Source organism: Pseudogemmobacter humi (genome assembly GCF_900609055.1).
GTDB classification, from domain to species: Bacteria; Pseudomonadota; Alphaproteobacteria; order Rhodobacterales; family Rhodobacteraceae; genus Pseudogemmobacter; species Pseudogemmobacter humi.
In genome coordinates, this window is the sequence record NZ_UXAW01000087.1 from 3,510 (window position 1) to 58,255 (window position 54,746).

56 protein-coding genes, 1 pseudogene and 1 riboswitch (1 of these 58 only partly in view) are annotated in these 54,746 nt (G+C 67.2%); of the genes and pseudogenes, 19 read left to right on the forward strand and 38 right to left on the reverse strand.

Annotated features, from left to right (window positions below; genetic code table 11):
• Positions 1–126: 126 nt before the first annotated feature.
• The 5 genes and pseudogenes from XINFAN_RS15330 to XINFAN_RS15350 all read right to left on the reverse strand — a co-directional run.
• Positions 127–747 (reverse strand): annotated as a pseudogene (locus tag XINFAN_RS15330) (adenosylcobinamide amidohydrolase); the annotation flags it as partial.
• Positions 744–1,487, reverse strand: a complete 744-nt coding sequence (locus XINFAN_RS15335) for an ABC transporter ATP-binding protein (RefSeq protein ID WP_124087744.1) — start codon at positions 1,485–1,487, stop codon at positions 744–746. The pseudogene XINFAN_RS15330 and the gene XINFAN_RS15335, both read right to left, overlap by 4 nt.
• Positions 1,484–2,464, reverse strand: a complete 981-nt coding sequence (locus XINFAN_RS15340) for a FecCD family ABC transporter permease (protein WP_124087745.1) — start codon at positions 2,462–2,464, stop codon at positions 1,484–1,486. The genes XINFAN_RS15335 and XINFAN_RS15340 overlap by 4 nt, the downstream gene beginning before the upstream one ends.
• On the reverse strand, positions 2,461–3,285 hold the full coding sequence (locus XINFAN_RS15345; RefSeq protein WP_124087746.1) for an ABC transporter substrate-binding protein: 825 nt from the start codon (positions 3,283–3,285) through the stop codon (positions 2,461–2,463). Before XINFAN_RS15345 ends, XINFAN_RS15340 begins: the two co-directional genes overlap by 4 nt.
• Position 3,286: 1 nt before the next feature.
• Positions 3,287–5,167, reverse strand: coding sequence for a TonB-dependent receptor plug domain-containing protein (locus XINFAN_RS15350; RefSeq protein ID WP_124087747.1), 1,881 nt, complete (start codon positions 5,165–5,167; stop codon positions 3,287–3,289).
• 124 nt (positions 5,168–5,291) lie between these two features.
• A riboswitch (cobalamin riboswitch) is annotated at positions 5,292–5,492 on the reverse strand.
• A 151-nt stretch (positions 5,493–5,643) separates the two neighbouring features.
• Between XINFAN_RS15350 and XINFAN_RS15355 the strand changes: the two genes are divergently transcribed.
• From XINFAN_RS15355 to XINFAN_RS15370, 4 genes are all read left to right on the forward strand, one after another.
• Entirely contained in the window at positions 5,644–7,089 is a 1,446-nt protein-coding gene (locus tag XINFAN_RS15355; protein ID WP_124087748.1) for an amidase, read from the forward strand.
• A gap of 157 nt (positions 7,090–7,246) precedes the next feature.
• Entirely contained in the window at positions 7,247–8,188 is a 942-nt protein-coding gene (locus XINFAN_RS15360; protein ID WP_160144635.1) for a Gfo/Idh/MocA family protein, read from the forward strand.
• On the forward strand, positions 8,185–8,883 hold the full coding sequence (locus tag XINFAN_RS15365) for an acylneuraminate cytidylyltransferase family protein (RefSeq protein ID WP_124087750.1): 699 nt from the start codon (positions 8,185–8,187) through the stop codon (positions 8,881–8,883). Before XINFAN_RS15360 ends, XINFAN_RS15365 begins: the two co-directional genes overlap by 4 nt.
• Positions 8,876–9,667, forward strand: a complete 792-nt coding sequence (locus XINFAN_RS15370; RefSeq protein ID WP_124087751.1) for an SDR family NAD(P)-dependent oxidoreductase — start codon at positions 8,876–8,878, stop codon at positions 9,665–9,667. Before XINFAN_RS15365 ends, XINFAN_RS15370 begins: the two co-directional genes overlap by 8 nt.
• Here XINFAN_RS15370 and neuC read toward each other — a convergent pair whose 3' ends face one another.
• A complete protein-coding gene (gene neuC / locus XINFAN_RS15375; RefSeq protein WP_124087752.1) occupies positions 9,668–10,783 on the reverse strand; it encodes a UDP-N-acetylglucosamine 2-epimerase in 1,116 nt (371 codons plus the stop codon).
• A gap of 115 nt (positions 10,784–10,898) precedes the next feature.
• On the opposite strand from neuC, the gene XINFAN_RS15380 reads away from it, so the two are divergent.
• A complete protein-coding gene (locus tag XINFAN_RS15380) occupies positions 10,899–11,657 on the forward strand; it encodes a hypothetical protein (protein WP_124087753.1) in 759 nt (252 codons plus the stop codon).
• Positions 11,658–11,677: 20 nt separating this feature from the next.
• On the forward strand, positions 11,678–12,529 hold the full coding sequence (locus XINFAN_RS15385; protein ID WP_124087754.1) for a glycosyltransferase family 2 protein: 852 nt from the start codon (positions 11,678–11,680) through the stop codon (positions 12,527–12,529).
• 18 nt (positions 12,530–12,547) lie between these two features.
• Here the strand turns inward: XINFAN_RS15385 and XINFAN_RS15390 are convergent, their stop codons facing one another.
• Together XINFAN_RS15390 and XINFAN_RS15395 are read right to left on the reverse strand one after the other, a co-directional pair.
• Positions 12,548–13,324, reverse strand: coding sequence for a glycosyltransferase family 25 protein (locus XINFAN_RS15390; RefSeq protein WP_233352243.1), 777 nt, complete (start codon positions 13,322–13,324; stop codon positions 12,548–12,550).
• Complete coding sequence (locus tag XINFAN_RS15395; RefSeq protein ID WP_199286440.1) at positions 13,321–14,361, reverse strand: N-acetylneuraminate synthase family protein; 1,041 nt, start codon at positions 14,359–14,361, stop codon at positions 13,321–13,323. Before XINFAN_RS15395 ends, XINFAN_RS15390 begins: the two co-directional genes overlap by 4 nt.
• A 462-nt stretch (positions 14,362–14,823) precedes the next feature.
• Here XINFAN_RS15395 and XINFAN_RS15400 point away from each other — a divergent pair, with 462 nt between their 5' ends.
• Both XINFAN_RS15400 and XINFAN_RS15405 read left to right on the forward strand, forming a co-directional pair.
• Entirely contained in the window at positions 14,824–15,300 is a 477-nt protein-coding gene (locus XINFAN_RS15400; protein ID WP_124087756.1) for an NUDIX hydrolase, read from the forward strand.
• Positions 15,301–15,399: 99 nt separating this feature from the next.
• Positions 15,400–15,861 carry a DUF1178 family protein gene (locus XINFAN_RS15405; protein ID WP_124087757.1) on the forward strand — a complete coding sequence of 154 codons (462 nt, stop codon included), beginning with the start codon at positions 15,400–15,402 and terminating at the stop codon, positions 15,859–15,861.
• A 33-nt stretch (positions 15,862–15,894) separates the two neighbouring features.
• Here XINFAN_RS15405 and XINFAN_RS15410 read toward each other — a convergent pair whose 3' ends face one another.
• From XINFAN_RS15410 to XINFAN_RS15420, 3 genes are all read right to left on the reverse strand, one after another.
• Entirely contained in the window at positions 15,895–16,392 is a 498-nt protein-coding gene (locus XINFAN_RS15410) for a MarR family winged helix-turn-helix transcriptional regulator (protein ID WP_124087758.1), read from the reverse strand.
• A 184-nt stretch (positions 16,393–16,576) separates the two neighbouring features.
• Positions 16,577–16,864: an FAD assembly factor SdhE gene (locus XINFAN_RS15415; RefSeq protein ID WP_124087759.1), complete on the reverse strand. Its 288-nt coding sequence runs from the start codon at positions 16,862–16,864 to the stop codon at positions 16,577–16,579.
• A 4-nt stretch (positions 16,865–16,868) separates the two neighbouring features.
• Positions 16,869–17,273: a helix-turn-helix domain-containing protein gene (locus XINFAN_RS15420; protein WP_124087760.1), complete on the reverse strand. Its 405-nt coding sequence runs from the start codon at positions 17,271–17,273 to the stop codon at positions 16,869–16,871.
• A gap of 95 nt (positions 17,274–17,368) precedes the next feature.
• Here XINFAN_RS15420 and XINFAN_RS15425 point away from each other — a divergent pair, with 95 nt between their 5' ends.
• Genes XINFAN_RS15425 through XINFAN_RS15435 form a run of 3 tightly spaced genes read left to right on the forward strand, consistent with a single transcriptional unit; the run spans position 17,369 to position 19,278 of the window.
• A complete protein-coding gene (locus tag XINFAN_RS15425) occupies positions 17,369–18,571 on the forward strand; it encodes a pyridoxal phosphate-dependent aminotransferase (RefSeq protein WP_124087761.1) in 1,203 nt (400 codons plus the stop codon).
• A gap of 3 nt (positions 18,572–18,574) precedes the next feature.
• A complete protein-coding gene (locus tag XINFAN_RS15430) occupies positions 18,575–18,850 on the forward strand; it encodes a VOC family protein (RefSeq protein WP_124087762.1) in 276 nt (91 codons plus the stop codon).
• Positions 18,847–19,278: a hypothetical protein gene (locus XINFAN_RS15435; protein ID WP_124087763.1), complete on the forward strand. Its 432-nt coding sequence runs from the start codon at positions 18,847–18,849 to the stop codon at positions 19,276–19,278. The genes XINFAN_RS15430 and XINFAN_RS15435 overlap by 4 nt, the downstream gene beginning before the upstream one ends.
• Before the next feature lie 75 nt (positions 19,279–19,353).
• Here the strand turns inward: XINFAN_RS15435 and XINFAN_RS15440 are convergent, their stop codons facing one another.
• Complete coding sequence (locus tag XINFAN_RS15440; protein WP_124087764.1) at positions 19,354–19,677, reverse strand: 2Fe-2S iron-sulfur cluster-binding protein; 324 nt, start codon at positions 19,675–19,677, stop codon at positions 19,354–19,356.
• Between the two features lie 187 nt (positions 19,678–19,864).
• On the opposite strand from XINFAN_RS15440, the gene XINFAN_RS15445 reads away from it, so the two are divergent.
• Positions 19,865–20,413 carry a peptidoglycan-binding domain-containing protein gene (locus XINFAN_RS15445; RefSeq protein ID WP_124087765.1) on the forward strand — a complete coding sequence of 183 codons (549 nt, stop codon included), beginning with the start codon at positions 19,865–19,867 and terminating at the stop codon, positions 20,411–20,413.
• A gap of 93 nt (positions 20,414–20,506) precedes the next feature.
• On the opposite strand, the gene XINFAN_RS15450 is transcribed toward XINFAN_RS15445, so the two are convergent.
• From XINFAN_RS15450 to rpiA, 5 genes are all read right to left on the reverse strand, one after another.
• A complete protein-coding gene (locus XINFAN_RS15450) occupies positions 20,507–21,970 on the reverse strand; it encodes a DegQ family serine endoprotease (RefSeq protein WP_124087766.1) in 1,464 nt (487 codons plus the stop codon).
• Positions 21,971–22,527: 557 nt separating this feature from the next.
• Positions 22,528–23,484, reverse strand: coding sequence for a protease modulator HflC (gene hflC, locus XINFAN_RS15455; protein ID WP_124087767.1), 957 nt, complete (start codon positions 23,482–23,484; stop codon positions 22,528–22,530).
• Entirely contained in the window at positions 23,481–24,698 is a 1,218-nt protein-coding gene (hflK, locus tag XINFAN_RS15460; protein WP_124087768.1) for an FtsH protease activity modulator HflK, read from the reverse strand. The genes hflC and hflK overlap by 4 nt, the downstream gene beginning before the upstream one ends.
• 99 nt (positions 24,699–24,797) lie before the next feature.
• Positions 24,798–26,222 (reverse strand): glutathione-disulfide reductase, encoded by a 1,425-nt coding sequence (gene gorA, locus XINFAN_RS15465; RefSeq protein ID WP_124087769.1) that lies wholly within the window; start codon positions 26,220–26,222, stop codon positions 24,798–24,800.
• 65 nt (positions 26,223–26,287) lie between these two features.
• Complete coding sequence (rpiA, locus tag XINFAN_RS15470) at positions 26,288–27,073, reverse strand: ribose-5-phosphate isomerase RpiA (protein WP_124087770.1); 786 nt, start codon at positions 27,071–27,073, stop codon at positions 26,288–26,290.
• 329 nt (positions 27,074–27,402) lie between these two features.
• Between rpiA and XINFAN_RS15475 the strand changes: the two genes are divergently transcribed.
• Positions 27,403–28,782: an L-serine ammonia-lyase gene (locus tag XINFAN_RS15475; protein WP_124087771.1), complete on the forward strand. Its 1,380-nt coding sequence runs from the start codon at positions 27,403–27,405 to the stop codon at positions 28,780–28,782.
• Positions 28,783–29,230: 448 nt separating this feature from the next.
• Positions 29,231–30,142, forward strand: coding sequence for a DMT family transporter (locus XINFAN_RS15480; RefSeq protein WP_233352245.1), 912 nt, complete (start codon positions 29,231–29,233; stop codon positions 30,140–30,142).
• Here XINFAN_RS15480 and XINFAN_RS15485 read toward each other — a convergent pair.
• Positions 30,139–30,807, reverse strand: a complete 669-nt coding sequence (locus XINFAN_RS15485) for a thiamine diphosphokinase (protein ID WP_124087772.1) — start codon at positions 30,805–30,807, stop codon at positions 30,139–30,141. The two genes, XINFAN_RS15480 and XINFAN_RS15485, sit on opposite strands and share 4 nt — an antisense overlap.
• A 135-nt stretch (positions 30,808–30,942) precedes the next feature.
• Here XINFAN_RS15485 and XINFAN_RS15490 point away from each other — a divergent pair, with 135 nt between their 5' ends.
• On the forward strand, positions 30,943–33,483 hold the full coding sequence (locus tag XINFAN_RS15490; protein WP_124087773.1) for a hypothetical protein: 2,541 nt from the start codon (positions 30,943–30,945) through the stop codon (positions 33,481–33,483).
• Positions 33,484–33,594: 111 nt separating this feature from the next.
• Here the strand turns inward: XINFAN_RS15490 and XINFAN_RS15495 are convergent, their stop codons facing one another.
• Together XINFAN_RS15495 and XINFAN_RS15500 are read right to left on the reverse strand one after the other, a co-directional pair.
• Entirely contained in the window at positions 33,595–33,867 is a 273-nt protein-coding gene (locus XINFAN_RS15495; RefSeq protein WP_124087774.1) for a DUF2842 domain-containing protein, read from the reverse strand.
• A 4-nt stretch (positions 33,868–33,871) separates the two neighbouring features.
• Positions 33,872–35,164, reverse strand: a complete 1,293-nt coding sequence (locus tag XINFAN_RS15500) for an adenylosuccinate synthase (protein WP_124087775.1) — start codon at positions 35,162–35,164, stop codon at positions 33,872–33,874.
• Between the two features lie 353 nt (positions 35,165–35,517).
• On the opposite strand from XINFAN_RS15500, the gene secG reads away from it, so the two are divergent.
• From secG to XINFAN_RS15515, 4 genes are all read left to right on the forward strand, one after another.
• Complete coding sequence (gene secG / locus XINFAN_RS15505; protein WP_124087776.1) at positions 35,518–35,955, forward strand: preprotein translocase subunit SecG; 438 nt, start codon at positions 35,518–35,520, stop codon at positions 35,953–35,955.
• A 153-nt stretch (positions 35,956–36,108) separates the two neighbouring features.
• Positions 36,109–37,752 carry a CTP synthase gene (gene pyrG / locus XINFAN_RS15510; RefSeq protein WP_124087777.1) on the forward strand — a complete coding sequence of 548 codons (1,644 nt, stop codon included), beginning with the start codon at positions 36,109–36,111 and terminating at the stop codon, positions 37,750–37,752.
• Between the two features lie 307 nt (positions 37,753–38,059).
• Positions 38,060–38,218, forward strand: coding sequence for a hypothetical protein (locus tag XINFAN_RS21790; protein WP_160144636.1), 159 nt, complete (start codon positions 38,060–38,062; stop codon positions 38,216–38,218).
• A gap of 8 nt (positions 38,219–38,226) precedes the next feature.
• Complete coding sequence (locus tag XINFAN_RS15515; protein WP_124087778.1) at positions 38,227–38,670, forward strand: DUF6841 family protein; 444 nt, start codon at positions 38,227–38,229, stop codon at positions 38,668–38,670.
• 219 nt (positions 38,671–38,889) lie between these two features.
• On the opposite strand, the gene XINFAN_RS15520 is transcribed toward XINFAN_RS15515, so the two are convergent.
• The 18 genes from XINFAN_RS15520 to nuoF form a co-directional block, all read right to left on the reverse strand.
• Positions 38,890–40,566, reverse strand: a complete 1,677-nt coding sequence (locus tag XINFAN_RS15520) for a ribonuclease J (protein WP_124087779.1) — start codon at positions 40,564–40,566, stop codon at positions 38,890–38,892.
• A complete protein-coding gene (locus XINFAN_RS15525; protein WP_124087780.1) occupies positions 40,563–41,336 on the reverse strand; it encodes a type III pantothenate kinase in 774 nt (257 codons plus the stop codon). Before XINFAN_RS15525 ends, XINFAN_RS15520 begins: the two co-directional genes overlap by 4 nt.
• A gap of 26 nt (positions 41,337–41,362) precedes the next feature.
• Positions 41,363–42,094, reverse strand: coding sequence for a biotin--[acetyl-CoA-carboxylase] ligase (locus tag XINFAN_RS15530; RefSeq protein WP_124087781.1), 732 nt, complete (start codon positions 42,092–42,094; stop codon positions 41,363–41,365).
• Entirely contained in the window at positions 42,084–43,541 is a 1,458-nt protein-coding gene (gene nuoN / locus XINFAN_RS15535; RefSeq protein WP_124087782.1) for an NADH-quinone oxidoreductase subunit NuoN, read from the reverse strand. The genes XINFAN_RS15530 and nuoN overlap by 11 nt, the downstream gene beginning before the upstream one ends.
• A gap of 10 nt (positions 43,542–43,551) precedes the next feature.
• On the reverse strand, positions 43,552–45,099 hold the full coding sequence (locus XINFAN_RS15540; protein ID WP_124087783.1) for an NADH-quinone oxidoreductase subunit M: 1,548 nt from the start codon (positions 45,097–45,099) through the stop codon (positions 43,552–43,554).
• 12 nt (positions 45,100–45,111) lie between these two features.
• Entirely contained in the window at positions 45,112–47,382 is a 2,271-nt protein-coding gene (nuoL, locus tag XINFAN_RS15545) for an NADH-quinone oxidoreductase subunit L (protein WP_124087784.1), read from the reverse strand.
• A 4-nt stretch (positions 47,383–47,386) separates the two neighbouring features.
• Positions 47,387–47,692 carry an NADH-quinone oxidoreductase subunit NuoK gene (nuoK, locus tag XINFAN_RS15550; RefSeq protein ID WP_124087785.1) on the reverse strand — a complete coding sequence of 102 codons (306 nt, stop codon included), beginning with the start codon at positions 47,690–47,692 and terminating at the stop codon, positions 47,387–47,389.
• A gap of 29 nt (positions 47,693–47,721) precedes the next feature.
• Positions 47,722–48,105, reverse strand: coding sequence for a hypothetical protein (locus XINFAN_RS15555; RefSeq protein ID WP_124087786.1), 384 nt, complete (start codon positions 48,103–48,105; stop codon positions 47,722–47,724).
• A 3-nt stretch (positions 48,106–48,108) separates the two neighbouring features.
• On the reverse strand, positions 48,109–48,717 hold the full coding sequence (locus XINFAN_RS15560) for an NADH-quinone oxidoreductase subunit J (protein ID WP_124087787.1): 609 nt from the start codon (positions 48,715–48,717) through the stop codon (positions 48,109–48,111).
• Entirely contained in the window at positions 48,714–49,139 is a 426-nt protein-coding gene (locus XINFAN_RS15565) for a carboxymuconolactone decarboxylase family protein (protein ID WP_124087788.1), read from the reverse strand. Before XINFAN_RS15565 ends, XINFAN_RS15560 begins: the two co-directional genes overlap by 4 nt.
• Positions 49,136–49,675, reverse strand: a complete 540-nt coding sequence (locus tag XINFAN_RS15570; protein WP_124087789.1) for a collagen-like domain-containing protein — start codon at positions 49,673–49,675, stop codon at positions 49,136–49,138. The genes XINFAN_RS15565 and XINFAN_RS15570 overlap by 4 nt, the downstream gene beginning before the upstream one ends.
• 24 nt (positions 49,676–49,699) lie before the next feature.
• A complete protein-coding gene (nuoI, locus tag XINFAN_RS15575; RefSeq protein ID WP_124087790.1) occupies positions 49,700–50,194 on the reverse strand; it encodes an NADH-quinone oxidoreductase subunit NuoI in 495 nt (164 codons plus the stop codon).
• A gap of 2 nt (positions 50,195–50,196) precedes the next feature.
• Positions 50,197–51,234 carry an NADH-quinone oxidoreductase subunit NuoH gene (nuoH, locus tag XINFAN_RS15580; protein WP_124087791.1) on the reverse strand — a complete coding sequence of 346 codons (1,038 nt, stop codon included), beginning with the start codon at positions 51,232–51,234 and terminating at the stop codon, positions 50,197–50,199.
• Positions 51,235–51,286: 52 nt separating this feature from the next.
• Positions 51,287–51,691, reverse strand: coding sequence for a YNQ4 family lipoprotein (locus tag XINFAN_RS15585; protein WP_124087792.1), 405 nt, complete (start codon positions 51,689–51,691; stop codon positions 51,287–51,289).
• Positions 51,692–51,697: 6 nt separating this feature from the next.
• On the reverse strand, positions 51,698–53,707 hold the full coding sequence (gene nuoG, locus XINFAN_RS15590) for an NADH-quinone oxidoreductase subunit NuoG (protein WP_124087793.1): 2,010 nt from the start codon (positions 53,705–53,707) through the stop codon (positions 51,698–51,700).
• An 86-nt stretch (positions 53,708–53,793) separates the two neighbouring features.
• Positions 53,794–54,195: a DUF5333 domain-containing protein gene (locus tag XINFAN_RS15595; RefSeq protein ID WP_124087794.1), complete on the reverse strand. Its 402-nt coding sequence runs from the start codon at positions 54,193–54,195 to the stop codon at positions 53,794–53,796.
• 125 nt (positions 54,196–54,320) lie between these two features.
• Entirely contained in the window at positions 54,321–54,728 is a 408-nt protein-coding gene (locus tag XINFAN_RS15600) for a hypothetical protein (RefSeq protein WP_124087795.1), read from the reverse strand.
• 3 nt (positions 54,729–54,731) lie between these two features.
• Positions 54,732–54,746, reverse strand: the 3' portion of a protein-coding gene (gene nuoF, locus XINFAN_RS15605) for an NADH-quinone oxidoreductase subunit NuoF (RefSeq protein WP_124087796.1). The gene runs 1,284 nt beyond the window's last position; only the last 15 of its 1,299 coding nucleotides appear in the window; its start codon lies off the right edge, out of view; the stop codon is at positions 54,732–54,734.

A 54,746-nucleotide genomic window follows, 5' to 3' on the forward strand; every position in this document is an offset into this window, starting at 1 on the left:
GCCCCCCCCCCGCCCGCCCCCCCCCCCCCCCCCCCCCCCCCCCCCCCCCCGCGGCCCCCCCCCCCCCCCCCCCCCCCCCCCCCCCCCCCACTTCCGCGCCCGTTCCGCCTCGCGCCAGGCCATCCAGTCCTGCCCCGCCTGCGCCACCGCCCTGCGCACCGCCGCCCCCACCGCCTCGCCGGTAGCAGTGTGCAGCCCGGCGTAACGGCCCACCCCGGGCAGACAGGCGAGCGCGAGGCAGTCGGTCCCGGTCCCGCTCGCCCGGCCGGTCGCAAGCTCCAGCCCGAGGTCCATGATCGCGGCGGTGCGGGCCTGAACCGCCACCGTCAGCGCCTCAAGCTGGGCGGTTTCGTCCAGCCCCGCATCGGTGGCGACAAGGATGTTCACCGTGCCGTAATCGGCGCTGTGATACGGCAGCCGCCGCCCCACGGATTCCGCGTTGGACAGCCCCAGCGTCACCACGGCGGCGGCCCTCACCCCTTCGGCCACGGCCTCGGCGCCCGCCCAGGTGCCGATGTCGCGCGAGGTCATCATCCCGACCTGGCCCGCCACCGGGGCGCGGGTCATTTCGGCCGGGAACCAGTCCTCCACCGGAAACTCCGCGCTCAGATCGCTGTTCCTGACCTCGCGCCACAAGACCGTGTCGCCCGTCCGGTATCCCGCGCCAAAGGGCGCATGGGACAGGATCCGCATCCTCTGCGCCAGCCGGGCGATCAGCCAGGGCCGCGCCAGTTCGACCGCGATCACCGGATCACCGCCACCGGCTGGAACACCGGCCCGTCGGCGGTCTCGGCATGAAAGGCGCGGATGCCGAAGACGCGCGCCAGCAGCGCATCGGTCAGAACCTCGCGCGGCGGGCCGTCCGCCGCCAGCCGGCCGCGCTCCAGCATCACCAGGCGGGTGCAATGGCGCGCAGCCAGGCCGAGATCGTGGATCGAGGCCACCACCGCCCGGCCCGAAGCCGCCAGATCGGCGAAGACCTGCATCGCGCGGATCTGCGCCTCGGGATCCAGCCCCGCCCCCGGCTCGTCGGCAAGGATCAGCGGCGTCTCCTGCGCCAACAGCCGCGCGATCAGCACGCGGGTCTGCTCGCCGCCCGACAGTTCGGTGGCGATGCGGTCGTGGAACCCATCAAGCCCCATCCGCGAGAGCGCCCCTGCCACCGCCGGATGGCCCGGATCCGCCGCCCCCCAGGGCGCGCGGCCGAGCGCGACCAGATCGGCCACGCTGACCGGCCAGGCAATGTCGCGGCCCTGCGGCAGGAAAGCCACCGCGCGGGCGCGCGCCGCGGGCGAGAGAGCCGCGAGGTTCGACGCGCCCTCATGCGGTATGAACCCGAGAGCCGCGCGCAGAAGCGTGGTCTTGCCGGCGCCGTTCGGACCGATCAGCCCGACGAACTCGCCCGGCGCGACCTTCAGGCCGACGCCATCGACCACCGCAGAGGCTCCGCGCCGCACGGTAAGGTTGTCCAAGGATAACAATGTCATGCCTCGACCCTCCGCATCCGCCAGATCAGATGCAGGAAGAAGGGCGCCCCGATGATCGCGGTCAGCACGCCCAGCTTCAGGTCGCGCTCGGGCGCGATCAGCCGGGTGGCGATATCGGCCGCCAGCAGCACCGCAGCCCCGCCGAGCGCCGCCGCAGGCAACAGCCGCGAGGGCCGCGCCCCGGTCAAGGGGCGCAACAGATGCGGTACCACGAGGCCGACGAAACCGATGGCCCCCGCCACCGCGACCGAGGCCCCGACCCCCGCCGCGGTGCCGAAGATCAACACGAGGCGCATCCGGCGCAGGTTCATGCCGAGGCTCTCCGCCGCATCCTCGCCCAAAGTCAGCGCGTCGAGCCCGCGGCCCAGAGTGAACAGCGCCGCCCCACCCGCGAGGATGAAGGGCGCCGCCAGCCAGACATGGGTCATGGAACGGTCCGCCAGCGAGCCCATCATCCAATAGACGATCTCGGCCGCGGCGAAGGGATTGGGCGACAGGTTCAGGACAAGCGAGGTCGCAGCCCCCGCCAGCGCCGAAATTGCGATCCCGGCAAGGATCAGCGCCAGCGCGCCGCCGCGCGGGCCCGCCATCAGCAGGATCAGAAGGCATGCCCCCGCCGCACCCGCCAGCGCCGCCAGCGGCAGCGCCAGAGCGAAAGCCGCCGCCAGCCCGGTCTGCAAGGCGATCACCGCCCCGAGCGCGGCGGAAGACGACACCCCGATCAGCCCCGGCTCGGCCAGCGGATTGCGCAGGAAACCCTGCATCGCCGCGCCGGAAAGGCCGAGCGCCGCGCCCGCCAGCAGCCCGAGGATCGCGCGCGGCAGACGGATCTGCTGCATCACCAGCGCGACCGGCCCGCCCTCGCCCCGAAACAGCGCGGCAAGGCTTTCGCCGAAGCCCAGCCCCGCCGGGCCGATCATGAGCGAGGCCGCGAACAACAGCACGACCAGGCTGGCGAGCGACGCGAGCAGCCTCATTCCCCGGCCTCCAGCCCGTCCCGCGCCGCGCGCATCGCGGCCACGGCGCGCAGGATATGGGGCGTGCCGCAGATCCAGTCGGCATCGGTGGTGGCGACCACGCCCGCGCGCGCGCGCAACTCGGTCAACGCCGGATGGGTCAGGATCTCTTCCGAGCGCGAGGCGCCGGGATAGGGCGCCGAGGTCACGATCACATCCGGGTCGGCCATGATCAGCCGCTCCATCGGCAGGGTGCCGCCGCCGGTGACGCCCGCCGTCGCGCCGACATTCCCGAAATTCGTATAGGCCAGCACATCGTCGGCCAGCGTGCCTTTCCCGGTCGTATAGCCGTTGGGATAGTAAAGCGCCGCCGTCGCCGGGGGCAGATCGCGGGCCAGCGCCGCCAGACCGGCCTCGAAATCACGGACCAGCGCCTCGCCCGCTTCCGCGCGGCCAAGCGCCTCGGCGATCACCCGGATCTGTTCGCTGACCCCGGCAAGCGAATCGACCGGCGCCACCTGGACGACCCGAACCCCCAGATCGCGCAGGAGCGCGACCGAAGCCTGCGAGGTATAGCTGCCCGCCAGCACCAGATCGGGGTGCATCAGGAACACCTGTTCCGCGCCGCCACGGTTCGCGGGATAAGCGCGCGCCTCCTCGATCATGGAAGAGGCCAGCGGATCCGTCGCCAGATCGCTGACCGAGATCAGTTGCCCGGGCTCGGCCAGCAGCATCGCCAGCTGATCGGTGCAGAGATTGATCGAGACGACCCGCCGCGGCGGCCCGGCCCAGGCGGGCATCGCCGCCAGAAGCGCGAGCGCGAACACCGCGGCGCGTCCCATCTCAGAACCGGCCCGTCAGGCCGAGATATACCGCGCGCCCCGGGGTGCCATAGCCCGGAACGCTTTGATATTCCTCGTCGAAGACATTCTCGACCCGCAGCGATACCGCGACGCTTTCCGACAGGTCATAGCCCAGCCCCGCATTGACCAGCGTGTAATCGGCAAGCGCGGTGCCGAATTCCGCCGGACGCCCGGCCAGATGCTGCACACCGATCCGCGCACTGAGGTCCGCAGTCAGCGCGGCGCTCAGCGTCACGGCGAGGCTGTGGCGCGGCACCCGCAACAGGCGCGTGCCATCCGGTTTGCTGGCGTCGACATAGGTATAGGCGAAGGACAGGCCGATGCTGTCGGACAGCCGCGCCTCGCCCGACAGTTCCAGCCCGCGGCGCTTTGAGGTGCCGGCCTCGTTTTCGTAGACATTCGTGGTGCCCGGCAGGCAGGCCCAGGTCAGCGGATCATAGGGGCAGGACTGATAGGTGATCGCATCCTCGATACGGATGTCGAACAGCGTCAGCGACAGCCGGTTCTCGCCGCCGAAATCGTAATCGCCGCCGATCTCTAAGCTGCGGCTTTCCTCGGGATTCAGCCCGGTATTGGCGGCAATGGTCCAGGTCGGATCGCCGTAAAGCTCGTAATGCGAGGGCGAACGGTAGCCGGTCGAAGCGGCGCCGCGCAGCGTCAGCCCATCGGCGGCCTGCCAGGCCAGCGCAAGCCGCCCGCTGGGCTGTCCGCCGAATTCCGAATGATCATCCTGGCGCAGGCTCAGCGACAGGTCCAGATCCTCGGTGGGCGACCACAGCGCCTGGCCGAAAACCCCGGCGGTGCGGGTACTGGCGCCGCCCGGCAACGCGGGATTGGTCACCTCTTCCTCCTGCCAGGCCGCGCCGTAAACCAGCGTCAGCGCCGGATTGATTTCGGTGGTGCCCTGGTAGCTGACCCCCTGCCGCACGCCGAGATAGCTGCTCAGCCAGCCGCCCTCGTCGATTTCGCGCGAGATACGGTAGCGGGTCACGTCGAACAGATGGCTGGTGTTCCCGGCCTCGTATTCCGCGAACAGCCGCGCGCCGAAGTCGCGGCGCTCCTGGCTGTTGACGGTGCTGTCGGCCATATAGGCGTCGAAATCGTTCTCGCTGCGCTGCGCGAAGACGGCGGCGCCGAGCGAGAGCGCATCCGACAGCCGGTAGCGCGCGCTGAAAGAAAGCCGCACGGCTTCGAAACCGTCGTCCTCCAGCCCGGGGCTGCGCGGCAGCGTGTCATAGGCCGAAAAGCCGTCGCTCTTCAGATGCGAGAGCGAGAATCCCGCCTCGACCCGCTCGTCGCGGAAGGCCAGCGAATAGCGCAGCGCCGAGGAATTGTAGCTGCCCGCCTCGGCGGCGACCGTCTGCGAGAGCCCGTCTTCGGTGGGCGCGAGGCTGGTGATGCTGATCACGCCGCCCACTGCCGAGCCGCCCCAGAGCGAGGATTGCGACCCCCGCAGCACCTCGACCCGGGCGATATCGCTGGTGGAAAGCGCGCCGAAATCGAATTGCGGCGAGATCTCGGTCGCATCGTCCACCCGGATCCCGTCGATATAGACCGCGACATATTGCGGCTCGGCGCCGCGGATGCGGATGCTGGAGCGGGTGCCCATCGGGCCGCTTGAGACCATGCTGACGCCGGGCAGCCGCGACAGGTAATCCGAAAGCCGGATATCGCCCGCGTCGCGCAGATCCTCGGCTTCCACCACCGTGACCGAAACCCCGGTGCGCAGGGTTTCGGCGGCCTCGCGCAGGGCGGTCAGCGTGATGGTGCCCAGATCGACCGTCTCTTCGGCCCCCTGCGCCAGGGCGCCCCCCGCCGTCAGCGCGGCGATCAGCGCGATATGCGAAATCCTCGGTCTCATGTTCGTCCCTCCCGGCAGATGCCCGCCTGCGATGCGTTGCGGCCGCGAGGGGAAAATCCGCCCGCGACGTGCGATACGTCACCTCTGGCGGCAGCCCGCCCTCCTCCGCGCACCCCGCGCGGCGGAAAGGGTGATCACTCCGGCAGGTCTCCTGGCTTGCGGGTCACAGCGGCGGCCGGCCTTCCCGGGGGCATCCCCCCAGTGGCATGTTCGGCCGCTGCTCGCCGCTTACAGTTGCGGGGGCAGCCGCGGCTTCAGGGCTTCGCCCCTACCGCATTCCCTTTTCTCCGGACAGACGCCCGGAACCGAAGATGCTTTCCCATAGCCCGGCGCAGGATCGTGTCAAGCGCCGTGACGGGCCTCTGGCGCGGATGCACCGCGATATGTCGCCTGCGGAACATGCCCCGACGGGACGGGCTGGACCTTTGGCGCGCCGCGCGGCCAGATGAGCGGCGGAAACGGAAGGGATTCGGGCGATGATCGGAGATCTGGGCGCAAGGGATGCGACTGAACTCGCGGGGCTGGTGGCCCGGGGCGAGGTGACAGCGGACGAGCTTCTGGATGCCGCGCTCGCGGCGGTGGAGGCGCGCAATCCGGCGATCAATGCGGTGGTGCTGGTGCAGGAAGAGGCCGCGCGCCGTTCGATCCGCGAAGGTCTGCCGCGCGGCCCGTTCCGCGGCGTGCCCTTCCTGATCAAGGATCTCGGCATCGAGGCGAAGGATTTCCCGGCCCATAACGGCTCGCGCCTGTCGATGAACACGGTCTATCGCGGCGACAACAATCTGATGCTGCGGATGAAGGCGACGGGCGTGGTGACCTTCGGGCGCACCACCAGCCCCGAGGGCGGCGTCGGCATCGCGACCGAGGCGGCGGTCTACGGCGGGCCGACCCGCAACCCCTGGAACCCGGATCACACTTCGGGCGGCTCGTCGGGCGGCGCGGGGGCGGCGGTGGCGGCCGGAATCGTCGCCATGGCGCATGGCTCGGACGGCGACAGTTCGGTGCGGATCCCGGCGGCGAGATACGGGCTCTTCGGCTTCAAGCCGACGCGGGCGCGGCTACCGGACGGCCCCTGGTCGGGCGAGGGCTGGGCGGGGATGGCGATCGACGGCTTCCTCACCCGTTCGGTGCGCGACACGGCGGCGATGCTCGATGCCTGTTCGGGGCCGGACCTCGGTGCGCCCTATTTCGCGCCGGAGTTGCGCCAGGGCTACGCCCAGGCTATCTCGCGCCCGCCGCGGCGGCTGCGGGTGGCGCTTTGCGACACCACCTTCACCGGCGAGGCGATCGACCCCGAGGTGGCGGAAGCGGTGCGCGCCGCCGGGCGGCTGCTGGAGAGCCTCGGCCACCATGTGGAGCCCGCCCGCCCCCGCGCCGACATCCCCGGCATGATGCGGGCCTGGAGCGATATCGTCGCGGTCGGCACCGCGCTGACCATTCGCCAGAAGCTGAACGGGCGTCCGCTGACGCCGGATCTGGTCGAGGGCGTCGGGCGCGGCGCGGTGGCCCATGCCGAGGGCCTGTCGCCCCTGCGCTATCTGGAAGCGGTGGAGGAGATCCACGATTTCGGCCGCGAGATGGCCTGGTTCTTCCGCCCCGAAGACGGCCCGGGTTACGATATTCTGCTCTCGGCGACTTTGGCCGAGCCGCCGGCGAAAGTGGGCCGGTTCAGCCACATGACAGAGGATTACCTCGGCTTCCGTATCGGCCCCGAGGGCTGTTTCGCTTATTCGCCTTTCGCCGCCGTGTTCAACGCGAGCGGCCAGCCGGCGGCGTCCCTGCCTTTGGGCTGGACGGGCTCAGACCTTCCCATCGGGGTGCATCTGGCGGCGCCGTTCGGCGAGGACGAGGAGCTGATCGCGCTTTGCGCCGAGATCGAGGGGGCGGTGTACTGGAACCGCCGTGCACCGATGGCGGGCTGAGCCGCGGCTGGCCGTCGGCAGAACGGGGGGCCGTCTGCCCCCCGCGGGCCTTGCGGCCCTCCCCCCGAGGGTATTTCGGTCAAGGTGAATGGGACAGGCGCGGCTCTGGCGCGGCGGCGGGATTCGTGCGAAGCGGGAGAGGATGAGCGGAGGGGCGATGGCGCTGAAGGTTCTGGTTCTGGGCGCGGGTTCGATCGGGCGGCGTCACCACGACAATCTGCTGGCGCTCGGGGCGCGGAGCGTGCTGCGCGGCTGGCGCGGCTATGGGCTGGCGGCGTTCGAGCGGGAGTTGCCGGAGTATGATGCGCTGGTGGTGGCGACCGCGACCGATCTGCGGCTGCCGCTGATCGAACGGGCGGCGCGAGCGGGGCTGGCGCTGTATATCGAGAAGCCGCTGGCCTTCTCGCCCGCCGAGGTCGAGGCGATTGCCGCAGTGGCGGCGCCGGTCGCGCAGCGTTCGGTCATCGGCTATATGATGCGCTATCATCCGGCGTTCCGCTGGCTGGCGGCCTCGGATCTGGGCGATGTGTTCCAGATCTCGCTTTCGATCGGCCATGATGTGACGCAATGGCGGGCGGGCTGGCGGTTCTCTGACAGCTATGCGGCGCGGGCCGAGGGCGGCGGCGTGCTGCTCGATCTGTGCCATGAGATCGACATGGCGCATTGCCTGTTCCCAGGGCTTGCGCTGACCGGAGTGGAGAGCCAGGGCCATGCGCTTTACCCGGGCGTCGATATGGCGAGCCGGGTGTCGCTGGCGGGCGGCGGCGTCTGCGGCGAGGTGGCGATGGATTACCTGACGCCGAAGCTGCACCGCCGGGCGATCCTGCGCGGGACGCGGGGCCTGCGGGATTTCGACTTTGCCGCCGGGCGTTATCTGGTCAGCGGGGCGGAGGGCATCACCGCGCCCGATCTGCCGCTGGAACGCAACGAGATGTTCCTCGCGCTGATGCGCGATTTCCTCGCGCTGGCGGCGGGGCAGCCGGTCCCGGGCGTCGGGCATCTGCCGCGGCTGGATCTGGCGCTTCCTTCGGCGCGGCTGGTGGCCGGGGCCTGGGAAGCGCGGCGCTTCATCGGCTCGATCGACAAGGAGATCCCATGATTCTGGGTCATATCGGCGCGCGCAAGGGCTCGAAAGGGGTGGTGCGCAAGAACTTCCGCCCGATCTGCGGCAAGCCGCTGATCGACTGGTCGCTCGATCAGCTGTTTGCCCATCCGCAGGTGGATGCGGTGGTGGTCTCGACCGATGACGAGGAGATCTATGACCACGCCGTGGCGAAGGGCGCGCTGAAGATCGGGCTCAGGCCCGCGCATCTGGCGACCGACCAGGCGGGGAAATGGGGGGTCTGGCAGCATGCGCTGGCGGTGTCGGAGCCGCTGCTGGCGGAGCCGGTCGGGGCGTTTCTCGATCTCGACTGCACCTCGCCTTTGCGGCTGCCCGAGGATATCAGCGGCGCCCTTGCGCTTTACCGCGAGGCGCGGCCGGATCTGGTGATGTCGTGCTGCGAGGCAAGGAAGAACCCCTATTTCAACCTGGTCGAACCCGATGCGAGCGGCGCGCTGCATGTCTCGAAACCTTTGCCCGGCGGCGTGGTCGCGCGCCAGCAGGCGCCGGTGGTCTATGAACATGCGGCCTCGACTTACGTGGTTTCCCCCGATTACCTGAAACGCGCCAAAGGGCTGTGGGAGGGGCGCGTGATCCCCTTCCTGATGCCGCCCGAGCGCTGCGTCGATATCGACAGCCCGTTCGATTTCCGGCTGGTCGAATTCCTGCTGAAAGAGGCTCAACATGGCTGATCAACTCAAGGGCCGCACGGTCTTCATCACCGGGGCGGGCGGCGTGCTCGGCTCGACCTATGTGCGCCGGATGCTGGCCGAGGGCGCGCGCGTCGTCGCCTCGGACCTGCCCGGAAAACGCGCCGAGGCCTTGCGCGAAGCCCATGACCTGAACCCCGATTTCCGCTTTTACGAAGTTGATGTATCGGATGAGGATCAGATCACAACCATCTTCCAGCGCATCGAAAAAGATGGTTGGCAGGTGAATGTCGTTCTGAACAATGCCGCCATCACCGGCGAGTTGCTGATGGGCGCGGGCAAGCCCTTCCCGGATTTCGCCGATCTGTCGGTGAGTGACTGGGAAAAGACCATGCGCACCAATCTGACCGCGCCTTTCATGGTCGCCCGGCAGATGGACCGCGACATCGTGGGGCGCTGGCCCTGCACGCTGATCAACGTGGCCTCGATGTATGCGCTGAACGGCGCGCATCACCGGATCTACGACGGCATGCCGTTCAAGAACTTCTCGGCCTATGGCGTGTCGAAAGCCGGGATCCACGGGCTGACGGTCTGGCTGGCGGGCTATTGGGCGGCGCGCGGCGCGACGGTGAACACAATCGCCCCCGGCGCGGTGTTCAACGGCCATTCCGAGGAATTCCAGCGCCGTGTGGGCGAGTTGATCATGCTCAACCGGATGGCGAAACCCGACGAGATCGCCGATGCGATGCTGTTTCTGGCCTCGCCAGCCGCCGGTTACATGACCGGGCAGATCGTCAATGTGGACGGCGGCTTCTCGGGCTGGTGATCAGTCTTTGAACGCCTTTTGCAAGGGGCGCTCCCAGAAGGCGGGATCCTCCAGCACCTCTACGAAACGGTCGGCCGCCCGCCCCTCGCCGAAGCCCGCATGGCGATGATGCGCGCGGCCCCAGTCGTTCGTGAGAAACCCGAGGATCGCCGCGCGGTCGAACGCGCTGACCGAGGTGACTGATCCGGCATCCGAGCGGTTGGTCTGCCGGGTGCCGACATCCAGCGAGGGGATGCCGAGGAACGGCGCCTCGCGCACACCCGCGCTGGAATTGCCGATCATGCAGGCGGCGTTGCGCATCAGTTCGGAGAAATGCGCGAAGCGCATCGAGGGCAGCACCCGGAACCGCTGCCTCGGCAGGGTCTTCAGCACCGCGAAGATCGCCTCGGAACCCGGGTCGTTGTTCGGCGCGATCACCACGAAATCGCGGCGCGACTCTGCCAGCGCGCCGAACAGCGCCTCGGCCTGGGCACCCATGCTCGCCTGTTCCGATGTGACCGGATGGAAGGTCACCACGCCGTAATCGCTGAACGGAATCTCGTAGCGTGCCCGCACCTCCTCCAGCGTCACCCCCGAGGGCCGCGCGTGGAAATCGAGCTCGGGCGAGCCGATGACATGGATCACATCCGCGGGCTCGCCCAGAGCCATCACCCGCCGCGCCGCCTGTTCGGACGAGACGAAATGATGGGTGCAGAGCTTGGTGTTGCAGTGGCGGAACACCTCGTCGATGGTGCCCGAGACCTCGCCGCCCTCGATATGGGCCGAGCGGATGTAATTCGTCGCCGCGACCAGCGCGCCGGCCATGGCCTCGATCCGGTCGCCGTGGATCACGATCAGATCCGGGCGGCTTTCCGTCACGAAATCGGAAAAGCCGCTGACGGTCTTCGCCAGAACGATATCCTGCGGATCGCCGGGGCGCTGGTTGAGGAATTCATGCACCTCGACCCCGGGCATTCGCTGCACCTCGTGCCGGGTCTGGCCGTAACGGCCCATCATATGCATCCCGGTGACGAAGAACCCGATCCGGTGCCCGGCATCGCGCGCGGCAGCCGCCAGAGGCTCCAGTTTGCCGAAATCGGCACGGGTGCCGGTGAGGAAGAGGATTTGGCGGGTCATCCGGGACGAAATCCATACGCTGAAGTGCCAGGCGAAACTCCGGCATAGGGCAATCTCGCATGATGGACAATCGCCCCGTCAGCCCCTAATCAGGAGCCGGATCGGAGAGCCCGCCATGGATCGCATCGTTATCTGCATGAAATGGGGCACCCTTTACGGCCCCGACTATGTGAATGTGCTCTGGTCGGCGGCGCGAGAGAATATCAGCGGTCCTTTCCGTTTTATCTGCATGACCGACGATGCCACGGGCCTTGCGCCCGGGATCGAGGCCATGCCGATCCCCGATCTCGGCCTGCCGCCCGACCTCTGGCGCAGCGGTGGCTGGCCCAAGCTGGCGATGTTCCTGCCGCAAATCGCCGATCTTTCGGGCCGGGCACTGTTCATCGATCTCGACATGGTGCTCTGGGGCGAGCTTGATCCGCTGTTCACGCTGCCAGGCCCGCTGGTGATGCTCGATTCCGGCCCCTGGCGCTACCGCAACGGCATCCCGCGGCCGATGTCCTCGATCATGGCCTTCGATATCGGCGGATTGCCGCATCTGGCCACGCGCATCATCGCCGACCCCCGCGGGATGGCGGCGCGGTATCAGAACGAGCAGGACTTCATTGGCGGCGAGGCGGGCGAAATCGCCTTCTGGCCACAGAGCTGGATCAGGAGTTACAAATACCATCTGCGCCCGCCGCTGCTGATCGATCGCTTCCGTGGCCCGCATCCACCGGGGCCGGAGGTGAAAGTCCTGTGCTTCCACGGCAATCCCCGCCCGATCGACATGATCCGGCCACCCAAAGGCAACTGGGACGTGCCCCCGCATTACGGGCGCGGCCAGGTTTCCTGGATGGTCGACTACTGGACCCGCCATGGCGGTCACCTCTGACCATTTCCCAATGAGTTCACATGACCCGACTGATCCTCTCCCTGACCACGGTTCCGCCGCGCTTCCCCTATGTGCATGAAAATCTGGCCGCGCTGAAACGCCAGAACGCGCAGATCGACGCGATCAACCTCTATGTCGCGCGCAAATACCGCCGTTTCGAATACGATCCGAAAGATCTTCCCACCGTTCCCGAGGGCGTGACGCTGCGGCTGATCGACGAGGATCTGGGCCCGGCAACCAAGGTTCTGCCGGCCTGCCGCGACTATCGCGGCCAGGATGTGCGGATCCTTTTTTGCGATGATGACAAGGTTTACGACGCAAACTGGGCACAGAGATTCGTTGACGCCGCGCAAGCGCACCCCGATTGCGCCATCTGTGAGGAAGGCAGTCTTCTGAACACCTTCTATTACGCGGATGATGCCTGGCAATCTGCACGCAATCCGAAACCGGGATACCGGAAGAAGGACTTTTTCTACCGTCTGCGGCGCGCAGCCTCACTTGGAATGTGGAAACCGTCGAAAACCGTCTCCTCGGGCTATGTCGATATCCTCGAAGGCTGGGGCGGCGTGATGGTGCGCCCGGACTTCTTCGACGACGCCTCTTTCGATATCCCGGATGTGCTGTGGACCGTCGACGATGTCTGGCTTTCAGGCTGCCTTGAGCGCCGGGGCATTCCGATCTGGCTCAATGCAGAGGACAAGGTGCGTTCGAAGGGCAATTCCAACGAGGTGAAAGAGGCGGCCCTGCGCAATTTCGTCTATCAGGGGCATGGGCGTATCGCGGCCAACCAGGCCTGTATCCGGTATTTCCGCGAGACCTGGGGTATATGGGGCGGCAAGGATTATCTCAAAGCCGGGCCGGCACCGACCTGACGCATTCGCGGCCGGCCCTCAGCGCCTTTGCTTCGGGGCCGGAAACATCCCGCGCCGTATCATTCCCCACAGCCGCCGCGGATAATTCCCCGCCCGCATCGCGTAATTGCCAAGCCGGCGATGGCGCGGGGGTTTGACCACCCCGGCGAAGTTCCTGCCGGTGATCGTGCTGACCCCACCGTCATCGACATGGCTCGGGAAGGGCTCAAGCCCCAGAAGCCGGAAGTCATGCGCCCACCAGCGCGTGGCCTCGTAATCCACCGGCATGGTCATCGGCAGCATCCGCGGCACCAGCCGCAGGGCCAGATCGCGGGTGATCAGATAGGCTCCGAAGCCGGTGGCCGGGCCGAGATAGGCGTTCAGATCCCACTCCCCCGCCCTGCCCTGACGGACCGGCAGTTTGGCGCGGATCCGGTTCAGCTTGAGCATGTCCCAGCGATCAGAATGATCCAGCGCAGCGCCGAGCGCCGCGAGAAAGTCGTCGTGGAACACCACATCATCTTCCAGAACCAGCGCGAAAGGCCGGCCATCGGCGAGGAATTTCTTCCAGACCGCAAGATGCGACAGATAGCAGCCCACCTCGGCCGGCAGCGCCGCGCGCCCCATATTGCGCCGGAACGCCGCCGCGTCGAGGCTTTGTGCGACCAGATCGGGCGCGGCCCGCCCGTCGATGGCGGAAAACCGTTCGGCGTCCAGGTCCAGCCGCGCGAGACGCTCTTCCATCTGGCGCCGCCGCTCTTCGGCGCGGTCGAGATTGATCCACCAGACCCCGAGGTCCCCGCGCACCGCGCTCACGCGAGGTCGCTCCATTTCAGCTGGGTGTTGAGCGTCACCGCCCGGGTCAGGCGCCGGCCCACCACCTTGTCGAAATCATAGGCCGCGATCTCTCCGCTGCCGGGGCGGCGGGTCCAGATATCGGATTCCGCGATGAGGTGGCCTTCGGCCAGGTCGCGGTCGGCCACAACCGAGCCCCGGGCGAAGCGGTAGACGGCTTCCTCGGGCGCGCTGCGTTCCTTGGGGTTGTTCGCCGCGATCCAGATCTCGCGCGAGCGGTCGATCAGGAAGCGCAGCTCCGCCGGATCCATCGAATTGATGATGTCCGGCCCCTTGCGGTAGCGCGAGTCGGTGTAGTGGCGTTCCAGGATCGAAGCGCCGAGCGCCACGCTCGCCAGCGCCATTTCCGGGCCGATGGAATGGTCGGAAAACCCCACCACCGCGCGCGGGAAGGCGTCCTGCAACTCGGTCACTCCGCGCAAGGAAACGATTTCCGGCGGGCTCGGGTAGAGGTTGGTGCATTCCAGCAGCGCATAGGGCACACCGGCCGCGTCGAGGATATCGACGCTGGCGCGGATGGTCTCGATCGTCTGCATCCCGGTCGAGAGGATCACGGGCTTGCCCTTGCGCGCGATATGGCGGATCAGCGGCAGGTTGTCGGCCTCGCCGCTGCCGATCTTGTAGGCGGGCACGTCGAGGCTTTCCAGGAAATCGGCTGCCGCGCGCGAGAACGGCGTCGAGATCCAGATCATCCCGAGCGACTCGGTATAGCGCTTCAGCTCCGCCTCGTCGTCGAGCGACAGCGCGCAGGAGGCCATCACATCCCAGATCGAGACATCGGCGTTTGGCGGGAAGATCGCCTTCGCCTCGTCGGTCATCTCGTCTTCCAGGATATGGGTCTGGTGCTTGACCATCTCGCAGCCCGCCCCCGCGGCGAGGCGCACCATCTCTTTCGCCACCGCCAGATCGCCGCCGTGATTGATGCCGATTTCGGCAATGACCAGGGGCGGATGGGCGGGGCCGATCTCGCGGCCGGCGATGGTCAGCGAACGGGTCATGACGGCTCCTTGCGGCGGGGTTCGGCCATGGTGCTGCATGAGGCCGCGCGGCTTGTCAATCGCCAAGCGGGTCGCGCGCGGGTGCGCCCGAGCGCCCGCCGCCGCGGGCCGGAACACGCTGCCACCGCACCATATCCGCCACCGGCCAGGGCGATGCTCTGTGCGATGGCACGCCCCGGCCGCATCGCCTGGGGCGCCTGAGGTGGCGGGAAACGGCCGGATCTCTTCCGGCGGAAACAGCCGCCTTATCGCCCTCCGCCGGGCCAGCCAGAGGCCATATCGTGCGCTTTGCGCCTCATCCGCCCGGTTTACCCCCTGAATCGGGTAAAATTGCTGTCATTCATATCAGTATGATGTCAAACTCACCTATATATACAGGCGAGCAGAAACGATCGGACAGAAACTTGAGTCAAGACTCCGGGGCCAGGCTGCGCGGGCCCGAAAGGAGCGGATGGTGCGGGTATGAACAATCAGGTCAGGATTTCCGCCTCGGGCGACGAGGCATCGGGCAGGCAGTTCGCGGCTTTGTGCTGGCGGGCGGATTCCACGGGCGGGCGGCAGATCCTTCTGATCACCAGCCGCGACACCGGGCGCTGGATCCTGCCCAAGGGTTGGCCGATGAAGGGTCTCAGCCCTTCTGAGGCCGCCGCCCAGGAGGCCTGGGAGGAAGCCGGCGTCACCGGCGAGGCCGAGCCGGAAGCCTTCGGCCGCTACAGTTATGACAAACTGCTGCGCCGCGCGGATGCCCTGCCCTGCGAGGTTCAGGTCTTTCCGTTGCAGGTGCAGGGTCTGGCCGGGAATTTTCCCGAACGCCGCCAGCGCCGCCGCAAATGGTTCAGCCCCGAGAAGGCGGCGCGCAAGGTGGCCGAGCCGGAATTGCGCGACCTGATCCTCGCCTTCGCCGCGGCGCCGGGGGGAGAAAACGACCCGCAGGACTGAGCGCGGGGGCTTTCGCGGATGGCTTGACCGCGGCGCGGGAATGACTAGCTTCCCCGGCGTGTGCCATGCGCCTTTCGCATCGGCAAAAGGGTGGCTGCTATGATCCGCTATTCGCTGCGCTGCGAGGCAGGGCATGAGTTCGAAAGCTGGTTCGCGGGCGCGGCGGCCTTCGACAGCCTGTCGAAAGCGGGACAGCTTGCCTGTGCGATCTGCGGCAGCCCCAGGGTAGAAAAGACGCTCATGCTGCCTGCGGTCCGGCCGGGCCGGAAGGCCGAAGCGCGGGCCGAACCCCGCAGCGCCGAAGGAGGGGCGCCTGCCCCCTCGCTGAGCGGCGAGGCGACGGCGCTGGAACAGACGCTTGCCGCGATGCGCCGTCATGTCGAGGAAAATTCAGAATATGTCGGCATGAATTTCGCCAGCGAGGCGAGGCGGATCCATGACGGCGATTCCCCTGAGCGCGCGATCTACGGCGAAGCGAAACCCGACGAGGCACGCCGGCTGATTGAGGACGGGGTAAAGGTCGCCCCGCTGCCCTTCCTGCCGCGCCGCAGGGCGAACTGACCGCCCCGCCGCATACGGCGCGCCCCGCCGGCTTCAATAGATATAGCGGATCTGTTCGGTCCAGAACCGCTCCATCCGGCGCAGCGAGATGTTGATCTCGTCCATGCCGTTCACGTCGATCACGCCGCGCTTTTCCAGCCCCTCGGCATGGCGGCGGAACAGGCCGGAGACCTGATCACGCAGCACCCGGCCCTTTTCGGTCAGCTTCACCCGCACCGAACGGCGGTCGATCTCGGACCGCTGGTGGTGCATATAGCCCAGATCGACCAGCTTCCTGAGGTTGTAGCTCACATTCGAGCCCTGGTAGTAGCCGCGCGATTTCAGCTCGCCGGCGGTGACCTCGTTGTCGCCGACGTTGAACAGCAGAAGCGCCTGGACCGGATTGACCTCAAGCACGCGCAGACGCTCGAACTCGTCCTTGATGACGTCGAGCAGCAACCTGTGCAGGCGTTCTACCAGCGAAAGGTTGTCGAGATAACAGGAGAGGAACGCTTTCTGCGCGCCATCGAGAACGGGTTGATGGAGGGACATGATTGCTCCGCCTGTGTTGCAGACAGGGGCAGAATCGGCACAAAGCGCAAACATTCCGTAAACTCGAAACGATTTTATGGCGTTTCTTCTCTTTGCAGAACGAAAAGGCCCCGGCCGGCGCTCTTCCTCCCTTACGGGCGTCATCGCAGGCGAAGAGGTCTGTGAAGACCGATGAGCGGCCCGGTCAGCCCGCCAGCCGGGTCCGGGCGAAATCCGCGATCCCGCTCAGCAAGAGCGCGGCCCAGTCCGGCGCGGGCACGGTGCCAAGCACCCAGGTCAGCAGATCCTGATCGTTCTCGGCCAGCAGCCGGTCGTAGAGATCGAGGTCGCCCGCATCCAGATCCGCCAGCCGGGCATCGGCGAAGGGGCCGAGAACGAGATCCATCTCCTTGATGCCGCGCCGCCAGCTGCGGATCCGCATCCGCTTCAGCCGCGCCTCGTGGCTCTCGCCCGGAACCGCCCCTTCCCTCATCGCCTCACCCCTCTGCCAGCGCCTGCCTGAGGCGGTTTTCCACGCTCTGCGCCTCCTGCGCAAGCTCTGCCGCGCGCAGCCGCAGCCGCGACAGCTCGGCCAGAGCCGCGCGGATCTGCGGCGCGCGGCCCGCGCCCTCGTCCGGTGCGGCCAGCCCGTCGCCCTCGGCCGTCAGAAGCCAGGTCAGCGAGACGTTCAGCAGCCCCGCCAGCATCTGCAACCGGTTGCCGCGCGGCTCGGCCATGTCGTCCTCCCAGGCCTGGAGCGTGGTCAGCCGCACCCCCAGCCTTTGCGCCAGATCCTCCTGGCTCAGTCCCGCCGCCTCGCGCGCGCCCGCCAGCCGGTCGCCGAAGGTCGCCACTTCGGCGCCGAACCAGTCCGCACCTGCACTTTCGCCGCTTTCCGCCATCCTGCCTCTCCTTTGTCCGATATCGCTTGTATGAACGGGGGGGCGAGCCTAAGACCTTGAGCCGAAAAACGCAAATCATCCCCCGGAGCCCCGATATGGCCTTCCTCTCCGACACTCTCTCGCGCGTGAAACCCTCGGCCACGATCGCGGTGACCAACAAGGCGCGCGAGCTGGCGGCGGCGGGCAAGGACGTGATCGGGCTGGGCGCGGGCGAGCCGGATTTCGACACGCCGGAAAACATCCGCGAGGCCGCCAAACGGGCGATCGACGCCGGGAAAACCCGCTATACCGCGGTGGACGGCATCCCCGAGCTGAAAGCCGCGATCTGCGCGAAATTCCTGAAGGAAAACGGGCTGACCTATACGCCGCAGCAGATCACCGTCGGCACCGGCGGCAAGCAAATCCTGTTCAACGCGCTGGTTGCCACGCTGAATCCGGGCGATGAGGTGATCATCCCTGCGCCCTATTGGGTCAGCTACCCCGATATGGTGCTGCTCGCGGGCGGCACGCCGGTGCCGGTGGTGGCCGGGCTGGAGACGAACTTCAAACTGACGCCCGACCAGCTGGAAGCCGCGATCACGCCCAAAACCAAATGGTTCATCTTCAACTCGCCTTCGAACCCGACCGGGGCGGGCTATACGAGGGACGAGCTGAAAGCGCTGACCGACGTGCTGATGCGCCACCCGCAGGTCTGGGTGATGTCGGACGACATGTATGAACATCTGGTGTTCGACGATTTTCAGTTCTGCACCCCGGCCCAGATCGAGCCGGGGCTCTATGAGCGCACCCTCACCTGCAACGGCGTCTCCAAGGCCTATGCGATGACGGGCTGGCGCATCGGCTATGCCGGCGGGCCGGTGGCGCTGATCAGGGCCATGGGCACGGTGCAGTCGCAATCCACCTCGAACACCTGTTCGATCAGCCAGTGGGCCGCGCTCGAAGCCCTCTCGGGGCCGCAGGATTTCCTGCCCGAATTCCGCGCCGCCTTTCAGAAACGCCGCGACCTGGTGGTCTCGATGCTGAACCAGGCGAAGGGAATCACCTGCCCGACGCCCGAGGGCGCCTTCTATGTCTACCCCGATATCTCGGGCTGCATCGGCAAGGCGACGCCGGGCGGCGTGGTCATCACCAATGACGAGATCTTCGCCACCGCGCTGCTGGAGGAAACCGGGGTCGCCGTGGTGTTCGGCGCGGCCTTCGGCCTCAGCCCGAACTTCCGCGTCAGCTACGCCACTTCGGACGAGGTGCTGCGCGAGGCCTGCGCCCGCATCCAGCGCTTCTGCGCCTCGCTGGTCTGACGGATGGCGGCGGACCGGATCACCGCCACCCTGCCTTCGCACGATTTCGCGGCGCCTCCGGCTCTGAGCCCGCGGAAAAGCCGGTTTTCGGCCGGGATCCGGCTGGACGATCCCGACGCGCTGCTGCCAGAATGGCCTGCGGCCGGCCCGGCGGAAAACTGCCATGCGATTCCGCGGCTGACCCGCTTCTTCCGGCCGGAAGGGGGGCCGGGGATATTCGCGCTGGCCGATGCCGAGGGCTTGCTTTTACGGGTGATCGAGAACAGGGATACCGGATGAGCGAAAGCCTGCCCGACTATTACTTCCGCATCCGCGAGAACGGCGCGGCGGTGTTCCGCGTCGATACCGCGAACCGCCAGCGCCGGATCGAATTCGAGGAAATCGCCACCGTCAACGTGCGCAACGGCAATATCCGCCCGCATGGTGAGCGCCCTCTGACCCCCGCCGATCTGAGCGCCATCGAAACCTGGCTGAAAGAGCGCCGCGCGCTGCTGGAGGGTCGCGAGGTGGACGACATCCTGCGCGCGGTGGATCATCTGAACCTGACCGCGCAATGGGTGCAGTCGCGCGCAAGCGAGGCGCAGCTCGACGCGGTGACCGACACGCTGCTGCTTGCGATGCACGATCTGCGCATGGTGCTGGTGCGCAGGAAGGCCGAACGGCTGACGAAAGGCGATGAGGCTGCGGCGGGGAACCCGGAATTTTGAAAAATTCCGTTCAATTTTCTTCAAAGAAAATTGCAAAGATTTTCAGAAAAATCTTTGTGCCGCGCCGATCCGCCGTCAGATCTGCTTTTCGGGCATATGCACCACCAGACCGTCCATCGTCGGAGTGACCTTGAGCTGGCAGGTCAGACGCGAGCGGACCGGATCGGGATTCCAGGCGAAATCCAGCATGTCCTCTTCCATCGGATCCTTCGCGGGCAGTTTCTCCACCCAGTCGGCATCGATATAGACATGGCAGGTGGAACAGGCGCAGGCGCCGCCGCAATCGGCCTCGATCCCGGGGATGCCGTTGTCGCGCGCGCCTTCCATCACGGTCAGACCGTTCGGCACCTCGACATCGTGCCGTTTGCCGCTGAATTCGACATAGGTGATCTTCGCCATTCCCGTCCCCGGATCCGCCTTGAGCATTCCCAAAGGGACATAAGTCAGATTTCCCCGCTTTGCCAGAGGCGGCGTGCCGCAGCCGGAGCGCGGCCGATCTGCCCCCTTCCGCTGCCGCGCGGTTGCCGCTAAATTCCCGCGGATCAGCAAAGCCGGTTCCCGGCGCAACAGGTCCGAGCGCGAACGGATGATCCCTTTTTCCCGACCCTGCGCGGCAGCACTGGCCGTCCTGGTGCTTGCGGCCTGCCAACCCGCGGGGGCGCCCGAACTGCCGGCGCGTGCCGATTTCTCGGCCGAGATCGTCGATCTGAAGGGAAAGCCCGGCCCCCCGAAAGGCCCCGAGGGCGCCTGCTGGCAGTCCGACATCCGCCCCGCGGTGATCGAGACCGTCACCGACCAGATCCTGATCTCACCCGGGATCCGCGACGAGGCCGGGAAGATCACCACTCCGGCGGTGTTCAGCTCTGAAGCCCGCCAGCGCATCATCCAGGACCGCGGCACGGTCTGGTTCCGCAGTCCCTGCCCCGAACAGATGACGCCCGAATTCATCGCCACGCTGCAACGCGCGCTGAAAGCCCGGGGTCTCTATCTCCAGCCGCTGACCGGCAGCATGGACGGCCCCACCCGCGCGGCGCTGCGGCGCTGGCAGCAAAGCCGCGGGCTCGACAGCGATCACCTGTCGCTGGCGGCGGCGCGCGAACTCGGCCTGATCGCCGCCGGTCGCGGCAGCTTCTGAAGCACACCGCCCCCGCCTGCCTCCGGCGTTCTGCGGCCGCAATAGCAAAGGGCGGCGGATCCTGCCCGCCGCCCCCGCGCCGCCGTTTCCGGCTCAGTTCACCAGCAGCGCCACGAAGCGCAGATCGCCGCCGCGGCTGTAGCGCAGGAGAACCGATTTCCGGCCCGCCTTCTTCGCATCCCCGATCCGGTCCTGCAGATCCTGAAGCCGGGAGATCTTCTGCTGGCTGACCTCGGTGATGACATCGCCCTCGCGCAGGCCCTTGGTCCAGGCCTCGGCCGCCTGATCGACTTTGGTGATCACGAGGCCCTCGGCATCGGCCGGCAACCCATATTGGTTGCGCAGACCCTCGCTCAGCGGCGCCAGGGTCAGACCGAGAAGTTCGAGCTGGCCCTGTTCCTGGCCCGGACGCGCGCCGCCCGAGGGCGTGCTCACCCCCTCGGCCTCTTCGCGCCGCCCCAGGGTGATGGTCAGCGTCTCGGTCGCGCCCTCGCGCAGCACCACGACCGGCACCGCCTCGCCCACCGGGGCATCGGCCACCCGGCGGGTCAGATCGCCCGCGCTGCGTATATCCTGGCCGTTGAAACTCTGGATCACGTCGCCCGCGAGGATGCCCGCATCCTTCGACGGCCCGTCCGGCACATCGGTGACCAGCGCGCCCTGCGCCGCCTCAAGCCCCATGGCCTCGGCGATATCCGGGGTCACGTCCTGGATGCGCACCCCGAGCCAGCCGCGCCGGGTCTCGCCAAACTCTTTCAGCTGATCGACGACCTTGGTGACGACATTCGAGGCCATCGAGAAGCCGATGCCGATCGAGCCGCCGTTGGGCGAGAGAATCGCGGTGTTCACCCCGATCACCTCACCCGCCATGTTGAACAGCGGCCCGCCGGAATTGCCGCGGTTGATGGCGGCGTCGGTCTGGAGATAATCGTCATAGGTGCCGGAAAGCTCGCGGTTCCTGGCCGAGACGATCCCGGCCGAGACCGAGAAGCCCTGGCCCAGCGGGTTGCCCATGGCGACCACCCAGTCCCCCACCCGGGCGAGATCGGAATTCCCGAAGGCGACGAAGGGCAAGGGCCGCGGCGCCTCGACCTTGAGCAGAGCGATATCGGTCTGTTTGTCGGTGCCCACCACTTTGGCGGGCAGTTTCTCGCCGCCGAAGAATTCGATGGTGATCTCGTCGGCGCCTTCGATCACATGGTTGTTGGTGACGATATAGCCGTCTTCCGAGATCACGAAGCCCGAGCCGAGCGCCTCGGAGCGCTGCGGACCGCGATCGCCGGGGCCGCCGAAATCGCGGAAGAAATCCTCAAGCGGGCTGCCCTCGGGCACCACCGGCCCGCCGTCCGAGGGACGCGAGACCACCGAGGCCGTGGTGATGTTCACCACCGAAGGGCTGATCTGCTCGGCCAGTTCGGCGAAACTTTCCGGGGGCGCGAAGGCCAGCACCGGCGCAGGCGCGGCGAAGGCCAGCCCCGCGCCGAGCGCGAGGGCCAGAAGGGTGCCGTTTCTCAGCCGGGCAGCGGGAGAACGGCGCAGAGGGGCGATGCGGGACAAGTCGGGTCTCCTTTGGTCATGCGGTCCGCGCCGGTCTGGTTCGGTCCGGTTCGCGAGAACGGGGTTCAACGCGCCCCGGCGGGCGGCCCGGTTCGACACCGAGAAAACAGTGAGCGAAAGCCGCGCACAATGCAAACCCTGTCGCGGCCCGTCAAAGCCGCGTGAACGCTTTTGATCCCGGGGCGGGGTTTCGTGAAAGACCCCGCGTGCGGCGGAAGCCGCCGGGAGCCTGGCCGGGGTAATCCGGCCATGCGCGGGCGCAGGAAACGGTGCTGCGAGAGCCCTTTGGCGAGGATCTCCGGAGAGCTTGCAGCAGAGCGGATACCCAGGGGCCGCGGGCCTTTTGCTGCCCGGGGGCAAGGGCTGCCCGCATCCCGGGCGGAAGCCGTGGCTGCCTCCGGCGGGGGTATTTGTGTCAGGATGAAAGGACTTGGCGGGAAAGATATGGAACTGGGTGCGGCGGTCAGAATCGGAAGGTCAGGCGCGGCGCGGTGACGGACGAAAAGAGAAAGCGGCCGGCGTTCCCGCCGGCCGCTTTGTTTCAGAGCTTTTGCCGCTTACTGGCCTTCGGCCGGGGCGGCGGGTTCCGCAGGCTCCGGCGCCGCGGCGCCTTCGGCAGGGGCGGCGGCGGGCTCCGGGATCGGCCCGACTTCGCCCGGCGCGCGCAGATATTCGAAGAACTGGCTGTCGGGCTGCATCACGATCGAGGAATTCTGTCCCCGCAGCGAAACCTCATAGGCGTTGAGCGAGCGGATGAAGGCGAAGAATTCGGGATTCTGGCCATAGGCTTCGGCAAGGATCGAGTTCCGCTCGGCATCGGCCTCACCGCGGATCACCTCGGCCTGACGGCGCGCGAAGGAGGTTTCCTCGACCACCGTCCGGTCGGCTGCCGCGCGCACGCGCTGCGCCGCCTCGCCGCCGCGGGCGATCTCGTCGGCGGCCTCGCGCTCGCGTTCGGCCCGCATCCGGGCGAAGGTCGCCGCAAGGTTCTGCTCGGGCAGGTCAGTCCGGGTCAGCCGCACGTCGATCACCTCGACCCCGAGCGCCTGCGCCTCGCGCCGGGCGATGTCGCGGATCTCGTTCATCAGCCCGGTGCGGTCCTGGCTGAGCACGCGGTCCTGGGTGGTCTTGCCGAGCACCTCGGGGATCGCCTGTTGCAGGATGTTGTTCAGCAGCACCTGGGCGCGATCTTCGCCGCCGGCGGCAACCGCGCCACGGAAGGCCGCCAGATTGACGATGCGCCAGCGCGCGAAAGCGTCCACCACGAGGCGACGGTCCGAAAGCAGCGTCACTTCGATCGGCGCGGTCTGAAGCCCGAGGATGCGGTCCTCGTAATAGACCACTTCCTGGATGAAGGGCATCTTGAAGCCGAGCCCGGCATCTTCCTTGATCTGGCGGACCTGGCCGAATTGCAGCACCAGCGCCTTCTTGCGCTCGTCGACGATGAAGACCGAAGAGAGCGCCGTCACCAGCACCGCGACGATCACGGGAATCACATAGATCGCGCGCATCAGTTGGTCCCTCCTGCGGAAGCGGCGGCAGGTGCCCCGGCTGCGGGGGCGGCGGGGGCGGCGGAAGACCCGCGCCCGAGTTCGTTCAACGGCAGGAAGGGCAGCACGCCCTGGCCGTTCTCGCCTCCGGTGACGCCATCGAGGATCACCTTGTTCATCCCGCCATAGACCCGTTCCATGGTTTCCAGATAAAGGCGGCGGCGGGTGATTTCCGGCGCCTTCACATATTCCTCATAGACCGAGAGGAAGCGCGCGGCCTCGCCCTCGGCCGAGTTCACCGCATTGGCGCGGTAGGCCTCGGCCTCTTCGGTCAGGCGCGCGGCCTCACCCCGGGCGCCGGCGGTCACGCGGTTGGCGTAGCCGTCGGCCTCTTTCTCCAGCCGGTCGCGTTCCTGCTGGGCGTCCTGCACGGCGCGGAAGGCGGCGGCCACATCGGCCGGGGGCTGGGCGCGGCGCAGGTTGACGCGGATCACCTGAATGCCGGCGTTGTAGCTGTCGAGCGTGCTCTGCACCGCCACCCGCAGATCGGCGGCGATGGCGCCGCGGTCGCGGTTGAGGATCGGCGACAGTTCCGAACGCGCGATGATGTCGCGCATCGCCGATTCCGAGACCGCGCGGATCGTCTCTTCGGGATCGGCGAGGTTGAACAGGTAGGCCTCGGGGTCCGAGATGTTCCAGACCACCTGGAAGCCGATGTCGACGATGTTCTGATCGCGCGTCAGCATCAGCGCGCCGGTATTGCCGTCGGCCGCGCCGATATCGGCGGTGCGCTCGCCGGTCACCTGGACCTTCTCATAGGTCACAACGGGCCAGGGCGCGAAGTTCAGGCCGGGATTGCCGACGCCCGACGCCTCGCCGAGGAACAGCTCGACCGAGCGTTCTTCCGGCCGCACGGTATAGAAGGACAGGAAGGCCCAGGCCGCGACCACCGCCAGCGCCCCGAGCGCAAGGCCCTGCTTCGAGAAGACCGGGCCGATGCCGCCGCCCTGGGGGCCGCGCGGCCCGCCGCTGCGGCCGCCGCGCCCGCCCATCAGCACGCGAAGCTGCTCCTGGCCCTTGCGCATGATCTCGTCGATCTCGGGGATCTGCGGCCCGCCCTCGCCCGGGCGGCGACCGCCGCCGTTGTTCGCGCCGCGGCGTCCGTCGTCGTCAGAACCGCGATTGCCGCCGCGGCCCTCGTCGCCACCGCCGCCTCCGCCCCAGGGACCTCCTGCCATCGAACCGTCCTTCTCTCGTAATACTGCTGCCTGAATTGTGCATCCGGCCGGGGATTTCAAGCCGCCCTTTGGCCGCAACCCCGCGTCTGTGGCCGGTTTTCAGCCCTTGCGCACCGGGCTTCGCATCGTGACCAGCTCTTCGGCCATGGTCGGATGCACCGCCACGGTGCGGTCGAAATCCTCTTTGGTGGCGCCCATCTTCACCGCGATGGCCGCAAGCTGGATCATCTCGCCCGCCTCGGGGGCGACGATATGGCAGCCAAGAACCCGGCGCGTGGCCTGGGAAACGATCAGCTTCATCAGCACCCGCGCGTCGGATCCGGCAAAGGCCGTGCGCATCGGGCGGAAGCTGGTCGCATAGACCTCGACCGGCTCCTGCTCGCGCGCGGCCTCTTCGGTCAGGCCTATGGTGCCGAGTTCGGGCTGGGTGAAGACCGCCGAGGGGATCAGCTCGTGATCGACCGGCGTCGGCACGCCCTCAAAGACGGTGCGGACAAAAGCCATGCCCTCGCGGATCGCGACCGGGGTCAGGTTCACCCGGTCGGTGACATCGCCGATGGCATAGACCGAGGGCACCGCGGTCTGGCTGTATTGATCGACGACGATCTCCCCCTTGCGGCCCAGCTTCACACCCAGATCCTCCAGCCCGAGGCCCGCGGTATTGGGCCGCCGCCCGGTGGCGAACAGCACCGCATCCACCTCGCACAATTCGCCGGTGGTCGAGCGCACCGCATAAGGGCCGCTCGCGGGCGGCTGATGCGGGGAAAGCGCGGTCTCGGATTGCGGCGCCTCCATCCCGTCGCCCAGGGATCCGGCCGGGCCAAGCGCCACGACATTGGCGCCAAGCCGCAGATTGATGCCGTGCGCGCGCATCGCCTCGGCCACGAGGCCCCGCGCCTCGTCATCAAAGCCGCGCAGGATCTGCGCGCCGCGGTAGAACTGGGTGACCTCGACGCCGAGCCCCTGAAGGATGCAGGCCATCTCGCAGGCGATGAAGCCGCCGCCGACGATCAGCATCCGCGCCGGCAGTTCCTCCATCCCGAACACGTCGTCCGAGACCATGCCATGGCGCGCGCCGGGCAGATCGGGGCGCTCGGGGTGGCCGCCGGTGGCGATCAGGATATGTTTCGCGCTGATCCGGCTGCCATCTGCCAGCTCCACCTCATGCGGACCCGCCAGCCGCGCGCGGGCGTCGTGGATCTTCACCCCCGAGCCGTCGAGCAGCCGCCGGTAGACCGCTTCCAGCCGGTCAAGCTCGGTATGCAGCGCGGTGCGGAAGGCGGGCCAGTCGAAACGGCCGTCGGCGATCTCCCAGCCATAGGCGCGCGCCTCGCCCGGCAGTTCGCGGAAGGCCGAGGCGAAGACCATCAGTTTCTTGGGCACGCAGCCGCGGATCACGCAGGTGCCGCCCATGCGGCTTTCCTCGGCCAGTTGCACCCGCGCGCCGGCGGCCGCCGCCATCCGCGCCGCCCGCACCCCGCCCGAGCCGCCGCCGATGACGAAAAGATCGCAGTCGAATGCCATGGCCTACCCTTCCCTTGCGCGTGCAAGGATATCCCACAGCCCGCCCGGGAAGGCCAGCCTGGCGCTCAGTCCGGATCGGCGAAGATGTTGTCGGTGGGGGCGAAATGGATCTGGTCGTCCTGAACCGTGCCCGCGTTGATGTCGCGGACCGAGACCTTGCCGTCCGGCTCGCCGATCACCACGATGTCGCAGATGTCGATGAAAAGCCCGTTCTCGACCACGCCGGGGATCTGGTTCAGCACCAGCGCCAGCTGGCGCGGATTGCCGATCCGGCCCAGATGCAGATCGAGGATGTGATTGGCCTCGTCGGTCACCAGCGGGCGCTCGCCGTTCATCCGCAGGCTCACCTCGCGGTTCAGAACGTCCATCGAGACCAGGGTTTCCTCGATCAGCGCTTTGGTGGTCTGCCAGCCGAAGGGAATCACCTCGACCGGCAGCGGGAAGGCGCCGAGCCGCGAGACTTCCTTGGCGGCATCGGCGATCACGATCATCTGATCCGAGGCGGTGGCGACGATCTTCTCCTGCAACAGCGCGGCGCCGCCCCCCTTGATCAGGTTCAGGTTCGGATCGAACTCGTCGGCGCCGTCGATGGTCAGATCGAGCCAGCGCACCTCATCCAGCGTGCGCACGTCGAGCCCGAGGCTGGTGGCCAGTTCCGCCGTGCGCCGCGAAGTGGGAACGCCGGTGACGCGCAGCCCCTCGTCGCGCACCCTTTCGGCCAGACAGCGCACCATCCAGGCCGCGGTCGAGCCGGTGCCGAGGCCGAGCTTCATGCCGTCCTGGACGAAATCCACCGCGCGTTTCGCGGCGACGAATTTGGCCTTGTCGATGGGGTTCAGATCGGCGGGCATGGCAGGCTCCGGCTGGGTCGGGATGCCCCGGGATTAGCGCAATCGCGCCCGAAGGGCAAAAGGCTTTTGCCGTAGCAAAGAGGGGGCCCTGCCCCCGTCCGCGCCTTCGCGCGGACTCCCCCGGGATATTTAGAGACAGAAAATGATCTGTGCGCTCCTGTTCATTTTCTGTCTCTGAATATCCCCGCCGGAGGCAGGCGGTGGCGGGAGGCTCGATGCCTCCTGCCATCGCCTCTGCCGCATCGGTCTTTGCTTCGGTCGTTTTCGCGCTTACCTGTGACGAAGCGCCGCGTCATTCTGGCGCTCGCGCGCAACAGCAAGGGTCGGGAATGTTCCTCTCCGTCTTCGACATGTTCAAAGTGGGGATCGGCCCCTCTTCCAGCCATACGATGGGGCCGATGGTGGCCGCCGGGCGCTTTCTCGACACGTTGCGGCATTCGCCCTTTCACCCGAAGGGGCTGAAGGCTTCGCTGCACGGCTCGCTCGCCTTCACCGGCGTGGGCCATGCCACCGACCGCGCGACCGTGCTGGGGCTGGCCGGATTCCAGCCGGAAACCTATGACAACGACAAGGCCGAGGCCGCGCTTGCGGCGATCCGCGAGACGAAGACCGTCACGCCCCCGGGTCTGCCGGAACTGGCCTTCGACCCGGAAAAGGATCTCAGCTTCGATTTCGGCCCGGCGCTGCCCGGCCATGCGAACGGCATGATCCTGAAGGCGACCGATGCCGAGGGCGACGTGATCCTTGAGGAAACCTGGTATTCCATCGGCGGCGGTTTCGTGCTGACCGCGGCGGAACTGGCCGAGGCTGCCAGCGGGGGGGCGCGCGGCCGGGCCGATGTGCCCTGGCCGTTCGAGACAGCCGCCGAGATGCTGGAGATGGCGAAACGCTCGGGTCTGTCGATCGCGGCGATGAAGCGGCAAAACGAGCTGAAGCTGCGCACGGCGGCAGAGATCGACCGCGGGATCAACCGGATCTGGGAGGTGATGAGCGCGTGTATCGACCGCGGCATGAAGGGGGAAGGCATCCTGCCCGGCGGGCTGAAGGTGCGCCGCCGCGCCCGCGGCATCCACGAGGCGCTCATCGCCGAGCGCGGGCTGAACCTCGCCCCGCCGCATACGATCAACGACTGGATGAGCCTCTACGCCATGGCGGTGAACGAGGAGAACGCGGCCGGCGGCCAGGTCGTCACCGCGCCGACGAACGGCGCGGCGGGGGTGGTGCCCGCGGTGATCCGCTACTGGCTCGACCATGTTCCCGGCGCCTCGGCCACGAAAGTGGGTGATTTCCTGCTGACCGCCGCGGCCATCGGGGGTTTGTGCAAGCACAACGCCTCGATCTCGGGCGCGGAATGCGGCTGCCAGGCCGAGGTCGGCTCGGCCGCGGCGATGGCGGCGGCGGGGCTTTGCGCCGTGCTGGGCGGCACGCCCGAACAGGTGGAAAACGCCGCCGAGATCGCGCTGGAACATCACCTCGGCATGACCTGCGATCCGGTGAAGGGCCTCGTCCAGGTGCCCTGTATCGAAAGGAACGGCCTCGGCGCGATCAAGGCGGTTTCGGCGGCCTCGCTGGCGCTGCGCGGAGACGGGATCCATCTCGTCAGCCTCGATGCCTGTATCGAGACCATGCGCCAGACCGGCCACGACATGCACGAGAAATACAAGGAAACCAGCCTCGGCGGCCTTGCGGTCAACGTGCCGAACTGCTGAGGCGCGCGATGGCCCGGCGCAGGCGCGCGCCTGCGCGGGACCGTGCGAAATGCGGGCGGGGCCCCGGCAAGCGGGGGCGCCCTTGCGACGGGCTTGTCTGCGATGTCTTGCTCCGGCAGGTCTCTTGCCCGCGCCTTGCCGTCATCGCGCAAATTCTGCCCCGGCCTCTTCCTTCTGAGGCAAATGCTTTCCGATAACCGGCCCTGCCATAAGGATATGCGGCGGAGCCCGGATCATCGCGGACGGACGGAGAACGGCACTCCGGCGCAAGCGCGAATGCCGCACATATTCCTCCGCAGGGATTTGCGGTCATGGCCGTGCTGCGGCGCACCGTAAGGGTCGCGCTTATGTCACATCGCGCGGGCCATGCGGCCTCTGCCGCTGAATGCGGCATATCGGCGTCGCTTTCAGCATGGCGCCGCCCCGATGCCCCGGATAGCCATGGCTCATGACCCAGGACCGTATCCTTCCCGGCATCATGCTGATGCTCGCCTTCTGCGCGCTCGCGCCCTTGCTCGACGTGTCGTCGAAACTCGCGGCTCAGGCCGGGCTGCCGGTCGGCAGCATCACTGCGGCGCGATTCGTCGTGCAGGGCGCGATCATGCTGCCGGTGGTGCTGGTGATGGGGTTGCGGCTCAGCCTCTCGCCGCGCGCGCTTGGCCTTGTGTTCCTGCGCGCCTTCCTGCTGGTGTTCTCGACCTTCTCCTTCGTCTCGGGGCTGACGGTGATGCCGATCGCCGATGCGCTGGCCGTGGCCTTCGTCGAGCCCTTCATCCTGCTGATCATGGGGTATTTCCTGTTCGGGGATGAGGTCGGCCCGCGCCGCATCGCCGCCTGCGCGGCCGGGTTCGGCGGCGCGCTGCTGATCATCCAGCCCTCGCTGACCGCCTTCGGGCCGATGGCGCTCTGGCCTTTGGGAACCGCCTTCGGCTTTGCCTTCTACATGCTGGTCACGCGCGGCATGTCGTCCTTCATGCATCCGGTCGCCATGCAGTTCCACACCAGCTGGGCCGGGGTGGCGCTTTGCCTGCCGGTGCTCTTGCTGTTCTACAACGGGCCGGTGGCGGCGCTGGACTGGGTGACGCCGCAGGGCATCGGCTGGCTCTGGCTGTCCGGCGTCGGCTTCTGGGCCTGCATCAGCCATATGTGCATGACCTATGCGCTGAAATACGCGCCCTCGGCCACGCTCGGCCCCCTGCACTATTTCGAGATCATCGTGGCGGTGATCCTCGGCTATCTGATTTTCGGCGATCTGCCGAACCGGCTGACCTTCACCGGGATCGCGATCATCATCTGCTCGGGGCTCTATCTGATCCAGCGCGAGCGGCTGGCGATGCGCGCCCGCGCGCTGGCGGCTTAAAAGCTGCGCACCGCCGTGATCGCCGCGCGCAGCCGGCGGCGCGGCAGGATCGCCACCATGCCGGGGCCGTCGAGCCAGAGCCGCACCTCGGGGGCGCTGACCCGGTTCGAGGTGGCGATGAAGCCGTCCGGCGCGAAGACATGGCCGTCGAGCGGCCATTCCAGCCCCTCGCTGCGCCCGGTCACCCGCGCGAAGGGAAACAGCGAGAACGGATCGCCGGGGCGCAGCGCCAGCCGCAGCGGCCCGGGCGGCACCGCAAAGCTGACATCCCGCTCGCCCAGCACGATACAGGGCCGCCCGCTCTGCCGCACCAGACTGTTCATCACCGCCAGCCCATGATCCGCCCGCGCCCCGGAAAAGCCGAGCGCCAGGATGAACCCCGCCCGCACAGAGCGCAGCGCCTTGTCGAAATCGGTGGTGTCCTGCTCTGCCATCGGATGCAGCCGCGCCGCAGGAATCGCCACCAGCGCCGCCGCCGAGATCGAATCGAAATCACCGATCACCGCCTCGGGCATCACGCCTGCCGCCAGCAGCCGGTCGGCGCCGCCGTCTGCCGCGACCGGACAGGGCGCCAGCCGCAGCGCCCGCGCCAGATCACGCGGCAGAATCGGGCCGCCGCCGACGAGAGTCACCCCTTCTGGGTATTGGACAATGGGCTGATTCATGCGGATACTGTTCGAATTAAGGCAAAATCCCTGGCACCGGGCCACAATCAATCCATCAAATTACCCCGGTCTGTCCATGGATTCGAACAAAGCCCAGGCAAGGTTTCCGTGATGGAAAGTAAGAGGTCCGTTTCGATGAACAGTGCCAGCAAGATTCTGACCGTCTCCTACGGGACATTCAGCTGCACGCTGGAAGGTTTCGACGATCCTTTCAACACGATGAGGGCGATTGCCGAATATTTCCGGGATCTTGCGGCGGAAGACCGCTACTTCGGGGCCGAGCCGCCGCAGCCCGACGCGGCCATGCTGCACCGGATCGCCGAGCGCGAGATCCAGCGCCGCGTCGAAGCGCGAATCGAAGACAACAGCGTGATTCTGCGCGCGAAAGACCAGGAAGCGCGCGAGGCCCCGCCTGCGGTCGCCGCGCCGCCCGCCCCGCCCACGGAACTGCCGCCAGCGGCGGCTGCGGCGGAAATCCCTGCTGAGACCGTGACCGAAGACGCCGCCCCCGCCATGGAAGAGCCCGCGGATGCGGGCGAAGACATGCAGGCCGCGACGCTGGATTCCGATTTCGGCACCGAAGAGGCCCTGGCCGATGAGGCGCCGGAAGAGGCCGCCGCAGAAGAGGCTGCCACCGACGAGGCCGTGGCCGGATCCCCCGCCGCCTTCGGGGAAGAGGAACCCGCCCCCGCACAGCCCGCCCTGCGCGATTCGATCCCAGAAGGGGTGGCGGCCAAACTCGCCCGGCTGCGCCGCGCTGTGGCCGCGCCGCCGGTCGCGGCAGCCGCTGTCGAGGCGCATTTCGAAGACGAACATGCCACCGCCTTCCTTCCCGACGTGCAACTGGCCGGAGTGTTCGCGGAAGCGGACGACGAGCCCGTCGTGCCGCAGGCCGCGGCCGGCGACGCCGATCCGGCCGCAGCGGCGGACGAGGACATCGCCGATACCGCCGGGGCAGAGCCGGAGGAAACCGCCGGGGATGACATGGCCCTCGCCGCCGACGAGGCCGCCCATCCCACCGGCGCCGAAACGCTGGCCGGATTGCGTGAGCTTGCCGCAGAATTGTCCGCCGCCCCTGAAGCCGCGGCGGCGGAAGAACCCCTTGCCGCGAAAAACGAGGACGACGCGGTTCTGGACCGCCTCGGCGCTCTGCTCGGCGCTGATGAAACCGTTCCTGCGGCGGAAGCCGCCCCTGCCGATGAGACGGACGACGGCGAGATCGGCGAACTGATCGCCAGCCTCGCCGGAGACACCCCGGCAAAGGATGCCGCCGGTGCGGGCGGCGATTTTGCGGAAGCCGCTTTCGACCCCTTCGCCGACGATCCCGATTTTGACGAGGACGAAACCGCCTGGGCATTGACCGACGCGCCGCTCGCCGAGACCGAACCCGCCGCCGCGCCGGAGATCGACGCCGAACTGCGCGCCGAACTGGCCGAAATCGAGAAGGCCGATGTCACCGCTGCCGCGGAACCGGCACCGGACAGCGAAGGCTCGGGCCAGGCAGAGCCAGTCCTTGCGCAGGATGCCGCCGGGGATCTGCCCGACGCGGACCACTCCGACGCAGCCGAAGCCGAAGCCGCACCGGAAGCGGCTGCGCATGCTCTGGCCGCGCCGGTCGCCGAAAAGCTGGAACGCGCCCGTGCACGGGTGATCAGGATCCGCCGCGCCGATGTGACCGCCGATGCCGCGCCCGCGCCGGAGGCGGCGGCTGCCGATACCGGCCCCGAAGCGCCGGCCTCGCCCGTGGCCCCTTCCGCTCAGGGCGGCGCGGATGAGGATGTCGACCGGCTGCTGAAACAGGCGGATGACGAAATGTCGGATGCCGACAATCAGCGTCGCCTCTCCGCGATCCAGCATCTCAAGGCCGCCGTCGCGGCAACCATCGCCGACCGGCGGGCCGGTGTGGCGCAACCCGACTCCGACCAGCGCGAAGGCGCCTACCGCGCCGATCTGGCCCATTCGGTGGTGCGCCCGGTACGTCCCGTGCGCCCGCTGCGCCCCGGCGCCCGGGCCGAGGCCCCGCATGAGGCCTCTGCTGCGGTCACCGGCGATGCCGCCGCCGCACGTCCCGCGCCGCTGATGCTGGTCTCGGAACAGCGCATCGACCGGGCGCCGTTGCGCCAGGAAACCGCGCCGCGCCCGCAGCTGGTGCATGGCGCGACGGCCGTCGCCGCCTCGTCCTATCTGGAGGATGAGGATTATCTGGAAAGCGAAGCGCTCTCCGAAGCCTTTGCGCAGGATCAGATTCCGGCCTCCCTGCGCATGCTGATCGCCGATGAGGCGATGGCAGCCCCGGCGGGCGAGACCGCTGACGACGCCGCCGACGAGGCTTTCGACATCGAAGCCGAGGATGCCGCCGCGCATGAGAACATCTTCTCCGACAGCAGCGATTTCCTCGACTTCGCCGAGCGTCTCGGGGCGAGCGAACTGCCCGAACTGCTGGAAGCCGCCGCCGCCTATGCGATCTGCGTCGAGAACCGTGAGCATTTCACCCGCCCGTTCCTGATGCGCCGGGTGATCTCGGCCGATCCGGCCGAGTTGCGCAGCCGCGAAGACGGGCTGCGCAGCTTCGGCACGCTGTTGCGCGAGGGCCGGATCGAGAAGGTGCGCCGCGGCCAGTATGCGCTGCCGCAGGATTCGGCGCTGCTGGCCGAGGCGCGCAGGATCGCGGGCTGAGCTGGCCGCTCCGAAAGGGGGCTACGAGAAAGGCGGTGCGGCCCCCGGGGGCGCACCGCCTTTTCAATTCCTGCGCCTGCTTCCTGCCGCGCCGCCCCCTGACGTGGGCCGTCAGGGCCTTCCGGCTTCGTCGCGGTCCGGTCCCACACCCGGGTCGGGCTGGCCGATACCGCGGAAGATCCCTTTGCACGGCAAGGCCCAGACCAGCCCGAGCCCGACATAGACCACGAGTTCGGCCCAGAACGGCATCCGCTGCGTCGGGCCTGGCCACCAGCGGTCGTTGGCCCAGGCGATCACGTTCAGCGTCACCACGATATAGAGCGGCAGGCCGACGACCAGGATCGCCAGCGCCAGCCGTTTTCTTGCGCGGTAACTCAGCGCCACCTGCTCAGTCCGCGAAAGGATCGGTGACGAGGATGGTGTCGTCGCGCTCGGGGCTGGTCGACAGAAGCGCCACCGGGCACTGGATCAGTTCCTCGATCCGGCGGACGTATTTCACCGCCGCCGCCGGCAGATCCGCCCAGGAGCGCGCGCCTTGCGTCGAGCCGCTCCAGCCTTCCATTTCCTCGTAGACCGGCGTCACCCGGGCCTGGAGATTGGCCGCCGTGGGCAGATAGTCGAGCTTTTCGCCGTCCAGCTCATAGCCGGTGCAGATCTTCAGCGTGTCGAACCCGTCGAGCACGTCGAGCTTCGTCAGCGCGATCCCCGATACGCCCGAGGTCGCGCAGGTCTGGCGCACCAGCACGGCGTCGAACCAGCCGCAGCGGCGCTTTCTGCCGGTCACGGTGCCGAATTCATGGCCGCGCTCGCCAAGGCGCTGGCCGTCGTCGTCATGCAGTTCGGTCGGGAACGGGCCTTCGCCGACGCGGGTGGTATAGGCTTTGACGATGCCCAGAACGAAGTCGATCGAGGTCGGCCCGAGGCCCACGCCGGTCGCGGCCATCCCGGCCAGCGTGTTCGACGAGGTGACATAGGGATAGGTGCCGAAATCGACATCCAGCAGGCTGCCCTGCGCGCCCTCGAACAGGATGCGCTTGCCGGCGCGCCGCGCCTCGGTCAGCACTTTCCACACGGGCTTCGCGAAGGGCAGGATCTTCGCCGCGACCTCGCGCAGCTGCGCCTTCAGCGCCGGCACATCGACCGGCTCAAGTCCGAGGCCATTGCGGAGCGCATTGTGATGGGTCAGCAGACGCTCAATCCTTGTGTCGAGCGTCTCGTCATCGGCCAGATCGGCGACCCGGATCGAGCGCCGGCCCACCTTGTCCTCATAGGCCGGGCCGATGCCGCGGCCGGTGGTGCCGATTTTCGACACCGCATTCTGCGCCTCTCGCGCGCGGTCCAGCTCGCCATGGATCGACAGGATCAGCGGCGTGTTCTCGGCGATGATCAGGTTGTCGGGGGTGATCTCAACGCCCTGCGCGCTCAGCTTCTCGATCTCGGAGAGCAGCGCCCAGGGGTCGAGCACCACGCCGTTGCCGATGACCGACAGCTTGCCGCCGCGCACGATGCCCGAGGGCAGAAGGCTCAGCTTGTAGGTGACCCCGTCGATGACCAGCGTGTGCCCGGCATTGTGCCCGCCCTGGAAGCGCGCGACGATATCGGCGCGCTCCGAGAGCCAGTCGACGATCTTGCCCTTGCCTTCGTCGCCCCACTGGGCGCCCACGACAACCACATTGGCCATTGGGTCCGGTCCTTCGATCAGGAAAACGCGTGGGGGGTATAGCGAGAGCCGCGCCCGGGGGAAACAGGAAAAACCGCCCGCGGGCAGAAGGGGCGCCCGGCGCGGGCGCGCGCCCCTCTGCCGGTCTGGCCGCTCCCGGTGCATTCTGGTCATGAGAAACCCGGGGAAATCTTACGGCCTGGGGCGCAGCCCTCAGCGGCCGCCCGCGCCCTGCCCCCTGGCGGCCCGCCTGGCCCCTGGCGGCCGCTGCGCCCTCTTTGCGCATCTGCACCGGCCAGGCCTGGCGCCTTGCACTTGCGCGCGGGCGATCTTGTGAATAGATAGCCGCATCCGCCGGAAGGAGCCCCTGCCCAATGGAAACCGTCGTCCTCACGATCCACCTGATCCTCGCCCTTCTGCTGATCGGGGTCGTGCTGCTTCAGAAGAACGAGGGCGCGGCGCTCTTGTCGGGCGGCGGCAACATGCAGGCGCGCGGCCAGGCCACGGCGCTGACCAAGGTGACCTGGATCCTTGCCACCGCCTTCATCATCACCTCGATCTCGCTGACGGTCCTTGCCACCCGCGGCGCGGGCGGCGGCTCGGTGATCGACGGGACGGTCCTGCCCGCCGATGGCACGGCCCCGGCAGCCAGCGGCATGATGCCGCCTCCCGCCGCCACCGGCGACGCCCCCGCGGCACCGCCGCGCGCGGACGAGCCCGCACCGCCCCCTGCCCCCGAAGCGCCCGCGGAAGCCCCGGCAGAGGCGCCGGCGGAAACACCCGCCGAAACCCCGGCTGAACCCGCCAACTGAACCCACTATCCTTTGACGGGACGCGCCTGCCGCAAACACGATCTTGCGGCAGGTGGTTGCGTGTTGGCGCGCGGCGCGGTATAGGCCGACTCCCGTGGTGATGCGATTTCCACCGTTCCGAATCGCCTGTTTCCAGAACTACGGGAGTCCCCAATGGCGCGTTACATCTTCATCACCGGCGGCGTGGTTTCGTCGCTGGGCAAAGGTCTCGCGTCGGCGGCTCTGGGCGCGCTGCTCCAGGCCCGCGGCTATACGGTCCGGCTCAGGAAGCTCGACCCCTATCTGAACGTCGATCCCGGCACGATGTCGCCCTTCGAGCATGGCGAGGTTTTCGTGACCGACGACGGCGCCGAGACCGATCTCGACCTCGGCCATTACGAGCGTTTCACCGGCGTCTCGGCCCGGCAGACCGACTCGATTTCCTCGGGCCGGATCTATTCCAACGTGCTGGAGAAGGAACGCCGCGGCGACTACCTCGGCAAGACGATCCAGGTGATCCCGCACGTCACCAATGAAATCAAAGACTTCCTGCGTATCGGCGAGGGTGAGGTCGATTTCATGCTCTGCGAGATCGGCGGCACGGTCGGCGATATCGAGGGGCTGCCCTTCTTCGAGGCGATCCGCCAGTTCACCCATGAACGCCCGCGCGGCGAATGCATCCTGATGCACCTGACGCTCCTGCCCTACCTGGCCGCCAGCGGAGAGCTGAAGACCAAGCCCACCCAGCATTCGGTCAAGGAACTGCAATCCATCGGCCTCGCCCCCGACGTTCTGGTCTGCCGCAGCGAGCACCCGATCCCCGACCGCGAGCGCGAAAAGATCGCCCTCTTCTGCAACGTGCGGCCCGATGCGGTGATCCCGGCCTATGACCTGAAGTCGATCTACGAGGCGCCGCTGGCCTATCACCGCGCCGGGCTCGACCAGGCGGTGCTGGACGCTTTCGGCATCTCGCCCGCGCCGCGGCCCAATCTCGACCGCTGGGAGGATGTGATCGACCGGCTGGAGAATGCCGAGGGCACCGTGCGGGTCGCGGTGGTCGGCAAATACACCCAGCTTGAAGACGCCTACAAGTCGATCGCCGAGGCGCTGACCCATGGCGGCATGGCGAACCGCACCCGGGTGAAGGCCGAATGGATCGACGCCGAGACCTTCGAGAAGGAAGACGCCGCCAACCGGCTGGAGGATTTCGACGCGATCCTCGTCCCCGGCGGCTTCGGCGAGCGCGGCACCGAGGGCAAGATCAAGGCGGCGCAATTCGCCCGTGAGCGCGGCGTGCCCTATCTGGGGATCTGCCTCGGCATGCAGATGGCGGTGATCGAATCCGCCCGCCATCTGGTCGGGCTGACCAACGCCGGCTCCGAGGAATTCGACCATGAGAAAGGCGCGAAACGCTTCGAGCCGGTGGTCTATCACCTGAAGGAATGGGTGCAGGGCAACCATAAGGTGCGGCGCAAACAGGACGACGACAAGGGCGGCACCATGCGGCTCGGCGCCTATACCGCGCATCTGAAAGAGGGCTCGACCGTGAACAGGGTCTACGGCGGCACGGTGATCGAGGAACGCCACCGCCACCGCTACGAGGTCGATATCAAATACCGCGACCAGCTCGAAGCGAAGGGGCTGATCTTCTCGGGCATGTCGCCCGACGGCAAACTGCCCGAGATCGTCGAGGTCGCGGACCATCCCTGGTTCATCGGCGTGCAGTTCCACCCCGAGCTGAAATCGAAACCCTTCGCGCCGCATCCCTTGTTCGCCGATTTCATCCGCGCCGCCATCGACGGCGCAAGGCTGGTCTGAGCCGCGCGCGGCCGGGGCAGCCCGGCCCACATCGGTGGGCATCATCGCGGAAGGCCCCTCTGAGGGGACAGCCACCTCCCCGCTGCCGGACCTGCGGGCGCTGACCGCCTCACCGAACAGATCCGCCTGTTGACGGATCGCCGCCTCGCGGTATTCACTGAAGACACCCCTGGGCCGTGAGATCAGACGGCGGGCATCACCGGCCTGCGCGCCATCGAAATCCGCCCCGACAGCCGGCGCTCCCGGCTCGGATTCGCGGATTTCGTTTCCCGGGCAGCGACGAATGAAAGATATGCCCGGAACTGCGATGAAGAGGTCCTCATCATCGCAGTTCCTGGATTTCGTGACCATGACGACCCGGGCGTCGCAGGACCATCCCGGACCGCTGCTGCACTATCGCCTCGCAAGCCTGAACCATATCATCGACGTAAGCACGCCGAACCACCCCACGCTGTCTCTGTCCTGAGAGAGAACATGACCGAAGCGGATATCCGGGCTTTGTTCGCCCGTTACGAGCAGATATTCAACGACGCGCTCGCCGGAAGGATCGACGCCGGGGCTGCGGCGACGCTCTATGCCGCCGAGTTCATCGCCGCCTCGCCCGCGGGGGTTATGGCGGGCAAGAACGATGCGCAGTTGCGCGAGGTGATGGAGCAGGGCCACGCCCGTTACCGCGCCATGGGCACCAAAGCGATGCGGGTCCGCGAACTGCGCCTGACGCCGCTCGACGCGCATCATGCTGTGGCCCATGTCGGCTGGCGCGGCACCTGGACCGCCCCTGCCCCGGCGGAAAGCGGAGAGGTCACCATCGACTTCGAGGTGCATTATTTCGTGCAGCAAGCCGACGGACCGCCGCGGGTGTTCGGCTGGGTCTCGGGCGACGAAGAGGCGCTCCTGCACGAACACGGGCTGATCTGACCGCCGCCGCCGCACACCGGCGGATCCCGCGCCACGCCCCGGCCACCCTCATGCCTGACCACGGCCTTTCACCCTGACGAAAATACCCCCGCCGGAGGCATCGCCGCCCGCCAAAACCCGCAGCCTCGCAACCCGGCTCCTGGCCTTTCAGCCTGACCGAGATCCGCCAGCCGCAAGCCCTCCGGCCGGTCTCGCATCGCCGATCCGGTCAGCCCGGCCTCACTCCGCGACCAGCCGCGAGACGACCACCGTCACCTCGGGCTTCTTGCCGATCTCTTCCACCGCGACCTGGCGGACGATGCGGCGGATGTCGTCCTCGATCCGGCCGTCGTCCTTCAGCACCTTGCGGGTGGCGCGGTTCATCCATTCGGCAAGCTCGTTTTCCATCGTCTCGGCCAGATCGCGCCCGCCGCGGCCCAGAGGCGTCAGGCCCATCAGCTCGATCCAGGGCTCGCCCATCGGCTCGTCGCTCTCGTCGAGGATCACGGTCGCCAGCACATGGCCGTTCAGCGCCATGCGGATACGGTTGCGGATCACCCCGTCCAGCGCACCGATCAGTACGCTGCCGTCGAGGTAAAGCCGCCCGGTATCGACATATTCCACCACCGCCGGCACTTCGCCGGTCAGATCGACCATCATCCCGTTCACCGCCACCTGGGCGGCGATCCCGGCCTCGGTCGCGATGCGGACATGTTCCGAGAGATGCCGGTGCTCGCCATGCATCGGGATCAGCATATCGGGCAGCAACAGCCGGTGCACATGCTCCAGATCCGGCCGGTTCGCGTGGCCCGAGACGTGGTAGAGCCCGCCCTCGTCATCGACCACCCGCACCCCGATCGCGGAAAGCGCGTTCCAGATCCGGAACACCTCCTTCTCATTCCCCGGAATGGTGCGCGAGGAGAACAGGAAAGTGTCGCCCGCCTTCATCTCATGGCCGAGGTATTTGCCGCGCGACAGCGCGGCGGCGGCGGCGCGGCGCTCACCCTGGCTGCCGGTGACGAGCAGCATAAGGCTGGCGCGCGGGATTTCCAGCGCCTCTTCGGGGCTGACGGTGCGGGGGAAGGCTGTCATCACCCCGGTCTCCTGCGCGACCGCCAGCATCCGCTTCATCGAGCGGCCCATGACACAGACCGTGCGCCCGGCGGCCGCGGCCGCTTCGGCGAGCGTTCTCAGCCGCGCGACGTTGGAGCCGAACGTGGTGGCGACGAACATGCCCTGCGCGCGCCCGATCAGCTCGGCCAGCGGCCCCGCCAGCGTCGATTCCGAGCGGCCGGGATGCGTGGAAAACACATTGGTGGAATCGCACATCAGCGCCTTGACCGGCGCCTCTTCGGCGATCTGTTGCCAGAGCGCATCGTCCCAGGCCTCGCCCACCACCGGATCGCGGTCCAGCTTGAAATCGCCGGAATGGACGATCCGCCCGCCGGGGGTGTCGATGATCAGCGCCGCCGATTCCGGGATGGAATGCGACAGCGGCACGAACTGCACCCGGAAGGGCCCCGCCTCGACCACTTCGGGGCGCGCGGCCACGGTGGTGATCGCATCCCCCGGCAGGCCGAGCTCTTCCAGTTTCAGCCGACCGATGGCCGAGGTGAATTTGCGCGCATAGACCCGTGCCTTCAGCTTCGGCCAGAGATGGCCAAGCGCGCCGATGTGATCCTCATGCGCATGGGTGATGAAGATCGCCTCCAGCCGGCTCACCCGCTCTTCCAGCCAGGTGATGTCGGGCATGATCACCTCGACCCCCGGCGCGTTGTCCATATCGGGGAAGGTTACCCCCATATCGACGAGGATCAGCCGCTCTTTCCCCGGCGCGCCCCAGCCGTAGACATAGGCGTTCATGCCGATCTCGCCGGCGCCCCCCAGGGGAAGATAGATCAGCCGCTCGCGCTTCATGCGTTTTCCTTGTTGTAGTCATGGATCAGAACGAGACCATGCATGGTCAGATCGTCCTCGATCGAATCGAAAACCTCTGTGTCCTGGGCGAACAAGGGCGCAAGGCCCCCGGTTGCGATAACCTTCATCGGGCGTTCGCGTTCCTTGCGGACCTCGCGCACGATGCCTTCGACCAGGCCGATGTACCCCCAATACACGCCCGACTGCATGCAGGCCACCGTATTCGTGCCGATCGCCTGCGCCGGGCGCGAGACATCGACATGCGGCAGCGCGGCGGCGGCGGCGTGCAGCGCTTCAAGCGAAAGGTTGACGCCGGGCGCGATCACCCCGCCGATATAGGCGCCGTCGTGGTCGACCACATCGAAGGTGGTGGCGGTGCCGAAATCCACCACGATCAGATCGCCGCCATGGCGGTCGAACGCCCCCGCGGTATTGACCAGCCGGTCCGGCCCCACCGTGGTGCCCTGATCGACGCGCGGCGCATGGGGAAGCAGGCATTCGGGCTTGCCCACCACCAGCGGGCGGCAGTCGAAATAGCGGTTCGACAGCACCCGCAGGTTGAACACCACACGGGGCACGGTCGAGGAGATGATGACCTCTTCGATCTTCACCTCCAGCCGGTTGAGCAGCAGCAGCGAGGACAGCCAGACGAAATATTCATCCGCCGTGCGCTTGTGGTCGGTGGCGATGCGCCAGGTGGCGATGAAGCGCGCCCCGTCCCAGATCGCGAAGACGGTGTTGGTGTTGCCGCAGTCGATGGCCAGGAGCATGGGCGAAGATCCGGGGTTGCGAGGGGTCAGAAGAACACATCCGCCGCCGGGATGGCAATCGCGCCCCCGGACATGCGCAGGATCAGATTGCCCTCATGGTCGATGGTCTCGAAGATCCCTTCGCGGGTCTCAGTGCCGGTGCGGGCGATGATCCGCTCGCCAAGCCTTGCGGCGCGGGACAGCCAGGCCTCGCGCAAGGGCGCGAAACCGTCGGCGCGCAGCCGCGCCTCCCAGTCCTCCATCGCCGGGGCGAGCGCGTCGAGGAAGCGCGCGGGCGTGATGCGCAGCCCGGTTTCTGCCAGCAGCGAGACCGGCGCCACCGCGCCCGGCTCCAGCGTCTCCGCAGGCGGTGCCGCGATCAGGTTGACGCCGATGCCGATGACCAGGGTCTGCCCGCTCGCCTCCAAGAGGATCCCGGTCAGCTTGCCGCCGTTCAGCAGGACATCGTTCGGCCATTTCAGCGCGAAACCCGCGCCGAGGCCGGTCAGCGCCTGGAAGGCGTCGTAAAGCGCCAGCGCGGCGACGAAACTGCGCAGGCCAAGGCGTGCGGGCGGCTCAGTGATCCTTTGCACCAGCGAAGCGTGGAAATTCCCCGGCGGGCTGGCCCAGGCCCGGGCGCGGCGGCCCTTCCCGGCCGTCTGCTCGCCCGCCAGAATCCACAGAGGCCCCCGAAGATCGGGGGCCTGCCGGAACGCCTCGGCATTGGTGGAATCGACCGTGGCCAGTTCCACACGCGAGGCCAGCGCCTCAGAGGACAAGAGCCCGCGCGGCCGTCAAAGCCGCCGGTTCGATGCCGAAGAGGTTGATCGCGCCCAGCACCATGACCGCCGCCACCGCGACCAGCATCACCCATTGCACCGGCGCCATCCGGCTTTGCGCCGGGTCTTCGCTGTCGCCGAAATAGATGAAATAGACGATGCGCAGGTAATAGAAGGCGCCGATCACCGAGGCCACCGCCCCCGCGACCGCCAGCCAGACCATCCCCGCATCCACCGCCGCCTTCAACACCGCGAATTTCGCGAAGAAGCCGATGAACGGCGGCACGCCGGCAAGGCTGAAGAACAGAGCCAGCAGCGCCAGCGCCTTCAGCGGCTCGGTTTTCGACAGCATCTTGAGGCTGGCGATATCGGTGACCGGGCGGCCGTCGCGCTCCATCGACAGGATGAAGGCGAAGGTGCCCACCCCCATGGTGACGTAGATCGCCATATAGATCAGCATGGCCTGGACGCCCTGGACCGCCGCCTCCTGGTCGCCGGTCGAGGCCGCCGCCAGACCGATCAGCGCATAGCCCATATGGGCAATCGACGAATAGGCCATCAGCCGCTTGATGTCGCGCTGGCCGATCGCCGCCACCGCGCCGAGATACATCGAGGCCACCGCCAGCGCCGCCAGCACCTGGCCCCATTGCGCCGGGATCGCGCCGAACGCATCCCAGGCCAGCCGCGCGATCAGCGCCATGGCCGCGACCTTGGGCGCGGTGGCGAAGAAGGCGGTGACCGGCGTGGGCGAGCCCTCATAGACATCGGGCGTCCACATATGGAAGGGCGCGGCCGAGATCTTGAACGCCAGCCCCGCCAGCATGAACACGAGGCCGAACAGAAGGCCAAGCGGCACGCCATCGTTCAGGGTGGTGATGATGCCCGAGAACAAAGTGGTGCCGGCGTAGCCATAGACCAGCGAGGCGCCGTAGAGCAGCATCCCCGAGGACAGCGAGCCGAGGACGAAATATTTCAGCCCGGCCTCGGACGAGCGCGCGCTGTCCCTGCGCATCGCCGCCACCACGTAAAGCGCCAGCGATTGCAGCTCCAGCCCCATGTAAAGCGCCATCAGATCGCCCGAGGACACCATCATCAGCATGCCCAGAACCGCAAGCGCGACCACCACCGGGAACTCGAACCGCAGAAGGTTCCAGCGGCTCATGTAATCCTGGCTCATCGCGATCACCGCGGCGGCCGAAAGCAGGATCGTCACCTTGGCGAACCGCGCGAAGGGGTCGTCCTGGAACATGCCGCCGAAGGCCGTCCGGCTGCCCTCGCCCGCGAAGCCGATCCAGAGCGCCAGCGCGACGAACAGCCCCGCCGTGGCCCAGACCAGCGGCACCGCCACCCGATCCTTGCCGGTGTAGACGCCGAACATAAGCGCCGCCATCGCGTAAAGCGCGAGGATGACCTCGGGCAGGACGATGTTGAAATCTGCTGCGGTCATGATCGCGTCCTCAGTGCATCGCCGCCTGCGCGGCCACTTCGGGCAGCGCAGCGCGGTAAGTGTCGATCAACTGGGCCACCGAGGGCCCGATGATATCGGTGACAAGCGCGGGATAGACGCCAAGGATCAGCGTCATCGCCACCAGCGGCGCGAAGATCAGCCGCTCGCGCAGGCTCATGTCGGTGATGGATTTCAGGCTCTCCTTCACGAGCTGCCCGAAGACCACCCGGCGGTAAAGCCAGAGCGCGTAAGAGGCCGAAAGGATCACCCCCGAGGCCGCGAAGAAGGCGATCCAGGTGTTGACCCTGAAGATCCCCATGATGGTCAGGAACTCGCCGATGAAGCCGCTGGTGCCCGGAAGGCCCACGTTCGCCATGGTGAAGAACATGAACACCATCGCATAGGCCGGCATCCGGTGGACGAGGCCGCCGTAAGCCGAGATTTCGCGGGTGTGCATCCGGTCGTAGATCACGCCGACGGCCAGGAACAACGCGCCCGAGATGAAGCCGTGGCTGATCATCTGGAAGATCGCGCCGTCCACCCCCTGCTGGTTCATGGCAAAAATGCCCATGGTCACGTAACCCATATGCGCGACCGAGGAATAGGCGATCAGCTTCTTCATATCGGTCTGCACCAGCGCCACCAGCGAGGTATAGACCACCGCGATCGCCGACATCCAGTAAACCAGCGGCGCCAGCAGGTCCGAGGCCACCGGGAACATCGGGATCGAGAAGCGCAGGAAGCCGTAGCCGCCCATCTTCAAAAGGATCGCCGCCAGCACGACCGAGCCCGCGGTCGGCGCCTGGACGTGGGCGTCGGGCAGCCAGGTATGCACCGGCCACATCGGCATCTTGACCGCGAAAGAGGCGAAGAACGCGAGGAACAAGAGCGTCTGCACGCCGCCGACCACGGTGAAGCCCAGAAGCCGGAAGCTCTCCGACGGGAAGCTGGTCTGCGCCGGATCGAGCAGCGCCACGATATCGGTGGTGCCCGCCATGCGATACATGAAGACCATCGCCACCAGCATCAAGACCGAGCCGAGGAAGGTGTAGAGGAAGAACTTGAACGCGGCATAGATCCGGTTCGCGCCGCCCCAGATGCCGATGATCAGGAACATCGGGATCAGACCGGCCTCGAAGAACAGGTAGAACAGCACCAGATCCAGCGCGCAGAACACGCCAAGCATCAGCGTCTCAAGCACGAGGAAGGCGATCATATATTCCTTGACGCGGGTCTCCACCTCCCAGGCCGACCAGATCACCAGCGGCATCAGGAAGGTGGTGAGCATGACGAACAGGATCGAGATCCCGTCGACGCCCATCTTCCAGGTGAAGCCGAGGATCCAGGGATGTTCGGTCACGAACTGGAAGCCGGTGTTCGCAGGGTCGAACTCGGCCAGCAGGAACAGCGAGGCAAGGAAGGTCGCGAGCGTCGCGAAGATCGCGAGCCATTTCGCCGAGCGCTGCGCGGCCGCGTCGTCGCCGCGCAGGAACAGCGCCATGATCAGCGCCGCGACCAGCGGCAGGAAGATGATGATGTTGAGAAGTTGTTGTGCCATGCTTGCGCCTCCTTACCTGGCGCCACCGAAGAGCGTCATCCAGGTGACAAGGGCAACGATCCCGAGCACCATGGCGAAGGCATAGTGGAAGACAAAGCCCGATTGCGCCCGGGCCGCGAGGCGGGTGAAGAAGGGAACGATCCCCATCGCCACGCCGTTGATGGTGCCGTCGATGACCTTCGCATCGTTCTTCCAGAACAGCCGGCCAAGCGCGCGGGCGGGACGGACGAAAACGAAGTCGTAGATCTCGTCGAAATACCATTTGTTCAGCAGGAACAGGTAGAGCGGGCGCTGGCTCGCGGCGAGGCGCGCCGGCCAGTCCGGCCTGCGGATGTAGAACAGCCACGAGAGCACCAGCCCGATCAGCATCGCGACGAAGGGCGAGACCTTCACCCAGTCCGGCACCATATGGGCGGCGGCGATGATCGTGTTCGGCGCATGGCCCGAAGCCGCGACCTTCTCCGCATCGACGCGGGCATCGACCAGGGCCTGCTCTTCCGCGCCATAAGGCAGCATCACCAGCGCGCCTTTCGGGGCGACGCCATGGGCATCGCCATGATCGGCCGCGGCATGGTCCACAGCGGTTTCTTCCCCGGCCAGAGCGGCGGTCTCCGTGTGATCCACGGCGGCGGCTTCGTCCCCGGCGTGGTCCGCGGTCGCAGCCTCTGCGGGGGCGGCGGCATGGTCGCCCTCTTCGACGTGATGGGCGGCAAGCTGCTCCATCCCGAACCAGGTGCGCATCTTCTCTTCGTCGCCGAAGAACACCTTGTACCAGATCATCCCCGAGAACAGCGCGCCGAGCGCCAGCACGGCAAGCGGCACCAGCATCACCGCCGGGCTTTCATGCGGCTCGTGGTGGTGGCCATGGCCGTGATCGTCGTGGCCGTGGTGATGATCGTCCTGCGGCTTCAGATGGGCGCGGTTCTCGCCCCAGAAGGTCAGGAACATCAGCCGCCAGGAATAGAAGCTGGTCATGCCGGCGGCGATGACGAGCATCCAGAAAGCGTAGTTCGAGCCGACCCAGGCGCTCTCGATCACCGCATCCTTCGACAGGTAGCCGGCAAAGCCGTAATGGGTCAGCGGAATGCCGACGCCGGTGATCGCCAGAGTGCCGATCAGCATGGCCCAGAAGGTCAGCGGGATCTTCTTCCGCAAGCCCCCATACCAGCGCATGTCCTGCTCATGGTGGGTGGCGTGGATCACCGAACCGGCGCCAAGGAACAGCATCGCCTTGAAGAAGGCGTGGGTGAACAGGTGGAACATCGCGACCGGATAGGCGCCCACACCGGCGGCCACGAACATATAGCCGAGCTGCGAACAGGTCGAATAGGCGATCACCCGTTTGATGTCGTTCTGCACCAGACCGACGGTCGCGGCGAAGAAGGCCGTCGTCGCACCGATCACGGTGATGAAGGCGGTGGCCGAGGCCGCGTATTCGTAAAGCGGCGCCATGCGGCAGACGAGGAACACCCCCGCCGTCACCATGGTCGCGGCATGGATCAGCGCGGAAACCGGCGTCGGCCCCTCCATCGCGTCGGGAAGCCAGGTGTGCAGGAAGAGCTGCGCCGATTTCCCCATCGCACCGACGAACAGCAGGAAGGCGAGCAGATTCAGCGCGTTCCAGTCGGTCCACAGGAAGCGCACGGTGGTCTCGGTCAGGCCCGGAACCGCGGCGAAGATCTCGTCGAAACGGATCGAGTCGGTCAGCAGGTAAAGCCCGGCGATGCCGAGGATGAAGCCGAAATCCCCCACCCGGTTGACGATGAAAGCCTTCATCGCCGCGGCGCCCGCCGACTGTTTCTTGTAGTAGAAACCGATCAGCAGATAAGAGGCGACCCCCACCCCTTCCCAGCCGAAGAACATCTGGAGCAGGTTGTCTGCCGTGACCAGCGTCAGCATGGCGAAGGTGAAGAACGAGAGATAGGCGAAGAAGCGGGCGCGGTAGGGCTCGGTCTCAGCCCAGTTGTCGTCATGCGCCATATAGCCGAACGAATAGAGGTGAACGAGCGCCGAGACCGAATTGACCACGACCAGCATGATCGCGGTCAGCCGGTCGACCCGGATCGCCCATTCGGAGTTCAGCGTGCCGCTCTCGATCCAGCGCAGGATGGTGTGGTGTTCCGTGGTGCCGTCGTGGCCGAGGAAGATCACCCAGCTGAGCGCCGCCGCCAGAAAGACGGTCGCGGTGGTCAGGATCTGCGCCGGCTTCTCGCCGATGTATTTCCAGCCGAAACCACAAAGGATGGCCCCGATCAGGGGTGCGAAAAAGATGATCGTCGCCATTCTTTCAGCCCTTCATCACATTCACGTCTTCGACGTCGATCGTTCCGCGGTTGCGGAAGAAGACGACGAGGATGGCCAGGCCGATCGCGGCCTCTGCCGCGGCCACGGTCAGCACGAACAGCGTAAAGACCTGGCCGGTCAGATCGCCGTGTTCGGCGGAAAAGGCCACCAGGTTGATGTTCACCGACAGGAGGATCAGTTCGATCGACATCAGGATGACGATCACATTCTTCCGGTTGAGGAAGATCCCGAAGATGCCGATGACGAACAGGGTCGCCGCCACCGTGATGTAATGTTCAATTCCTACCATCTCATCCGTCCCTCAGGGGTCTTCGCCCGTTATTGGCTCACGTCCCGGCGCTGCTCCCAGGGCGTCATGCCGCCGGGGTGCAGTTCGGGGAAGTAAAAGTTGCCGCCGCAGGCTTCCCCGGTCTCCCGAAGCACCGGTAGCTTGCCGCAGACGGCCGTCGCCGCCCGTTTCATCTTGTTTGCAGAGACCCGGCGCCCTGCCTGGACATCAGCGCGCAGAAACCCGGGCACCGGCGCGCAATCGGCCTCGGCCAGATCGCCTTGGCTGGTGCTGTAGCGCCCGAAAATGAGGCCGCTGCCCGCCGATGCGATCAGCATTCCCGCCCCGATGCCCTCGCAGGGCGGCAGCGGGGTCAGCCCCGGCGTTGCCGCCGGTCGCGTGCCTTTTGCCTCATGGGGGAAGCCGCGCGCCATGGATCAGAGCCCCTGCCCCGGTTTCACGTCCTTCATCTCCAGCGTCTTGGCCGGGTCGCGCCACATCTGCTCCAGCACGTTCTGGCGCTTGATGCCGGTGCGGTGGCGCAGCGTCAGCAGGATCGCCCCGATCATCGCGACCAGCAGCACCATGGCCGCGGCCTGGAACAGATAGATGTATTTGTCGTAGATCAGCAGGCCGAGCGCGCGGGCGTTGTGCACCCCCTCGGGCGCGGGCGAGGGCCGCAGGGCATGGGCCTGCGAGGCGCTCTCCCAGGCGCCCAGACCGATGGCGATCTGCATCAGCAGAACGATCCCGATCAGCAGGCCAAGCGGCATGGCGCGGGCGAGTTCCCCCTTCAGCGCGGCGAAATCCACGTCGAGCATCATCACCACGAACAGGAACAGCACCGCCACCGCGCCGACATAGACGATCAGCAGCAGCATGGCGACGAATTCTGCGCCCAGAAGGACGAACAGCCCCGTCGCGCCCACGAAGGCCGAGATCAGCCAGAGCACCGCATGAACCGGGTTGCGGCTGACCGTGACCATCAGCCCCGACGCCACCGTCACGATGGCGAAGACGTAAAAGGCGAAACCGGCAAGGGTCATGTGTTGGCTTCCTTATTCTCGTCGAAGACGGCCTGGGCGATTTCCAGCGCCTGTCTCATGGCGGGCAGGCCGCCGAACATGCTCATCTGCCAGATCACTTCGGCGATCTCGCGTTCGCTCGCCCCGGCTTCCAGCGCATGGCGGATGGTCAGCCTGAGCTGCGGCTCGGCGAGGCCCGCGGGAACCACCGCGCCCTGGACGGTCAGCCCGGCCAGCGTGACCAGCAGACGGGTGCGCGCGTCCAGCCCCTCGCGGTTGAAGGTCTTGCCGAACCACATCTCCATGATGTCGGCGGGCATGGTCGGAAACAGCTTGTCGAAGCCGCCGACCTTCATCCCTTCGAGGCCCGGGTTGAAGGCGCGCAGCATCTCCTGCCCGCTTTCCATCATCGCTTCGATCATCCGGGTATAGGCTTCGGTCATTGCGGCTCTCCGCTGGTATCCGTGCCCTGAAGGCAGAGGAAGAAATTCACATTGGCGAACCCGGCGGTGGCCGAGGTCATGATGCCGGGATTGCTGCGTTCCTGTCCGGTGCCGGTCGCATAATCCGGCGAGGTGTTCAGCACAACCTCACCCCCGTTCACCCAGCCGGAGGGGCAGCCCCCGGCGCCGCGCACGAGGATCACCGCCTCGCCGCCCAGATCGCCTGCTCCGGCCACGCCCTGCGGCCCGGCCGGGCCGGTTTCGCCCTGCGGCCCGATCTCGCCCTGCGGACCGGCGGGACCGGCCACGCCTTCCACCCCCTGCGGACCGGCAGGACCGATCGGCCCCTGCGGCCCCGCGGGCCCCTGCACGCCGGCCTCGCCCTGCGGCCCGGCGGGGCCTGCGGCGCCCACAGGGCCCTGCGGCCCTTCGGGGCCCGCACCGCCGCGCAAAAGATCGCCAGCGAACAGGGCAGCGATGGCGAAGGCCATCGCCCCCCCCACCACGCCGAATGCTGCTGACTGAACCTTGCTCATGGCTGGGCCGGGCCTCCGTATGGGTTAGCGATAGGGCGCGTCGAGTTCCAGGTTGCGGGCGATCTCGGCCTCCCACCGGGCGCCGTTCTCAAGGAGCTTCTCCTTGGTGTAGAATAGTTCCTCGCGGGTCTCGGTCGAGAATTCGAAATTCGGGCCTTCGACGATGGCATCCACCGGGCAGGCTTCCTGGCAGAAGCCGCAGTAGATACATTTCGTCATGTCGATGTCGTAGCGCGTGGTGCGGCGCGAGCCGTCCTCGCGCGGTTCGGCGTCGATGGTGATGGCCTGGGCCGGGCAGACCGCCTCGCACAGCTTGCAGGCGATGCAGCGTTCCTCGCCGTTCGGATAGCGGCGCAAAGCGTGCTCGCCGCGGAAGCGCGGGGACAGCGGCCCCTTCTCATGCGGGTAGTTGATCGTGGGCTTCGGCTTGAAGAAATAACGCATGCCGATTGCGAAACCCTTGATGAAATCCACCATCAGGAAATAGCGCGTGGCGCGGTTCCAGTCGATATTGGCCATGATCAGCCCCCCACCGCCCAGCGGGCCCAGAAGCCGCCGAGCACTTCAAATTTTGCAAGGAACGCCACCAGAACGACCCAGCCCAGCGACAGGGGCAGGAAGACCTTCCAGCCGATCCGCATCAGCTGGTCGTAGCGGTAGCGCGGCACGATGGCCTTCACCATGGCGAACATGAAGAACCACAGCCACATCTTGATCACCATCCACCACCAGCCGTCGGCGATGAAGGGCACCGGCGACAGCCAGCCGCCGAAGAAGAAGAGGCTGATCAGCGCGCACATCAGGAAGATGGCGATATATTCGCCGGCCATGAACAGAAGGTAAGGCGTCGAGGAATATTCCACCATGAACCCGGCGACGAGTTCGGATTCCGCCTCGGGCAGATCGAAGGGCGGGCGGTTGGTTTCCGCCAGAGCCGAGACGAAGAACAGAACCAGCATCGGGAAATGCGGCAGCCAGTACCAGTTGAAAAGGCCCCAGTCTCCCTCCTGCGCGCGCACGATGTCCGAGAGGTTCATCGAGCCGGTCGAGATGATCAGCCCGATGATGATCAGCCCGAGCGAGACCTCGTAAGAGATCATCTGCGCGGCCGAACGAAGCCCGCCGAGGAAGGCGTATTTCGAGTTCGACGCCCAGCCCCCCATGATCACGCCATAGACCTCCAGCGAGGAGACCGCGAAGACGAAGAGAATGGCGACGTTGATATCCGCCAGCACCCAGCCGTAATCGAAGGGGATCACCGCGAAGGCCAGAAGCGCCAGAACGAAGCTCAGCATCGGCGCGAGGAAATAGACCGGCCGGTCGACGCCCGCCGGAACGACGATTTCCTTCAGCACGTATTTCAGCGCATCGGCAAAGGTTTGCAGGATGCCCCAGGGGCCGACCACGTTCGGGCCGCGCCGCACCTGGACCGCCGCCCAGACCTTCCGGTCGCCGTAGACCATGAAGATCAGCGAGATCATGACGAAGGCTACAACCGCAAGACATTGCGCGATCAGGATGACCGCGGTGCCAAGCCCCGTGCTGAAAAATCCGTCCATCTTTCCTACCGTCCTCTCAGTCCCGCTTCAAACCGGACCGCCCGTTTCTTCTTCAAACCGTCGGTATTCCCAACGCGCCGCAGTCGCGCACCGTCACTTCGGCGTCTGTCGTCCTGAGGCCCCTGGGCAGCGCGGCCGAGATCAGCCAGACCGCGTCGCCCCTTGTCACATCGCCCGACCTTGCCACATTCGTGCGCACATGGCGCGCGAAACCGGCGCCGCGGATCAGCGCATATTGCGCGGCGGCGCAGCGGCCGTAGTCCTCGATCTGCTGCGCCCCCGCCGCGCCCTTCATAGCGACGCGGAAGCTGACCATATCGCCGTCGAGCAGCACGGTCTGGATCCCGAGATATTCGGGCTTCGCGCCGCCTGTTGTCACCTCCGCCCCCGGCGCGCAAGCCCCGACCGCCGCGAAAGCGGCGGCGGCAAGGCCGGTGACGGAAAGGCGGCGCATCATCCCCGGTTACTCCGCCGCGACCGGCGCTTCGCGGCGCGCTTTGGCCATGGCCGAAAGCTCGGCCATCACCTGGCTTGCGCGCGCGATCGGGTTGGTCAGGTAGAAATCGCGGATCGCATTGCGGAAGGTCGCGCGCGCGGGCATCCGCAGCTCGGGCTTCTGCCAGGCGTTCTCGGGCACTTCGTCGATGGCGCCCAGATGCGGGTGATCGGCGATCAGCGCCGCGCGCAAAGCGGCGAGGCTGTCCCAGGGCAAAGTCGCCCCCAGTTCGGCCGAAAGCGCGCGCAGGATCGCCCAGTTCTCTTTCGCCTCGCCCGGCGCGAAACCGGCGCGGAAGGCAAGCTGCGGCCGGCCCTCGGTGTTGACGAAGAGGCCGTTTTCCTCGGTGTAAGCGGCGCCCGGCAGGATGATGTCGGCGCGGTTGGCACCACGGTCGCCATGGCTGCCCTGGTAGATCACGAAGGGACCGGCCGCGATTTCCACCTCATCGGCACCGAGGTTGAAGATCACCTCGGCCCCTTCGGTCGCAGCGGAAAGGCCGCCCTCGGTCACGGCACCCACATCCATCGCGCCCACCCGGGCGGCGGCGGTGTGCAGGACGAGGAGTTTGCCGCCCGCGCCCTCGGCATAGGCCATGGCCTGCGACAGCACCGCCTCGCCATCGGCCTCGCTGATCGCGCCCTGGCCGACAATGACGATGGTGCCGGGCTTTTCCGTCACCCGGCCCACCAGATCGACCAGCGCGGCGCGATCGGTGCCCAGATGCTTGTAATCATAGGTCAGATCCGCCGCCTCGCCGATCAGCCCGACCTGCGCGCCCGCGGCCCAGGCCTTGCGGATCCGCGCGTTCAGCACCGGGCTTTCCAGCCGCGGATTGGTGCCGATCAGGAGGATGGTCTGAGCAGAATCGATGTCTTCGATCCGGGCATTTCCGACATAGGCCGAGCGGTTGCCGATGGGCAGCCGCGCGCCGTCGGTGCGGCATTCGACCTGGCCGCCGAGGCCCTCGATCAGCTTCTTGAGACTATACGCCGCCTCGACCGGGGCCAGATCGCCCACCAGCCCGACGAGTTTTTTCCCCTTCATCGCCCGGGCCGCGGCTTCCAGCGCCTCGCCCCAGTTGGCTTTCCTGAGCCGGCCGTTCTCGCGGATGTAAGGCGTGTCGAGCCGCTGGCGGCGCAGACCGTCCCAGATGAACCGGGTCTTGTCCGAGATCCATTCCTCGTTCACGCCGTCATGGTTCCTCGGCAGGATGCGCATGACCTCGCGCCCCTTGGTATCGACGCGGATGTTCGAGCCGAGCGCGTCCATCACGTCCACCGTCTCGGTCTTGGTCAGCTCCCAGGGCCGGGCGGTGAAGGCATAGGGTTTCGAGGTCAGCGCGCCGACCGGGCAGAGGTCGATGATATTGCCCTGAAGGTTCGAATCCAGCGTCATGTTCAGATAGCTGGTGATCTCGCTGTCTTCGCCGCGCCCGGTCTGGCCCATCTGGGTGATGCCCGCCACCTCGGTGGTGAAGCGCACGCAGCGGGTGCAGGAGATGCAGCGCGTCATCGCGGTCTTGACCAGCGGGCCGAGGTTCAGATCCTCCGACGCGCGCTTCGGCTCGCGGTAGCGCGAGAAATCCACGCCGTAAGCCATGGCCTGGTCCTGCAGATCGCATTCGCCGCCCTGGTCGCAGATCGGGCAATCCAGCGGATGGTTGATCAGCAGGAATTCCATCACCCCTTCGCGGGCCTTCTTGACCATCGGGGATTTGGTTTTGACCACCGGCGCCTCGCCGTTCGGGCCGGGGCGCAGGTCTTTCAGCTGCATCGCGCAGGAGGCCGCGGGCTTCGGCGGGCCGCCCACCACCTCGACCAGGCACATCCGGCAGTTGCCCGCGATGGACAACCGCTCGTGATAGCAGAAACGCGGGATCTCGATCCCCGCGGCCTCGGCCGCCTGGATGATCGTCATCGAGCCGTCGAGTTCGATCTCGGTCCCGTCGATGTTGACTTTCCGCAGGTTAGACATGCCCTTACGTCCTTCCGGTCACTGCCCGGACGGCGCGTGTCCGCACCGCCCGCACATTCTTTGCGCCTTCGCCAGCCCCGGTCCGCTCATCTGGTGGACCTCAGCAACTGGCCGATCAGGCTGTTCTTCGCAATCTCGGCCTCGCCCACGGCGCAATAGGCCGAGGCCTTGCCGGGCACCGCGCCCTGTTTCTTGAGCCAGGCCGCAGCCTCGGCCTTGCCGCGCGCCTTTTCCGTCTTGCTCTCCACGAAAGCCTTCACCTCGGCGCGCGAATAGCCTTTCGTCAGCGCATAATCGCGCAGCTTCACCAGCTCGTTCAGCGCCCGCAGCTTGCGCGGCTTCATCGTCGGACAATTGTCGGCGATCTGATCGGCGATAAAGCCCTGCAACAGGGTCTGGTTGATATAGGCTTCCTTGTTGATCGGCTCGCGCGCCAGCGCGGGGGCCGCCATCAGGAGAGAAAGCGCCGCGATTTTAAGAGATTTCATCATTTCTGCTCCACAGATTGCACAGGCCCTTTGCGGGCCCGTGCATCCTGCCAGAGCGGCGCGCGCAACTGAAAGCACGGCTTCGTGGCGTTTTCGTGAGCGGGAGAGCACGGCGGATCGCAGGATCATGCGCAGCCCCCCCGGAAAATCCATGCACCGGCGCGGTCATGGGCGCCGATCGCGGTCTCGTTGAAGCGCCCGCCCGCCTCCTGGCAGGCCAGGCGCGCGGCTTTCTTCGCAAGGGCGCCGGCGTCCCCGCCCAGCCCCGAAAAACCGGCATAGGGGCGGATACGGATCTCATGGCCCGGAACCGGGCGCGCACCGCCCGCGGTCAGTTCGATCCCCGGCGCGCCGGGGCGCACATCGCCCCAGAAAGCATCGCCGCCGACCGAGACCTGGTATTCGCCCGGCACCAGCCGCGACAAAGGCGCGGCCGTGCCCCCCGCAACGCAGCCCGACAGCAGCACGGCCGCCGCCGCTGCCGGAAGGCAGCGAGCGCGGGCCGTTTCGCTGAGGGGCGCGGGCCGGGTCATGTGTTATTCCGCCGCCAG

Excerpts from the sequence above, each read along its gene's own strand:
- XINFAN_RS15430 (WP_124087762.1), top strand. The coding sequence starts at position 18,575 with ATGGCGGCGGACCGGATCACCGCCACCCTGCCTTCGCACGATTTCGCG.
- gorA (WP_124087769.1), bottom strand. The coding sequence starts at position 26,222 with ATGGCATTCGACTGCGATCTTTTCGTCATCGGCGGCGGCTCGGGCGGG.
- rpiA (WP_124087770.1), bottom strand. The coding sequence starts at position 27,073 with ATGCCCGCCGATCTGAACCCCATCGACAAGGCCAAATTCGTCGCCGCG.
- XINFAN_RS15490 (WP_124087773.1), top strand. The coding sequence starts at position 30,943 with ATGAACAGTGCCAGCAAGATTCTGACCGTCTCCTACGGGACATTCAGC.
- nuoG (WP_124087793.1), bottom strand. The coding sequence starts at position 53,707 with ATGTCTAACCTGCGGAAAGTCAACATCGACGGGACCGAGATCGAACTC.
- XINFAN_RS15440 (WP_124087764.1), bottom strand. The coding sequence starts at position 19,677 with ATGGCGAAGATCACCTATGTCGAATTCAGCGGCAAACGGCACGATGTC.
- XINFAN_RS15410 (WP_124087758.1), bottom strand. The coding sequence starts at position 16,392 with ATGTCCCTCCATCAACCCGTTCTCGATGGCGCGCAGAAAGCGTTCCTC.
- XINFAN_RS15570 (WP_124087789.1), bottom strand. The coding sequence starts at position 49,675 with ATGAGCAAGGTTCAGTCAGCAGCATTCGGCGTGGTGGGGGGGGCGATG.
- secG (WP_124087776.1), top strand. The coding sequence starts at position 35,518 with ATGGAAACCGTCGTCCTCACGATCCACCTGATCCTCGCCCTTCTGCTG.
- XINFAN_RS15555 (WP_124087786.1), bottom strand. The coding sequence starts at position 48,105 with ATGGCGCGCGGCTTCCCCCATGAGGCAAAAGGCACGCGACCGGCGGCA.
- XINFAN_RS15370 (WP_124087751.1), top strand. The coding sequence starts at position 8,876 with ATGGCTGATCAACTCAAGGGCCGCACGGTCTTCATCACCGGGGCGGGC.
- XINFAN_RS15420 (WP_124087760.1), bottom strand. The coding sequence starts at position 17,273 with ATGGCGGAAAGCGGCGAAAGTGCAGGTGCGGACTGGTTCGGCGCCGAA.
- XINFAN_RS15515 (WP_124087778.1), top strand. The coding sequence starts at position 38,227 with ATGACCGAAGCGGATATCCGGGCTTTGTTCGCCCGTTACGAGCAGATA.
- XINFAN_RS15560 (WP_124087787.1), bottom strand. The coding sequence starts at position 48,717 with ATGACCCTTGCCGGTTTCGCCTTTTACGTCTTCGCCATCGTGACGGTG.
- XINFAN_RS15385 (WP_124087754.1), top strand. The coding sequence starts at position 11,678 with ATGACCCGACTGATCCTCTCCCTGACCACGGTTCCGCCGCGCTTCCCC.
- XINFAN_RS15345 (WP_124087746.1), bottom strand. The coding sequence starts at position 3,285 with ATGGGACGCGCCGCGGTGTTCGCGCTCGCGCTTCTGGCGGCGATGCCC.
- nuoH (WP_124087791.1), bottom strand. The coding sequence starts at position 51,234 with ATGGACGGATTTTTCAGCACGGGGCTTGGCACCGCGGTCATCCTGATC.
- XINFAN_RS15400 (WP_124087756.1), top strand. The coding sequence starts at position 14,824 with ATGAACAATCAGGTCAGGATTTCCGCCTCGGGCGACGAGGCATCGGGC.
- nuoN (WP_124087782.1), bottom strand. The coding sequence starts at position 43,541 with ATGACCGCAGCAGATTTCAACATCGTCCTGCCCGAGGTCATCCTCGCG.
- XINFAN_RS21790 (WP_160144636.1), top strand. The coding sequence starts at position 38,060 with ATGAAGAGGTCCTCATCATCGCAGTTCCTGGATTTCGTGACCATGACG.
- XINFAN_RS15415 (WP_124087759.1), bottom strand. The coding sequence starts at position 16,864 with ATGAGGGAAGGGGCGGTTCCGGGCGAGAGCCACGAGGCGCGGCTGAAG.
- XINFAN_RS15540 (WP_124087783.1), bottom strand. The coding sequence starts at position 45,099 with ATGGCACAACAACTTCTCAACATCATCATCTTCCTGCCGCTGGTCGCG.
- XINFAN_RS15445 (WP_124087765.1), top strand. The coding sequence starts at position 19,865 with ATGATCCCTTTTTCCCGACCCTGCGCGGCAGCACTGGCCGTCCTGGTG.
- XINFAN_RS15355 (WP_124087748.1), top strand. The coding sequence starts at position 5,644 with ATGATCGGAGATCTGGGCGCAAGGGATGCGACTGAACTCGCGGGGCTG.
- XINFAN_RS15360 (WP_160144635.1), top strand. The coding sequence starts at position 7,247 with ATGGCGCTGAAGGTTCTGGTTCTGGGCGCGGGTTCGATCGGGCGGCGT.
- neuC (WP_124087752.1), bottom strand. The coding sequence starts at position 10,783 with ATGACCCGCCAAATCCTCTTCCTCACCGGCACCCGTGCCGATTTCGGC.
- XINFAN_RS15350 (WP_124087747.1), bottom strand. The coding sequence starts at position 5,167 with ATGAGACCGAGGATTTCGCATATCGCGCTGATCGCCGCGCTGACGGCG.
- nuoK (WP_124087785.1), bottom strand. The coding sequence starts at position 47,692 with ATGGTAGGAATTGAACATTACATCACGGTGGCGGCGACCCTGTTCGTC.
- XINFAN_RS15405 (WP_124087757.1), top strand. The coding sequence starts at position 15,400 with ATGATCCGCTATTCGCTGCGCTGCGAGGCAGGGCATGAGTTCGAAAGC.
- XINFAN_RS15585 (WP_124087792.1), bottom strand. The coding sequence starts at position 51,691 with ATGATGCGCCGCCTTTCCGTCACCGGCCTTGCCGCCGCCGCTTTCGCG.
- XINFAN_RS15480 (WP_233352245.1), top strand. The coding sequence starts at position 29,231 with ATGACCCAGGACCGTATCCTTCCCGGCATCATGCTGATGCTCGCCTTC.
- XINFAN_RS15520 (WP_124087779.1), bottom strand. The coding sequence starts at position 40,566 with ATGAAGCGCGAGCGGCTGATCTATCTTCCCCTGGGGGGCGCCGGCGAG.
- XINFAN_RS15565 (WP_124087788.1), bottom strand. The coding sequence starts at position 49,139 with ATGACCGAAGCCTATACCCGGATGATCGAAGCGATGATGGAAAGCGGG.
- pyrG (WP_124087777.1), top strand. The coding sequence starts at position 36,109 with ATGGCGCGTTACATCTTCATCACCGGCGGCGTGGTTTCGTCGCTGGGC.
- nuoI (WP_124087790.1), bottom strand. The coding sequence starts at position 50,194 with ATGGCCAATATCGACTGGAACCGCGCCACGCGCTATTTCCTGATGGTG.
- XINFAN_RS15600 (WP_124087795.1), bottom strand. The coding sequence starts at position 54,728 with ATGACCCGGCCCGCGCCCCTCAGCGAAACGGCCCGCGCTCGCTGCCTT.
- XINFAN_RS15425 (WP_124087761.1), top strand. The coding sequence starts at position 17,369 with ATGGCCTTCCTCTCCGACACTCTCTCGCGCGTGAAACCCTCGGCCACG.
- XINFAN_RS15595 (WP_124087794.1), bottom strand. The coding sequence starts at position 54,195 with ATGAAATCTCTTAAAATCGCGGCGCTTTCTCTCCTGATGGCGGCCCCC.
- XINFAN_RS15335 (WP_124087744.1), bottom strand. The coding sequence starts at position 1,487 with ATGACATTGTTATCCTTGGACAACCTTACCGTGCGGCGCGGAGCCTCT.
- nuoL (WP_124087784.1), bottom strand. The coding sequence starts at position 47,382 with ATGGCGACGATCATCTTTTTCGCACCCCTGATCGGGGCCATCCTTTGT.
- XINFAN_RS15525 (WP_124087780.1), bottom strand. The coding sequence starts at position 41,336 with ATGCTCCTGGCCATCGACTGCGGCAACACCAACACCGTCTTCGCGATC.
- XINFAN_RS15500 (WP_124087775.1), bottom strand. The coding sequence starts at position 35,164 with ATGGCCAATGTGGTTGTCGTGGGCGCCCAGTGGGGCGACGAAGGCAAG.
- XINFAN_RS15365 (WP_124087750.1), top strand. The coding sequence starts at position 8,185 with ATGATTCTGGGTCATATCGGCGCGCGCAAGGGCTCGAAAGGGGTGGTG.
- XINFAN_RS15435 (WP_124087763.1), top strand. The coding sequence starts at position 18,847 with ATGAGCGAAAGCCTGCCCGACTATTACTTCCGCATCCGCGAGAACGGC.
- hflK (WP_124087768.1), bottom strand. The coding sequence starts at position 24,698 with ATGGCAGGAGGTCCCTGGGGCGGAGGCGGCGGTGGCGACGAGGGCCGC.
- XINFAN_RS15485 (WP_124087772.1), bottom strand. The coding sequence starts at position 30,807 with ATGAATCAGCCCATTGTCCAATACCCAGAAGGGGTGACTCTCGTCGGC.
- XINFAN_RS15340 (WP_124087745.1), bottom strand. The coding sequence starts at position 2,464 with ATGAGGCTGCTCGCGTCGCTCGCCAGCCTGGTCGTGCTGTTGTTCGCG.
- XINFAN_RS15475 (WP_124087771.1), top strand. The coding sequence starts at position 27,403 with ATGTTCCTCTCCGTCTTCGACATGTTCAAAGTGGGGATCGGCCCCTCT.
- XINFAN_RS15380 (WP_124087753.1), top strand. The coding sequence starts at position 10,899 with ATGGATCGCATCGTTATCTGCATGAAATGGGGCACCCTTTACGGCCCC.
- XINFAN_RS15395 (WP_199286440.1), bottom strand. The coding sequence starts at position 14,361 with ATGACCCGTTCGCTGACCATCGCCGGCCGCGAGATCGGCCCCGCCCAT.